The sequence below is a fragment of the Soonwooa purpurea genome (assembly GCF_053891095.1).
Map to the genome: position 1 here is coordinate 57,672 of NZ_JBSSMA010000012.1, position 42,009 is coordinate 99,680.

The 42,009-nt window shown below is 35.3% G+C and carries 40 protein-coding genes, 3 tRNA genes and 1 pseudogene (1 of these 44 cut by a window edge); 24 read left to right on the forward strand and 20 right to left on the reverse strand.

What is annotated here, in order from left to right:
- Together dacB and ACVFVN_RS11495 are read left to right on the forward strand one after the other, a co-directional pair.
- Nucleotides 1-478 carry the end of a D-alanyl-D-alanine carboxypeptidase/D-alanyl-D-alanine endopeptidase gene (gene dacB, locus ACVFVN_RS11490; protein ID WP_456235359.1) on the forward strand. 896 nt of this gene lie to the left of the window's left edge, so the window shows 478 of its 1,374 coding nt (coding positions 897-1,374); the start codon falls outside the window, past its left edge; the stop codon is at nt 476-478.
- Nucleotides 479-480: 2 nt separating this feature from the next.
- Nucleotides 481-990, forward strand: coding sequence for a DNA-deoxyinosine glycosylase (locus ACVFVN_RS11495; RefSeq protein ID WP_456235360.1), 510 nt, complete (start codon nt 481-483; stop codon nt 988-990).
- On the opposite strand, the gene ACVFVN_RS11500 is transcribed toward ACVFVN_RS11495, so the two are convergent.
- The 3 genes and pseudogenes from ACVFVN_RS11500 to ACVFVN_RS11510 form a co-directional block, all read right to left on the reverse strand.
- Nucleotides 953-1,975: a phosphotransferase enzyme family protein gene (locus ACVFVN_RS11500; RefSeq protein ID WP_456235361.1), complete on the reverse strand. Its 1,023-nt coding sequence runs from the start codon at nt 1,973-1,975 to the stop codon at nt 953-955. The two genes, ACVFVN_RS11495 and ACVFVN_RS11500, sit on opposite strands and share 38 nt — an antisense overlap.
- Nucleotides 1,966-2,874 carry a nucleotidyltransferase family protein gene (locus ACVFVN_RS11505; protein ID WP_456235362.1) on the reverse strand — a complete coding sequence of 303 codons (909 nt, stop codon included), beginning with the start codon at nt 2,872-2,874 and terminating at the stop codon, nt 1,966-1,968. The genes ACVFVN_RS11500 and ACVFVN_RS11505 overlap by 10 nt, the downstream gene beginning before the upstream one ends.
- A pseudogene (locus ACVFVN_RS11510) lies at nt 2,864-4,261 on the reverse strand (Gfo/Idh/MocA family protein). The gene ACVFVN_RS11505 and the pseudogene ACVFVN_RS11510 overlap by 11 nt, the downstream one beginning before the upstream one ends.
- Nucleotides 4,262-4,423: 162 nt before the next feature.
- Here ACVFVN_RS11510 and queA point away from each other — a divergent pair.
- The 8 genes from queA (at nt 4,424) to ACVFVN_RS11550 (ending at nt 14,001) form a co-directional block, all read left to right on the forward strand.
- Entirely contained in the window at nt 4,424-5,473 is a 1,050-nt protein-coding gene (queA, locus tag ACVFVN_RS11515) for a tRNA preQ1(34) S-adenosylmethionine ribosyltransferase-isomerase QueA (protein ID WP_165132147.1), read from the forward strand.
- A gap of 111 nt (nt 5,474-5,584) precedes the next feature.
- Complete coding sequence (locus ACVFVN_RS11520; protein WP_456235363.1) at nt 5,585-6,451, forward strand: hypothetical protein; 867 nt, start codon at nt 5,585-5,587, stop codon at nt 6,449-6,451.
- A gap of 93 nt (nt 6,452-6,544) precedes the next feature.
- Nucleotides 6,545-8,008 (forward strand): cardiolipin synthase, encoded by a 1,464-nt coding sequence (cls, locus tag ACVFVN_RS11525; RefSeq protein ID WP_456235364.1) that lies wholly within the window; start codon nt 6,545-6,547, stop codon nt 8,006-8,008.
- 108 nt (nt 8,009-8,116) lie between these two features.
- Nucleotides 8,117-9,976: a DNA topoisomerase IV subunit B gene (locus tag ACVFVN_RS11530; RefSeq protein ID WP_456235365.1), complete on the forward strand. Its 1,860-nt coding sequence runs from the start codon at nt 8,117-8,119 to the stop codon at nt 9,974-9,976.
- A gap of 15 nt (nt 9,977-9,991) precedes the next feature.
- Nucleotides 9,992-10,486 carry a hypothetical protein gene (locus ACVFVN_RS11535; protein WP_165132138.1) on the forward strand — a complete coding sequence of 165 codons (495 nt, stop codon included), beginning with the start codon at nt 9,992-9,994 and terminating at the stop codon, nt 10,484-10,486.
- On the forward strand, nt 10,486-13,086 hold the full coding sequence (locus ACVFVN_RS11540) for a DNA gyrase/topoisomerase IV subunit A (protein WP_456235366.1): 2,601 nt from the start codon (nt 10,486-10,488) through the stop codon (nt 13,084-13,086). Before ACVFVN_RS11535 ends, ACVFVN_RS11540 begins: the two co-directional genes overlap by 1 nt.
- Nucleotides 13,086-13,742 carry a rhomboid family intramembrane serine protease gene (locus tag ACVFVN_RS11545; RefSeq protein WP_165132132.1) on the forward strand — a complete coding sequence of 219 codons (657 nt, stop codon included), beginning with the start codon at nt 13,086-13,088 and terminating at the stop codon, nt 13,740-13,742. Before ACVFVN_RS11540 ends, ACVFVN_RS11545 begins: the two co-directional genes overlap by 1 nt.
- Before the next feature lie 37 nt (nt 13,743-13,779).
- Entirely contained in the window at nt 13,780-14,001 is a 222-nt protein-coding gene (locus ACVFVN_RS11550) for a (4Fe-4S)-binding protein (RefSeq protein WP_165132129.1), read from the forward strand.
- Between the two features lie 28 nt (nt 14,002-14,029).
- Here ACVFVN_RS11550 and prmC read toward each other — a convergent pair whose 3' ends face one another.
- The 3 genes from prmC to ACVFVN_RS11565 all read right to left on the reverse strand — a co-directional run bounded on the left by prmC (nt 14,030) and on the right by ACVFVN_RS11565 (nt 16,445).
- Complete coding sequence (gene prmC / locus ACVFVN_RS11555) at nt 14,030-14,884, reverse strand: peptide chain release factor N(5)-glutamine methyltransferase (RefSeq protein ID WP_456235367.1); 855 nt, start codon at nt 14,882-14,884, stop codon at nt 14,030-14,032.
- Nucleotides 14,885-14,931: 47 nt separating this feature from the next.
- Nucleotides 14,932-15,693 (reverse strand): peroxide stress protein YaaA, encoded by a 762-nt coding sequence (yaaA, locus tag ACVFVN_RS11560; RefSeq protein WP_456235368.1) that lies wholly within the window; start codon nt 15,691-15,693, stop codon nt 14,932-14,934.
- Nucleotides 15,694-15,833: 140 nt separating this feature from the next.
- The gene (locus ACVFVN_RS11565; protein ID WP_165132120.1) at nt 15,834-16,445 is read right to left on the reverse strand and encodes an L-threonylcarbamoyladenylate synthase; all 612 of its coding nucleotides are present in this window, start codon (nt 16,443-16,445) and stop codon (nt 15,834-15,836) included.
- 224 nt (nt 16,446-16,669) lie between these two features.
- Here ACVFVN_RS11565 and ACVFVN_RS11570 point away from each other — a divergent pair.
- Nucleotides 16,670-16,742: transfer RNA gene (locus ACVFVN_RS11570), tRNA-Met, on the forward strand.
- Nucleotides 16,743-16,779: 37 nt separating this feature from the next.
- A tRNA-Met gene (locus ACVFVN_RS11575) sits at nt 16,780-16,855 on the forward strand.
- Between the two features lie 681 nt (nt 16,856-17,536).
- Here ACVFVN_RS11575 and ACVFVN_RS11580 read toward each other — a convergent pair.
- Both ACVFVN_RS11580 and ACVFVN_RS11585 read right to left on the reverse strand, forming a co-directional pair.
- Nucleotides 17,537-17,616, reverse strand: a tRNA-Leu gene (locus ACVFVN_RS11580).
- 107 nt (nt 17,617-17,723) lie between these two features.
- Nucleotides 17,724-18,488, reverse strand: a complete 765-nt coding sequence (locus tag ACVFVN_RS11585) for an MBL fold metallo-hydrolase (RefSeq protein WP_456235369.1) — start codon at nt 18,486-18,488, stop codon at nt 17,724-17,726.
- Between the two features lie 45 nt (nt 18,489-18,533).
- On the opposite strand from ACVFVN_RS11585, the gene ACVFVN_RS11590 reads away from it, so the two are divergent.
- Together ACVFVN_RS11590 and ACVFVN_RS11595 are read left to right on the forward strand one after the other, a co-directional pair.
- Entirely contained in the window at nt 18,534-19,961 is a 1,428-nt protein-coding gene (locus ACVFVN_RS11590; protein ID WP_165132114.1) for a TonB-dependent receptor, read from the forward strand.
- 10 nt (nt 19,962-19,971) lie between these two features.
- Entirely contained in the window at nt 19,972-20,421 is a 450-nt protein-coding gene (locus ACVFVN_RS11595) for a GAF domain-containing protein (RefSeq protein WP_456235370.1), read from the forward strand.
- A 3-nt stretch (nt 20,422-20,424) separates the two neighbouring features.
- Here ACVFVN_RS11595 and ACVFVN_RS11600 read toward each other — a convergent pair whose 3' ends face one another.
- The 4 genes from ACVFVN_RS11600 to ruvX all read right to left on the reverse strand — a co-directional run bounded on the left by ACVFVN_RS11600 (nt 20,425) and on the right by ruvX (nt 22,798).
- Complete coding sequence (locus ACVFVN_RS11600; RefSeq protein ID WP_456235371.1) at nt 20,425-21,153, reverse strand: ABC transporter substrate-binding protein; 729 nt, start codon at nt 21,151-21,153, stop codon at nt 20,425-20,427.
- Nucleotides 21,154-21,231: 78 nt separating this feature from the next.
- Nucleotides 21,232-21,774 (reverse strand): DUF5606 family protein, encoded by a 543-nt coding sequence (locus ACVFVN_RS11605; RefSeq protein WP_456235372.1) that lies wholly within the window; start codon nt 21,772-21,774, stop codon nt 21,232-21,234.
- Nucleotides 21,775-21,818: 44 nt separating this feature from the next.
- Nucleotides 21,819-22,391 (reverse strand): peptide deformylase, encoded by a 573-nt coding sequence (def, locus tag ACVFVN_RS11610; protein ID WP_165132102.1) that lies wholly within the window; start codon nt 22,389-22,391, stop codon nt 21,819-21,821.
- Nucleotides 22,388-22,798 (reverse strand): Holliday junction resolvase RuvX, encoded by a 411-nt coding sequence (gene ruvX, locus ACVFVN_RS11615; RefSeq protein WP_456235373.1) that lies wholly within the window; start codon nt 22,796-22,798, stop codon nt 22,388-22,390. The genes def and ruvX overlap by 4 nt, the downstream gene beginning before the upstream one ends.
- A gap of 105 nt (nt 22,799-22,903) precedes the next feature.
- On the opposite strand from ruvX, the gene ACVFVN_RS11620 reads away from it, so the two are divergent.
- Nucleotides 22,904-23,602 (forward strand): ABC transporter ATP-binding protein, encoded by a 699-nt coding sequence (locus tag ACVFVN_RS11620; RefSeq protein WP_456235374.1) that lies wholly within the window; start codon nt 22,904-22,906, stop codon nt 23,600-23,602.
- Between the two features lie 72 nt (nt 23,603-23,674).
- On the opposite strand, the gene ACVFVN_RS11625 is transcribed toward ACVFVN_RS11620, so the two are convergent.
- Nucleotides 23,675-24,268, reverse strand: a complete 594-nt coding sequence (locus tag ACVFVN_RS11625) for a hypothetical protein (RefSeq protein ID WP_456235375.1) — start codon at nt 24,266-24,268, stop codon at nt 23,675-23,677.
- An 11-nt stretch (nt 24,269-24,279) separates the two neighbouring features.
- A complete protein-coding gene (locus tag ACVFVN_RS11630; protein ID WP_456235376.1) occupies nt 24,280-24,774 on the reverse strand; it encodes an RNA polymerase sigma factor in 495 nt (164 codons plus the stop codon).
- A gap of 98 nt (nt 24,775-24,872) precedes the next feature.
- Between ACVFVN_RS11630 and ACVFVN_RS11635 the strand changes: the two genes are divergently transcribed.
- From ACVFVN_RS11635 to tpx, 5 genes are all read left to right on the forward strand, one after another.
- Entirely contained in the window at nt 24,873-25,313 is a 441-nt protein-coding gene (locus ACVFVN_RS11635; RefSeq protein ID WP_456235377.1) for a hypothetical protein, read from the forward strand.
- A gap of 125 nt (nt 25,314-25,438) precedes the next feature.
- Entirely contained in the window at nt 25,439-28,234 is a 2,796-nt protein-coding gene (locus ACVFVN_RS11640) for a T9SS type A sorting domain-containing protein (protein ID WP_456235378.1), read from the forward strand.
- Nucleotides 28,235-28,303: 69 nt separating this feature from the next.
- The gene (locus tag ACVFVN_RS11645) at nt 28,304-30,508 is read left to right on the forward strand and encodes a TonB-dependent receptor (RefSeq protein ID WP_456235379.1); all 2,205 of its coding nucleotides are present in this window, start codon (nt 28,304-28,306) and stop codon (nt 30,506-30,508) included.
- Nucleotides 30,509-30,638: 130 nt separating this feature from the next.
- The gene (locus ACVFVN_RS11650) at nt 30,639-31,253 is read left to right on the forward strand and encodes a hypothetical protein (RefSeq protein ID WP_456235380.1); all 615 of its coding nucleotides are present in this window, start codon (nt 30,639-30,641) and stop codon (nt 31,251-31,253) included.
- A 135-nt stretch (nt 31,254-31,388) separates the two neighbouring features.
- Nucleotides 31,389-31,874: a thiol peroxidase gene (gene tpx, locus ACVFVN_RS11655; protein ID WP_456235388.1), complete on the forward strand. Its 486-nt coding sequence runs from the start codon at nt 31,389-31,391 to the stop codon at nt 31,872-31,874.
- Between the two features lie 58 nt (nt 31,875-31,932).
- Here the strand turns inward: tpx and ACVFVN_RS11660 are convergent, their stop codons facing one another.
- From ACVFVN_RS11660 to ACVFVN_RS11670, 3 genes are all read right to left on the reverse strand, one after another.
- The gene (locus tag ACVFVN_RS11660; RefSeq protein WP_456235381.1) at nt 31,933-32,475 is read right to left on the reverse strand and encodes an HdeD family acid-resistance protein; all 543 of its coding nucleotides are present in this window, start codon (nt 32,473-32,475) and stop codon (nt 31,933-31,935) included.
- A 144-nt stretch (nt 32,476-32,619) separates the two neighbouring features.
- Nucleotides 32,620-34,605: a urocanate hydratase gene (locus tag ACVFVN_RS11665; protein WP_456235389.1), complete on the reverse strand. Its 1,986-nt coding sequence runs from the start codon at nt 34,603-34,605 to the stop codon at nt 32,620-32,622.
- A 126-nt stretch (nt 34,606-34,731) separates the two neighbouring features.
- Entirely contained in the window at nt 34,732-35,400 is a 669-nt protein-coding gene (locus ACVFVN_RS11670) for a head GIN domain-containing protein (RefSeq protein ID WP_456235382.1), read from the reverse strand.
- 150 nt (nt 35,401-35,550) lie between these two features.
- On the opposite strand from ACVFVN_RS11670, the gene ACVFVN_RS11675 reads away from it, so the two are divergent.
- The 3 genes from ACVFVN_RS11675 (at nt 35,551) to dnaJ (ending at nt 38,826) form a co-directional block, all read left to right on the forward strand.
- Nucleotides 35,551-37,074, forward strand: coding sequence for a S41 family peptidase (locus tag ACVFVN_RS11675; protein WP_456235383.1), 1,524 nt, complete (start codon nt 35,551-35,553; stop codon nt 37,072-37,074).
- A gap of 61 nt (nt 37,075-37,135) precedes the next feature.
- Nucleotides 37,136-37,675 carry a nucleotide exchange factor GrpE gene (locus ACVFVN_RS11680; protein WP_456235384.1) on the forward strand — a complete coding sequence of 180 codons (540 nt, stop codon included), beginning with the start codon at nt 37,136-37,138 and terminating at the stop codon, nt 37,673-37,675.
- A 26-nt stretch (nt 37,676-37,701) separates the two neighbouring features.
- The gene (dnaJ, locus tag ACVFVN_RS11685) at nt 37,702-38,826 is read left to right on the forward strand and encodes a molecular chaperone DnaJ (RefSeq protein ID WP_456235385.1); all 1,125 of its coding nucleotides are present in this window, start codon (nt 37,702-37,704) and stop codon (nt 38,824-38,826) included.
- Between the two features lie 61 nt (nt 38,827-38,887).
- On the opposite strand, the gene ACVFVN_RS11690 is transcribed toward dnaJ, so the two are convergent.
- Complete coding sequence (locus ACVFVN_RS11690; protein ID WP_165132067.1) at nt 38,888-39,535, reverse strand: metal-dependent transcriptional regulator; 648 nt, start codon at nt 39,533-39,535, stop codon at nt 38,888-38,890.
- Nucleotides 39,536-39,687: 152 nt separating this feature from the next.
- On the opposite strand from ACVFVN_RS11690, the gene ACVFVN_RS11695 reads away from it, so the two are divergent.
- Nucleotides 39,688-40,986, forward strand: a complete 1,299-nt coding sequence (locus tag ACVFVN_RS11695) for an aminopeptidase P family protein (protein ID WP_456235386.1) — start codon at nt 39,688-39,690, stop codon at nt 40,984-40,986.
- Nucleotides 40,987-41,048: 62 nt separating this feature from the next.
- Here the strand turns inward: ACVFVN_RS11695 and ACVFVN_RS11700 are convergent, their stop codons facing one another.
- The gene (locus ACVFVN_RS11700; RefSeq protein WP_456235387.1) at nt 41,049-41,687 is read right to left on the reverse strand and encodes an alpha/beta hydrolase; all 639 of its coding nucleotides are present in this window, start codon (nt 41,685-41,687) and stop codon (nt 41,049-41,051) included.
- A gap of 125 nt (nt 41,688-41,812) precedes the next feature.
- Nucleotides 41,813-42,009: hypothetical protein (locus tag ACVFVN_RS11705; RefSeq protein ID WP_456233938.1), on the reverse strand; the 197-nt coding region annotated here is incomplete at its 5' end.

A 42,009-nucleotide genomic window follows, 5' to 3' on the forward strand; every position in this document is an offset into this window, starting at 1 on the left:
CTTCGAATACCAATCGCCAACATTGGACAAAATGGTCTATTGGTTTCTAAGAAAAAGCATCAATTTTTATGGGGAAACATTTGTAAAAACGATGGCCAAAGAGAAAAAGGGAAATTCGTCTTACAAAGTGGGCGTTCAGTTTTTGAAAGATTTTTGGAAGTCAAAAGGCATCAATCCGTCTATGATTAATTTTGCAGATGGAAGTGGACTTTCGCCACAGAATTATGTTTCTGCAAAAGCTGAAGTGCAGGCACTTTTGTATGCGCAAAAACAGCCTTGGTTTTCTGACTATTTCGACGGATTCCCACCACAAAATGCTATGAAGATGAAGAGCGGAACCATCCGAAATATAAAATCTTTTGCCGGTTATCATACGTCGAAATCTGGCAAAAAATACGTCTTTTCGATTATTCTTAACAACTATCAAAGCGCAGATATCAGTCAAGCTTTGTTCAAGGTTTTAGATAATTTGAAATAAATATGTCAAACCGAATTTTCTCTTTTCATCCGATAATAGACGAATATAGCGAAGTCCTTATTTTAGGTTCAATTCCAGGTGTCAAATCTTTAGAAAAACAAGAGTATTATGGACATCCACAAAATGTATTTTGGAAAATTATTTTTGAATTATTTGCAGAAAATGTCACAGACGATTACCAAGAAAAACTTGAAATTCTTAAGAAGCATAAAATCGCACTTTGGGATGTTATCGACAGTTGCGAGCGTAAAGGCAGCCTAGATTCTGAAATAAAAAATGAAAACGCCAACGATATTTTGCGACTTCTGGAAGATTATCCTAACATCAAAATGATAGCTTGCAATGGTCAAAAATCATATAAAAATCTAATTAAAATTTTAGGAAAAAACTTTGCAATACCAATTGTTGCGTTGCCTTCCACAAGTCCTTTGCATACAATTCCATTTCAAAATAAATTCGAAATTTGGAAGCAAATCAAACATCCATTTTTATTAAAGCCTTCAGAAGGTTAATTTGGTTTTTTGCTCGATTCAGATTTTGATCCTCGTAGCTCACATCATAATAGATATCACCTTTTAAGTAATCCAACAAAAATCGTAAGGCCTGAACATGGACAACAATTTTGGCAGCATAATCCAAATGTTCCAACTCCAGATTTGTTAAAATATCTTTGGAATGTTTCAGAAAACCTTCTTTGACCGCATGATAAATTTCGGGGTCAAAATTATCATTTGTACTAATGTCATCTTCTGCCAAACGATTGGTAAAAGAACGAATCATATCTCCAAAATCATACAATATTGGGCCAGAAAGTACCGTGTCTAGATCGATAATTGCAATGGCTTTTTGGTTGGAATCAAATAAAATATTACTGATTTTTGGATCAGCATGAATAATTTTGTTTGGCATTCCATTATGGATAAGGTCAATCCAAAGCTTTCCTAGATGCATATATTTTTGAAGAAAAATCAGTTCTTCCAAACAGTTTTTAAGGCGATTTGAAGGCTTGTTTTTTTTTGTTCCTTGCGAAAAATCATCAAAACGCTTTTCAAAATTTGTAAATCCAGGAATACTTTCCTCCAACTGAACTTTGTCCCCAGAATTAATACAATAATGAAAATAACTCAGTGCTTCAGATGCGTTGTAAGCCATCTCTGGTGAAAGCACTTTTTGATATGTCATACTTCCGTTGATGAATTCTGTAACACGCCAAAACTGCTTTTCGATTTCAAAAACAAGTTGTCCATCGATAGTTTTTATAGGTTCTGCTAATGCTAATTTATAATTGTTTAGTTTTAAACTTTTATTGACTTTCAGATGATTACTTACCAAAACGTTGGGTTTTTCAAATATCGAATCGTTGATATGTTGAAGAACGTAAGATTTTCCTCTCGTTTCAACAAGAAAAGTCTGGTGTATCAATCCATTGCCGAGCGGCGTGATGTTTTGGATGTTGACATCAGGTAAAAACTGAGCAATAATATAATTTAGTTCCATAGATTTTCTGGATAATCGCCATCTTTAATTTTCGTTTCAATAAAAGATTTCAAGCTTTGTTTGTCTTCAGGATATGTTACGCCCATCCATTGGGATGGCGACTCATGGACTTTTACAAAAATTTTGTTTTCTTGCAAAAGATCTTCGATAAGTTGCGGAATATAAAATTCTGCTTTCGGATTTTGATTGGTTTTTACAAATTGATGAAATCTATCTTCTAAATCGTTAAAAATTGATGGATTAAATATAGAAAAATTCATAGAAACCAAGGTCTTAGGTTCTAAAGAAATTTTTTTGTCATTTTCTATGAAATATATTTTTCCCAAGTCCGAAAAAATATGAGTTCGCTCGGTAATTTTTGTAAGACTTTGTTGCTTGTTAATGTCGCAGATTCCTCTCGAAACAGCGCCGTTTTCGCTTAACGTCAAATCCAAAGGATAAGCGATAATATGATGAAGATTTGTTTTTACTAAATTTTGGTCGATAATTTCGGAGGCCATTTTGAAGGCTTCTTTGCCATAAAAATCGTCAGCATTTAGAATGATAAAATTCTCTTCAATCTCATTTTTTATGCAGAGCAAAGCATGGGCAGTTCCCCAAGGTTTTTTTCGAAAACTAAGATCAATATCTTGTGGTACAAAATTTTCGATATGTTGATAAACGAATCTTAAATCCAAGTTTTTCTTTAACGCAATTTGTTGCAAACGATCGATGTACGAAGCGGGAATAAGTTTGTTAATAATCAAAATGATTTTGCTAAAACCGGCTTCCATCGCGTCATACAACGAATATTCTAACAATGGAGATTGGTTGTCGGTGATGCCGTCAATTTGTTTCAACGATTTGTAACGGCTTCCCAAGCCACCTGCCAAAATGACTAATGCTTTTTTAGAACTCATCTGATAGTCCGAATGCCGGTTTTCTATTTTTCCAGGCGCCACTTGTAAAGTCTGGTATTTCTATAACTTTGCCTTGATGTGCAATAGATTTTTCGCTCAGTGGCGTGATGGCGTACCATGTAGCTAAATCGTAAACATCCAACGGAAATTCAATATTTCGTTTGATACATTCTATAAAGGTATTTATCACGAAGAAATCCATGCCGCCGTGACCAGCGCCTTTGGTGTCGGTTTCAAATTTTTTCCAAAGCGGATGATCGTATTCTTTAAGCCATTTTTCAGAATTATCCCATTTGTGGTTGTGATTCATCATTTTTTCAAAATAAATATGACCTTGGTCAAGACCTCCAGAACCGAAATCTTGCTATAAACCTTCGGTACCTTGCACGCGGAAACCGAGATCATAAGGACGTTGTAGACTGGTGTCATGTGTTAACAAAATGCTTTCGCCATTAGCGCATGCAATTTGTGTGGTTACAATATCACCTTGTTTGAATTTTACTTTTGCGTTAGGATGATTTTCGCCACCTTTTGGATGGTCAACAATATATTTATGCAAGCCTAAAGCTTTTGTAGAAAACGAGGAAAGATGCGTCAAACGATTTCCGCGATTAATATCCATCATTGCCGCAATGGGCCCGAGACCATGTGTAGGGTACAATTCTCCATTTCTATCAATATAATGTTGCGTTCTCCATTTGGCTTCGCTAAATCCTAGGTCGCCAAACTCAACGCCTGAGTTGTAAGGTGTAACACCATCGTTGAAAAGTACGCCACGCAAATCGTGTTGATAACCGCCACGGCCATGCACCAATTCGCCAAACATACCTTTTCTTACCATGTTTAAAACGGCCATTATATCGCGACGGTAGTTAACGTTTTCCATCGCAAATAAAGGAACTTTGGTGCGTTCATAAGTTTTTACATAATCCCAACATTCGCCTAAAGTCATGGCGCCTCCGACTTCCATTCCAACGATTTTTTTGGATTGCATTGCTTCGATACCCTGTTTGTGGTGCCATTCCCAAGGTGTTGAGATAACGACGGCATCAATATTTTTGAGTTGAAGAAGATTCCTATAATCGTAATCACCGTTTGAGAATTCTTGTGCTTTTGGCTTGTTGTTTTTAACAAGGAATTGTTGTGCTTTTTTCAGCATAATAGGACTTGGATCAGCGAAGGCAACGACTTCTACATCATCACGTTTTGCGAGAAGTTCGAGATGATTTTGTCCGCGAAGTCCCACACCGATAAGTCCGACTCTTACTTTGTGAAGTGTCTGTTGTTGTGGATAAAGACTATTCCCAAATAAAGTATTGGGAAGTACAAGTGCCCCAAAACCAGCAAGACTAGCAGTTTTTATAAAATCTCTTCTGTTGCTTGACATGTTAATTATTATAAAATTTGACTAAAAATAAATAAATTATTCTTTATTAACTTAAATTTATTAAAAAATATTAATAAGTCTTAGTTCCCTTGACAAAGGCTTTTTTATGTTGTATCTTTGCAAATCGATAATTCACAAATTTTTAAACCGTAATTTAAAAAAATGAAAACTTCAGATTTTAATTTCGACTTGCCAGAAGAACTATTGGCAGAACACCCATCAGAACATCGTGACGAAGCCAGATTGATGGTTTTGGATCGTAAAACACAAACAATAGAGCATAAACTTTTCAAAGACGTTATTGATTATTTTGACGAACATGATTTGTTTATTTTTAATAATACTAAAGTTTTTCCTGCAAGACTATACGGAAACAAAGAAAAAACTGGTGCCAAAATTGAGGTTTTCTTATTGAGAGAACTGGACAAAGAAACCAGAGTTTGGGATGTTTTGGTTGATCCCGCCAGAAAAATTAGAATCGGGAACAAACTCTTCTTTACAGAAGACGAATCTTTGGTAGCTGAGGTTATCGATAATACCACTTCTAGAGGTAGAACTTTGAGATTCTTATATGATGGATCTTATGAAGAATTCCGTACTAAACTGAATGAACTTGGAGAAACGCCACTTCCGAAATACATCAAAAGAGATGTTGAGCCAGAAGATGCCGAGCGTTACCAAACCATTTATGCAAAAGTAGAAGGCGCTGTTGCTGCACCAACGGCAGGACTTCACTTCTCAAAACATTTGATGAAGCGTTTAGAAATTAAAGGTATTGACTTTGCAGAAATTACACTTCACGTCGGTTTAGGAACTTTCAACCCTATCGAGGTGGAAGATCTTTCTAAACATAAAATGGAATCCGAAGAAGTTATCATCGACCAAAAAAATGCGGATATCATTAACAAAGCGGTTGAGGAAAAAAGAAGAATTTGTGCAGTTGGGACAACAACCATGCGTGCTATAGAAACTTCAGTTTCGTCAAATCGTAAGATAGGACCTTTTAATGGATGGACGAACAAATTTATCTATCCACCACATGATTTTGGTGTTGCTAGTGCGATGATAACAAACTTCCATACGCCAAAATCAACATTGATGATGATGATTGCAGCTTTTGCAGACCGCGATTTTATCATGCGCGCTTATGAGGAAGCGATTAAAGAAAAATACAGATTCTATTCTTACGGCGACGCTATGTTGATTTTGTAAGATTTGGTCACATATTTGATACAAAATGCACAGTTTAGAAAAGCTGTGCATTTTTATTTACTACATTTGAAACACTTCGTTTTTTAAGTTTAATTTAATTGATAATATAATATGAGAGGATTAATATTGAGCGTTTTGACAGTCGGACTTTTCTCTTGTCAAAAATCGGCCACAGATAAAGTAGAAGTGGTGACAACGCTTCCAAAATTAATAAAAGAAGCTTCTGCTGCGGAAATTTCCAAAGCTTCAGATCTTATTTGGACAATCGAGGATCAGAAGAATGAAAATATTTTATTTGGTTTTACCACAAAAGGAGAAATTAAAAAAGAAATCCGAATTTCTAATGTTGAGAACAACGATTGGGAAGATTTGTCATCGGATGATGCTGGAAATATCTATGTCGGGGACTTTGGAAACAATGATAATTTAAGAGAAAATTTGGCCATTTATAAAATTAATGCTGCGGATCTTTCCCAAAATGAGGCAAAAGCTACGGCAATAGTAGAATTCTTTTATCCTGAGCAAACCGAATTTCCGCCAAAGAAAAAAGACCGTGTTTTTGATGTAGAATCTTTCTTTATTTTGAATAATCAATTTTATTTGTTTACAAAAAATAGAAGCTCAAAATTCGATGGAACAACGGTTCTCTATCGCGTAGAAAACAAGTCTGGGCAAAAGTTGCCTGCCCAAAAAATATCGAGTTTTGTGACTTGTGGTAATTTTAACCAATGCGCGGTGACAAGTGCAGCGATAAGTCCAGATAAGAAAAAAGTAGCACTTCTGAGCTCGGATAAAGTTTGGATTTTTACAGACTTTAAAGGCGATGATTTTTTCTCTGGAAAATCTCAGATGATCGAGTTGGGACATTTTTCGCAAAAAGAGGGTTTAACTTTTGAAAATAACGATAGTATTTTGATAACCGATGAAGCCCAAAAGAAAGGCGAATCTTTCTTGTACCGTTTGAAATTAAACAAGTAAACTCACGTTTCGTAAATTTTTTGAAACCGTCAATTGGCGGTTTTTTCTGTTTTTTAAAAGATTATTTATTAATTTTAAAATCAAAATCCTATTATGAAAGAATTTTTAGAACAACATCGTTATATTCTTCTAGGTTTGGAATTTTTATATTTTGTTGGGGTAATTCTTCTTTCAGCAAAAATAATTACGGATACCAAAACAACGAGTAAGACTTTGGCGTATTTGCTTCTTATTATTTTTTTGCCTTTCGTTGGGATTTTAATTTATTTTTTCTTTGGTGTTAATTACCGCAAAAACAAATTTTATGATTTTAAAATAGAACGTAATGAGACGATTTATAATGAAATACAGCAGTTTGTACAATCTTCGCATCATAAAGTTTTAGCATCGCATCAGGAGGAATTACAAAAGTATTTTTCGACGACTTCTTTTTTATTTAATGCAACAAATTCGCCGCTTACAGAACAAAATTCGGTAGAATTATTAATCAATGGCGAACAAAAATTCCCTAAAGTTTTTGAAATTTTAAAATCAGCAAAACATCATATCCATCTAGAATATTACATTTTTGAAGACGATTATATTGCGCGAGAATTGTGTCAAATTTTAATTGAAAAAGCAAAATCTGGCGTTATGGTGCGATTGCTTTATGATGATTTGGGAAGTGGAAAATTGACAAAAACTTTGAAAACCGAATTAAAAAATGCTGGTGTGGAATTGTCTCCAGTTAATAAAATTAATTTCCGACTTTTTGCTAATCGCGTTAACTATCGCGATCACAGAAAGATTATCATTGTAGATGCTAACAAGGTTTTCACAGGCGGGATCAATGTTTCGCAAAAATATGTTAACGATAATGCGAGCAAGATGTATTGGCGCGATACGCATCTTTATTTCAAAGGGACGGGTGCTTTTTATTATCAATTTTTATTTTTGAGCAATTGGGTGTTTTCGACGAAAAAAATTCCACAGATTGACCATTCTTATTTTGATTATGAAAATATCGACGGAAAGCAAGTTTTGCAATGTGCAGCAAGTGGACCAGATACCAAGCCCGCCATTATGATGTCAACTGTGTCGGCTATATATTCTGCCAAGAAAAGAATTTTTATAACAACACCTTATTTTATTCCTGTCGAAGCAGTTTTGCAAGCGATAAAACAAATGTCCCTTTCCGGAACAGATGTTCGGCTTTTAGTGCCTGAAAAAGGAGATTCTATGTTGGTGAACGCTGCGGCATATTCACATTATGAAGAGCTTTTGGAGGCGGGTGTCAAAATTTATTTTTATAAAAAAGGATTTGTACATGCCAAAACAATTTTGATTGATGATGAACTTTCCATTGTTGGAACTGCCAATATGGATGTCCGTAGTCAAGAGCTTAATTTTGAAGTCAATACTTTGGTTTATGATAAAACTATTGCCAATCAGTTAGCAGACGTTTTTTTTGAAGATTTAAAATCTAGCGAAGAAATCAATCTTAAACATTGGAAATCGCGTCCAAAATTGAAGTCTTTTTTTGAACATTTAGCCAGATTGTTTTCGCCTTTGTTATGATTTTTTTAACAATTATTTTTGATTCTAAAACTTAATCATTATTTTTGTAAGGAGTGTCTTTTTTTTTTTTTAGAAATCTAAACGGAAATAAGCACGATAGCTAACAATATGGTAGAAAACAACGCAGTTAATTATTCCGAAGACAATATTAGGACGCTCGATTGGCAAGAGCACATCAGATTGCGTCCTGGGATGTATATCGGGAAATTGGGAGATGGCTCATCGGCCGATGATGGTATTTACATTCTTTTAAAAGAAATTATCGACAACTCGATTGACGAATTTGTCATGAAAGCTGGTAAACGTATCGAAATTAAGATTGATGAAAAGAAAGTTGTCATTCGAGATTTCGGGCGAGGTATTCCTTTAGGAAAAGTCGTTGACGCTGTTTCTAAAATGAACACAGGAGGGAAGTATGACAGCAAAGCCTTCAAAAAATCGGTTGGTCTTAACGGGGTTGGTACAAAAGCTGTAAATGCCCTATCCGACTATTTTCGTGTAAAATCTGTACGCGATGGTCGTATGAAAATGGCTGAATTTTCGAGAGGTGTCATCATAGAAGATTTTCCAGAAACAGAGTCTTCTGATCGTAACGGTACCGAAATTAGTTTTACGCCAGATACAGAAATCTTTATCAATTATAAATTCAGAAAAGAGTATATCGCACGTATGCTCCGCAATTATGCGTATCTGAATCCTGGTTTGAAAATTATTTTTAATGGTGAAACTTTTTACTCTGAGAATGGTCTTCGCGACCTTTTGGAGGAGGAATTAGAAGGCGATATTTTGTACCCAATTGTTCACTTAAAGGATGAAGATATCGAAGTGGCAATTACACATTCTGATAAATCGCAAACAGAAACCTATTTCTCTTTTGTTAACGGACAGAATACAACGCAAGGTGGTACTCACCTCAATGCTTTTCGAGAAGCTTTTGTAAAAACAATACGTGATTTTTATAATAAAAATTTCGAAGCTGCAGATATTAGAAAAGCCATTATTGCAGCCGTAGCTGTGAAGGTTATCGAACCAGTTTTTGAATCACAAACGAAAACCAAATTAGGCTCTAACGAAATGGAGCCTGGCGGAACGACGGTGCGAACTTTTGTGATGGATTTTATGAAAAACCAATTGGATAATTTTCTTCACAAAAACCCTGAAGTTGCAGAAGCCATTTTACGTAAAATTTTAATTTCTGAAAGAGAACGTAAAGAACTTTCAGGAATCCAAAAACTAGCGCGGGAGCGTGCTAAAAAAGTTTCGCTTCATAACAAAAAACTTAGAGATTGTCGTCAGCATTATAACGATCAAAAAGCCCAAAGAAAAGCGGAAACCATGATTTTCATTACCGAGGGAGATTCTGCGTCAGGTTCTATCACCAAGTCACGTGATGTTGAGACGCAAGCCGTTTTTTCTCTTAAAGGTAAACCGCTTAATAGCTATGGTTTAACCAAGAAAATTGTATATGAAAATGAAGAATTCAATCTTCTGCAGGCTGCCTTAAATATTGAAGAAAGTCTCGAAGATTTGCGCTACAATCATGTGATTATCGCTACCGATGCCGATGTTGATGGGATGCATATTCGTTTATTAATGATTACTTTTTTCCTTCAGTTTTTTCCAGATGTTATCAAAAATGGACATTTGTATATTTTGCAGACGCCACTTTTCAGAGTTAGAAATAAAAAAGAAACAAGGTATTGTTATAACGAAGAAGAACGGATTAAGGCCCTTAGTGAGCTCGGAAAAAATCCTGAAATTACACGATTCAAAGGTTTGGGGGAGATTTCACCTGATGAGTTCAAACATTTTATTGGCAAAGATATTCGGCTAGAGCCTGTTGTACTTGGAAAAGATCAGACTATTGATCAATTGTTAGAGTTCTATATGGGGAAAAACACACCAGAAAGACAATTGTTTATTCTTGACAATTTGGTGGTGGAAAATGACGATATTGATAAGAAATAAAATTTAATTTTTAAGATGAGATTAAGTAATAAAAAGAAAATTCCAATTTATAACTTCTTTCAAATTCTTTTTTGGATGGGTCTTATTTTTGGAATTGTGCTTTTTTTTATTGAAAAGTATAAGATGGATTTTTTAAATTCTGGAAGCTATCTGTTGATTCTTATTCCCCTTCTATTGCTGTGTTTGTTCTGGCTGCGAGGTAAGCAAATTTTTGAATATGATAGCGATGGCGAAACGCTAACTTTTAATAATTATAGCATTGTTACTCCTTTTAAAAATCAAAAAAAAGATGAATTTCCGAAATATAAATTAAAGAATTTTGAAGTGGTTAATTTTATTTTTTTTAAAAAAGTTCTAATTAACATTCACAGCAAAAAAAGTCATCAATTGATTTTGAAATACGATATTTCTTATCTAAGTAATAAAGAAGTTAAAGATTTAAAATTATCCTTAAGAAAGGTTATAAAAGCTAATAAAGAAGAAAACCAGTCACGTACTGAAACAGTATAATGGAAGAGAATAACTATCAAGAAGAAAGCCTGAAAAAAGTTTCGGGATTATATAAAGATTGGTTTTTAGATTATGCATCGTATGTAATTTTGGACCGTGCAATTCCATCTGTTTTTGATGGGTTTAAGCCTGTACAGCGCCGAATTTTGCACTCCATGCGGGAGCTAGAGGACGGTCGTTACAATAAAGTGGCTAACATCGTCGGAAATACGATGAAATACCATCCGCATGGCGATGCTTCCATTACGGATGCTATGGTGCAAATTGGTCAAAAAGAATTGCTTATTGACACCCAAGGTAACTGGGGAAATGTCTATACTGGCGACTCCGCAGCGGCAGCACGTTACATTGAAGCCCGCTTGACGCCCTTTGCTTTGGAAGTGGTTTTTAACCCTAAAACAACAGATTGGGTAAAATCTTATGATGGTCGTAATAACGAACCTGTTGATCTTCCCGTAAAGTTTCCAATGCTGTTAGCACAAGGTGCCGAAGGGATTGGTGTAGGACTTTCAACGAAGATTATGCCCCATAATTTTAATGAATTAATCAATGCCTCTGTCGCATATCTCAAAGGGAAAAAGTTTGAAATTTTCCCCGATTTTTTAACGGGCGGAATGTTGGACGTTAGCAATTATAACGATGGCCATCGTGGTGGAAAGCTAAGAGCCAGAGCAAGAATTATTCAAAAAGATAAAAATACACTTTGTATTAATGAACTTCCTTTTTCCAAAAATACAGGCGACCTTATCGATAGTATTATTAAAGCCAATGAAAAAGGAAAAATCAAAATCAAAAAGATTGAAGATAATACCTCGGACAAAGTCGAGATTCTTATTCAGTTGACCAACGATGTGTCGCCAGATAAAATGATTGACGCTTTGTACGCCTTTACAGATTGCGAAGTGGCCATTTCGCCCAACGCTTGTGTCATTGTTGGCGACAGACCTATGTTTTTGTCGGCTTCCGAAATTCTGAAGCGCAATACCGATCACACCGTTTCACTTTTGAAACTTGAGCTGGAAATTGAGCTTGGCGAACTAGAGGAAAAATGGCATTTTGCTTCTCTTGAAAAAATCTTCATCGAAAACGAAATTTACCAAGAAATCAAAAACAGAACATCCAAAGAAGAAGTCTATGCAGCGATTGATAAAGCCTTAAAACCTTTTACAAAACATCTGATGCGTGCGGTGACCACCGATGACATTGTCCGATTAACCGAATTGCCGTTTATGAGAATTTCGCGTTACGATCAGGACAAAGCTTTAGATAATATTGCTGCTTTGGAAGGCAAAATAGAACAGGTTAAACATCATCTGGATAATCTAATTGCTTATGCCATTGACTATTTTGTAAATATTCAAAAAAAATATGGAAAAGATAAAGAACGCCGTACAGAACTTCGCGTTTTTGATACGATTGATGCGACAAAAGTAGCCGTTGCCAACGAAAAATTCTATGTTAATCGCGAAGAAGGTTTTATTGGAACATCACTCAAAAAAGATGAATATGTGTTTGACTGTTCCGATATTGACGATATTATCACTTTCCGAAAAGATGGTGGTATGCAGGTGACAAAAGTGGAGAGCAAAACCTTTGTTGGCAAAAATCTTTTGCATGTCGGTATTTGGAAAAAGAATGATAAAAGAACCGTTTACAACATGATATATCGCGAGGGCAAAGAAGGCCCTTATTATATGAAGCGTTTTGCGGTAACAGGCGTTATTAGAGCGAATGACTACAAATTAGCTTCGGATAAAAAAGGCTCAGAAGTTTTATATTTTTCTGCAAATCCAAATGGTGAAGCAGAAGTCGTTTCTGTATTATTAAAACCAAACGCGCGCATTCGTAAAAATAGAATTGAAGTTGATTTTTCTGAGTTGGGAATCAAAGGTCGCGACTCTCGTGGAAATCTCGTGACGAAATATGCCGTGAAAAAAGTGGATCTAAAAGAAGAAGGCGTTTCAACATTGGCGCCTCGTAAAATTTGGTTTGATGAAAGTGTAAGACGTCTCAATGCAGATGGTCGTGGCACTTTGCTAGGAAGTTTTAAAGGAGAAGATAAAATCTTGATCATTAATACACAGGGTGAAGCCAAATTGGTATCCTTTGATTTGAGTAACCGTTTCGATGATGAGTATTTAATTTTAGAAAAGTGGAAACCCGCGCAAGCTGTGACTTGTATCTATTTTGATGGTGAAAAATCCATTTATTTTATCAAACGTTTCCTGTTCGAAAATACACCGAGTGTACAAACCTTCATGCCTTCGGAACATCCGAAATCCTTTATAGAATTTGTAGGAACAAGTGATAATTGCGTGGCTGAGATTAATTTTGCTAAAGACAAATCAGGAAAAGAGAAAGAAGCAGAAACTATAAATCTTGACGAGTTTATATCTGTTAAAGGTATTAAGGCAATGGGCAATCAGTTTATAAAAGATAAAGTAAAAAATATTAATATCATTATTCCCGAACCTGAAGAAGAACCCGAAGCGGAGGAAGATAACGAGAACGAAACTGTCAATTCGGCAGATTACGATGAAGGCGGAACGATTGGGGATCTTTTTGATGAGTCAGGACCAGAAGAAAATACAGAAGAATAATGCCGAGTTTACTTTTACTAATTATCGTTATAACTTGTGGAATCAGTATTTATGGATTCCAGAATCAAGCTTTTTTTGAAAAATACAAATTCAATGTTGGCGCTGTACAGCATCGTAAAGAGTATATAAGATTGTTGTCTGCGGGATTCTTGCATGGGGATTTTATGCACTTGTTTTTTAACATGTTCACCCTGTATTTCTTTGGACCAATTGTGTTACAAGTTTTTGGAGCTGTAGGATTTCTGATTGTATATTTTGGCTCAATATTGCTTGGGAATTTATTCAGTTTGTATATTTATAAACATCAGGGCTATTATTCAGCAATTGGAGCTAGTGGCGGTGTTTCTGGGATATTGTTTGCCGCAATTGCAGCATTTCCGCATTTAGGTATCGGGATTATGTTCATTCCATTACCAATTCCTGGATATATTTTCGGAGCATTGTATTTTGCCTATTCCGTTTATATGATGCTGAATCCGAAACAATGGGACAATCTTGGTCATGCAGCGCATCTTGGTGGTGCCGCATTTGGGCTTCTGTATGCTATTATTTTCCATTTGGATTTGGTTATAGAAAATGCCCAATATTTGGGAATTATGTCGCTTCCTTTGGTGTATTTGGCGTATCATATTTTTTCAAAAAAGAAAATTGGTTAACTTTACTTTAATGATTAACCAATGAAAAATATAGAATATGGAAACCAAAAAATATACCAATAACAAAGACATTACAGTACTTTGGACACCTAGCAAGTGCAAACATGCAGGTGTTTGTGTAAAAATGCTACACAAAGTTTATGATCCTAAAGCCAAACCTTGGATAAAACCAGAATTGGCAACTAAAGAACAATTGATTGCACAAATTGACGCTTGTCCATCTGGTGCTTTGGGCTATATTATCGAAAATAATTCTTAAAGATAAAGGCGATTCAATTTGGGTAGCTTTATTTTTTTGCATAGATCATTCTGTCGTTGTCAGAAATATCTTTAATAAGTTTTGAAACACTAAAATTCTGATACAAAGCTAAAGTTTCTAGACCAAGTTTTTGATTAATTTCTAAAAAGATCAAACCACCTTTTTTAAGATTGGTAATCGAGATTTCGGCGATTCTACAATAGAAAAGAAGCGCATCTTCTGTGGGCGAGAATAAGGCGAGATTGGGCTCATAAGATTTCACGGAATCTTTGATGTCTATTAGCTCATCTTGTCCGATATACGGCGGATTGCTGATGATAACATCGAATTCCATATTCGGTATTTTTGTTAAAATATCCATTTGGTGAAACTGGATTTCTGTTTGATGAAAGTCGGCATTTTTTTGTGCAATCTCTAAAGCATCTGCTGATACATCAACCGCATGGACTTCGGCATGGGGAAGCATCTTTTTCAAAATAATAGGAATAACGCCACTTCCTGTGCCGATATCAAGAATCTTGACATTTTCTAGATTTTCTTCTTTTTGATATTCTTGAATGTAAGGCGAAGCCAATTCCAGAAGTTCTTCCGTCTCTGGTCGTGGTATTAAAACATGTTCATTTACAAAAAAGCGTTTTCCATAAAATTCGGCTTCTCCCATAATTTGTTGATAGGGTTTTCCAGATTTTAATTGGTTTAAAATAGAATTAAAAATCTCAATATCTGATTCTAAAATCGATTGGTTTTCAAATTTTCTAAGTTGATGTTTTGTGAAACTAAATGTCTTTTCAGTAAAAATATAATATAGCATCAAACTTTCCGAGCTTGAATATAACTCAGATAGTTCTACTTGGAAGCTTTTTTTTAAATCAGAAATTGTCACTTTTTTATTTATGAATTATCTATATCCTCAAAATCAATAATCAATAATTATCTTGTGAAAACCAAATTGGTATCAGTGGAAAGTTTCTCGTCTAGCAAATAATTTTCGTAGTTAAAAGCTTTGACATCGTTAAGTGTTTTAGCCTTTGTTTCAGCACAAAAACGAATCATCAACCCTCTTGCGTGTTTGGTATAGACCACGATGGTTTTTAGTGTTCCATCGGGTTGTATTTGGCGAAAATCGAAGTCGATAATTGGTGCATTTATTTTTTTACGATCGATGACTTTTACATATTCATTACTAGCTAAGTTGAGGATGATATCTTTGGCTTTCAGTTCAGTGTTCAGTTGTTCGGTAACTTTATCTCGCCAAAAATCGTACAGGTTTTTGTACTTGTCAAAAGCAAAAGCTCTTCCCATTTCTAAACGATAAAGCATAATACGGTCAGATGGTTTCAACAATCCATAAAGTCCAGATAGCATTCGGTAGTTTTTTTGGAGATAATCGATCGCTGTTTTGTCCAGAGTTTTGGCGTCCAGACCGCGGTACACTTCTCCAACAAAGGCAAACATGGCGGGTGCAGATTCTTTTGTTTTAGGATTGGCTTTCCAGTTTTGGTTGCGCTCCCAGTTTTCATCAGCCAGTTTTGAGGAAATTTCCATAAGGCTTGACAAGAATTTTGGATCTTTCTCTTTGAGATGCGATTGTATTTCGGCAGCTTCGTTAATGAATTTTGGTGTTGTCGTCCGCAAAAGATCGGTGTGGTTTTCGATGTTCATTAATTTGGCTGGTGAGCTAAGTATCTTCATGCTGTGACTTCTTTTTCTATAAATCTAAAATAATACAATAATGTGTTTTTGCGCCCCGGCGTAGTCGGAACTCCTTTTGCGAGAGGCTATGCCGAGCAAAAGAGTGGGAGATGGAGACGGAAATGGCGCCCAAAAAACAATTAAATTTCACCTTTTCCTTGACGAATAATTTCGGGTTCTCCAGAGGTTAAATCGACAATAGTCGACGCGACGTTATCGCCATAACCGCTGTCTATAACGATATCGACAAGGTGGTCGTATTTTTCTGCAATAAGTTCTGGATCGGTAGAATATTCTAAAATTTCGTCGTCATCACGGATGGAAGTCGAAGCGATGGGATGACCCAGTTTTTCAACAATAAGTTGTGGAATGCTATGGTCTGGCACGCGGATACCTACTGTCTTAGCGCCTTTGTAAGCCAAAGGAAGATTCTTGTTAGCATCCAAAATAAAAGTGAATGGTCCAGGCAAATGGTTTTTTAGAAATCTAAATGTCGAGGTTTCTATAGGACGAGTAAATTCTGACAGATGGCTCAGGTTGTTACAAATAATGGAAAAGTGTGCTTTTTCGAGTTTTACACCTTTTACGCTTGCAAGTTTTTCCATCGCTTTTAGGTTGTTGATGTCGCAACCTAGTGCATAAATGGTGTCGGAGGGGTAGATGATGAGCCCACCGTCTCGCAAGCTTTTTACAACTTGATCGATATAGTTTTCTTGCGGATTGTCTGGATATATTTTCAGAATTTTTGCCATACAACAAAGTTACGGAAATCTAGTTTAATTTTTTAGTTAAGAATTAAGAATTATAACTAATATGTATTGTAAACGCTTAGTTGAGTCTATAAAATTGTAAAAAAAAATGGCTTGTTAAGCTGTTGATTGATAGTTGTTAATGTTTTGTAATGTTGATGGATAGTAAGTTTTTCGAGGTTTTATTTGGATTGTAATAATATTGTTGTATATTTGCAATCCAATATCGCGGGATGGAGCAGTAGGTAGCTCGTCGGGCTCATAACCCGAAGGTCATCGGTTCGAGTCCGGTTCCCGCTACTAAGAAAGCTTTCGGTAAGCTTTTCAAACAATATACCGCGGGGTAGAGCAGTAGGTAGCTCGTCGGGCTCATAACCCGGAGGTCGCACGTTCGAGTCGTGTCCCCGCTACCAACAGGAGATTCAGAAATGAGTCTCCTTTTTTATTGTTGATTATCAGGTGTTTATGTTTGTACTAAAATTCTAATTTCTTTCAATTCTTATTAAAAGTCACTTTTGGAGGCAATATTACATAACCTACTGGTAATTAATAGAATATAGAGTAGGGTGATAGTCGTGTCCCCGCTACCAACAGGATATTCAGAAATGAGTCTCATTTTTTATTGTTAATTATCAGTTGTTTATGTTTTCACTAAAATTCTATTTTCTTTGGATCAAGCACACAAGTTTTAGTTATGGCAAATACTTATTTTGATATAAGGTCAGTTTTATCAAGATCGTTCAAAATTTCTGGAAACATGGCACTGATAACGAAGTAGCCTATTATCATAATAACGATTAATAAAAATAAAATGATAACGAATAGAGGTGGTTTATTTTTTGAATTTTCCATAATAATTGTTTTAATTTTATTATCAGTACAAAAATCGTTCTTTTAGCTTATTTTTTTGTAAAATAAATACGGAGATATTGTTTTTTTAATATTTATCCTAGATATTGAGCTTAATTTGAACTTCTATGAGTTTTAAATTATTATAATTTGAAAATGGATATAAAAAATAGGAGTTGAAAATGAAAAGAAAAACTTTAGAATTACATCAAATAAAAAAGCAACCATTTTATGATTGCTTTTTGTACTCGGAGTGGGAATCGAACCCACACTCCTAGGAACACGAGTTTGAGTCGTGCGCGTCTACCAATTCCGCCATCCGAGCGTTGTATTGAGGTGTGCAAATATACAAAGATTTTGCTTTATTAAAAATGTTTTCAAATATTTTTTAAAGTCTATTGTCTATTTGTTTGAAAATCAATTTAAAAAAAATTAAAATTCTATTTCCAATCCATCATATCCAGGCTGAATATGCAATGGGAGCTCTTCTAATAAATCATCATGAAAGCCTAACAAATGAGAAATATGTGTTAAATAAGTCATCTTCGGCTGTAGTTCTTCAACCAGATCTAAGACTTCAGGCAATATATAGTGTGAATGATGAGCTTGTTCTTTGCGAAGACAATTGATGATAAAAAAATCTAAATGTTTTAATTTTTCTTTTTCAGAATTTGAAATTTGACTAGCATCTGTGATGTAGGCCATGTTTTTAATTTTATAACCTAAAATAGGCAGTGCGCCATGCATGACATTAATAGAAGTAATCTTCTCATCGAAAAGTTCAAAATTTTCTCTTGCTGTTACAATTTCAAATGAGGGTGAACCTGGATATTTTTTCTCAGCAAATGCATACGGAAAACGGAATTTTATCTCTTTACCAACACGTTCTTGGCAGTAGATAGGCATTTCCATTTTATTTTTGAAGATCAGTGGGCGCAAATCGTCAAGCCCGATGACATGGTCATTATGTTCGTGGGTTATAAGAACCGCATCGATTTGGCTTTCGTGATTAGCGAGCATTTGTTGACGAAAGTCTGGCCCGCAGTCAATAAGTATTTTTTTGCCATTATCTAGGCTGATAAGTGCCGATGTACGCAACCTTTTATCCTTTGGATTGGTTGATAAACAAACGGGATGTTGACTGCCTATAACAGGGATTCCTTGCGAAGTTCCGGTGCCTAAAAATTTAAGCCGCATTCTTTGGTTTTGGATTTATTTTGGTAAATTTACAAAAAATTCTAAATGTCTGTTATTCATCAAAAATTAACGCCAAAACAAAAGGCCTTAGCCATTAATTTAGATAGTTCAATTTATGGGACTTTTGCCGAAATTGGAGCGGGACAAGAGACAGTGAGATATTTTTTCCGTGCAGGGGCAGCATCACAAACTATCGCAAAAGCAATGTCAGCTTATGATAAAGATTTTAGTGACGCTATTTATGGAAAAGAAACTAAAAACCGCTACGTTACCCAAAACCGCCTTCGCAAGATGCTTCGTTATGAAGTGGGCTTGGTAGAAGAGCGTATTTCTCGAGACAACAATCCTGGAAAGAAATTCTTTTCCTATGCTAATACTGTAACAACCATCAACTTTGATAAAACCATGAAAGGTCATGGTTGGGTGGGTATTCGTTACCAAATGGGTGAAAACGAGGATTATAATGAAATCGTTATTCATGTTAAATTTAATGAAAATGATGCCACTTTACAACAAGAAACTTTAGGAAGCCTTGGTGTTAACCTGATTTATGGCGCTTTCAATTATGCGGATAATCCAAGAAGATTAATAGATTCTTTATATGATGATCTATCTACAGACCGCGTGGAGATTGACATGATTGACTTTAGCGGGCCTTCATTCGCCTATGTTGATAACCGATTGATGAGTTTGCAATTGGTGAAAAGAGGAATGACAGATGCCGTTATTTTTAATTCGGAAGGGAACAATATGTTACCCGCAGATATTCTTTACAAAAAAAATATTTTTGCGGTAAGAGGAAGTTTCCGCCCTGTAACAAAGGTCAACATCGATATGTTCGAAAATGGTCTTAATATGTTCCTCAGAGATGTTGGCTGTACCAACGAGGATACACAAGTACTTTTCGAAATTACCATTGCCAATCTTCGTGCAGACGGCGATATTGACGAAAGAGATTTCCTAGATCGCGTCGATGTTTTAGCCAAATTGGGCTATACCATAATGATTTCGAACTTCTCAGAATATTACCGAATGGTTGATTACTTCTCAGCCTATACCAATCAAAATATTGGTGTGGCAATGGGGGTTAACAATCTTTTGGATGTTTTCGATGAAGAATATTATAAAAATTTGCCAGGCGGAATTTTGGAAGCTTTTGGTAAATTTTTCAAACAAGATATGCGCCTTTACCTTTATCCATACAAAGATGCAGAAACAGGCTTATTGTTGAATTCTGAGAATCTTAAAGTCCAGGCCAACCTAAAAGAGCTTTACAAATATTTTAAACTGAATAAGAGAATTGTGGATATTAAAGATTATAATCCTCAATTTTTAGAAATCTATTCCAGAGAGATTCTTAAAAAAATTACATGTCAAGAATGTGGTTGGGAAGAGCAATTGCCAGATGGTGTTGCCGACATTATCAAAGAACGTGGCATGTTTGGTTACAAAGAAGTTAGTCTTATCGATTAATACAAAACTTATGAGCGAATTAAAAAAACGCATCAGCGTTATACTAGAAGCACCCGAAGCAGATATTAATACAAAACTTCTGAAAATCTGTCAACTCCTCGATCAAGAGATAGAATATTACAATTGGACAGGTTTTTACTTTAGAAATGGAGATAAAGAAGAATTGGTGTTGGGACCTTATGTAGGTGCAAAGACAGACCATACTACTATTCCTTTTGGGAAGGGAATTTGTGGACAAGTTGCCGTTTCTGGACAGACTTTTGTCGTACCAGACGTTCATCAGCAAGATAATTATTTGTCTTGTTCTATGGATACCAAATCGGAGATTGTTGTTCCGATTTTTAAAGATGGAAAAAATATAGGACAAATCGATATTGACAGTCACAAAGTCGATCCATTTACAAAAGCTGATGAAGCGCTTCTGGAGTGGATTTGTCAAGAAGTAGGAAAGAAAATGTAATCACTAAAGTTGGAGACTTTTGATTAAATCTTGGTAGTAAGTTCCGAGTTTTGAAATTCGGGTGCCATACCAAGAAAAAGCTTCACCATCAACAATACGAATTATTTTATCAGGAAACACATCGCGCATTAGTTCGATGTGTTTTTCTTTAAAAGGATAAGGTTCGGAGGATAAGAAAATAACATCAGCTATGGCTAATTCGTTAAGTTCGAAAGTCGGATAACGTTTCTGATTTTTAAAGATATTTTCAAAACCAATTTCTTCTAAAATATGATGAATAAAAGTGTCGCGACCAATACTCATGTACGGATTTTTCCAAATGAGATATGCAGCTTTTAGTTTTTTTTCGGGTTTAACGAAATTAAATTGCTCCTGAATTTTTAAATTAAATTGTTGTGCGGTTTCCTTTTTGTTAAGAAGATTTCCAAGGTTTTTTAGTAAATAATAGTTGTCTTCCAAGGTTTCCACATGGGTGACTACAACTTTGTGCGTATTCATTAATTCCTCAACCTGTTCTTTAACGTTTTCCTCTTTGTTGGCTAGGATAATATCGGGATTTAATGATTTTATTTTTTCGATATCAATATTTTTGGTTCCACCAATTATTTCGACATCTTCAACGAAACTTTTGGGATGAATACAGAATTTGGTTCTCCCGATAACTTCTTCAGAACTTAATCCGAAATCAAACAGAATTTCGGTCAAAGACGGAACCAACGAAACAATTTTCATAATGTATTTATAAAAAGAAACTCCATCAAAATTAATATTTTTTGATGGAGTTTTTACTATTGTTGAGATTAAAATGGATTAATCTTCTTTTTTAGTAGTTTTTTTAGCTGCAGGTTTTTTAGCAGGTTTCTCTGCTGGCGTTTCAGGTTTTTCTGCTGCTTTTTTAGTGGTTTTCTTTGCTGGCTTTTCTTCGTCAACTGGCGCTTCTTCAACAACTTCTTCAACTTTTACAAAACTTTCTGGTGTGATGTAACCTGCTTTTTGTAATAAGTTATACCATTGTGCCAATTTTTTGATATCAGACTCATAAACCCTTTCTGTATCATAGTTTGGAAGAGATTCTTCCATGAAAGCTTTTAGCTCTTCGCTTTTTGACTTATGGTTGATGGTTGGTTTGTAATCGTATTTTTTAGCGATATTTTCGAATACTTCGAATAAGGGAACTTCTTTGTCGAAAGTGAACATCGCGATGTTGTCTAGCAAGCTTACTTGGCTAGAATTGGAGATGCTTGCCTTTTTCTTAGTTGAGATATCTTCAACGATGAATCCGTTTCTTAATTGCGAAACTAATTTGTAAAGTCCTGGTTTTCCAGAGATCGAAATTATTTTTTCTAACTGCATTGTTTCAATGTTTAGTCGTTGTTAATTTTTTCTTAGTTTATATTTTATTTTGGAAATCGCATCTTGTAGCTGACACCTACATCGCCATTTGCGATTTTTTGTAATTTTCCTTTAACCAATTTCTTTTTTAAGGCGCTAAGATGATCCGTGAAAAGGATACCATCTATATGGTCATATTCATGTTGAATAACGCGCGCACGAATATCTGAAAAAGTATCGATATGTTTAACAAAATTTTCATCAAAATATTCAATTTTGATAGTTTCTTTGCGTTTTACATCTTCGCGAACGTCTGGAATCGAGAGACAACCTTCGTTGAACTTCCATTCTTCGCCACTTTCTTCTAATATTTGTGCGTTGATAAATACTTTTTTGAAGTCTTTGAGTTCTTCTGCTATATCTTCATAATCTTCATCTTCTGCAAGAGGCGTAATGTCGATTACAAAAAGACGAATGTCCAAGCCAATTTGTGGCGCAGCAAGGCCAATGCCATTAGCACCATGCATGGTTTCGAACATGTTTTCTATTAAACTTGGTAGTTCTGGATAATCTTTGTCGATATCATGAGCTACTTTTCTTAATACTGGATCGCCGAAGGCGCGTATTGGTAAAATCATTGTTGATCTAAAAAATTTTGCAAAATTATGGTTGCACTTACACGGTCTATAAGACCCTTTTCCTGTCTTTGTTTTTTATTTTTCCCACTTTGACTAATAAAATATGATGCCATTTTGGAAGTAAAACGTTCATCTAAACGATGAATTTTTATTAATGGAAATTCAGTTGCAAAAACATTTAAAAAATTCTGAATATCGGTTTCTATTTCAGACATTTGACCTTTAAGGTCGGTTGGTAATCCAACAACAATGCTTTCCACATTATTTTTGCTGAAATAATCTTTGAGAAAATCCAATAATTTTGGCGTTTCTACAGTCGTTAACGCACTCGCGATAATCTTAAAATCATCGGTTGCAGCAAGTCCTGTTCTTGCTTTGCCATAGTCTATTGCTAGGATTTGTCCCATAGGATTGCAAATTTACAAAAAAAATTAGGCTTATAAAATTAGTTTTAAAAGAGAAATGATTTTAAGAATTAGATTTAGTATTTTTGCCCTAGATAATTGTGAACAATGGCTTTAGATATTATAAATCTGACAAAAAAATTCGGAGAACAAATTGCGCTCAATAGCGTTAATATTTCAATTAACAAAAACGAAATTATTGGTTTGCTAGGGCCCAACGGCGCTGGAAAATCAACTTTGATGAAGTCTATTGTTGGGGCGCTGAAGTTGGATGAAGGTCAAATTTTGTTGGATCAAAAAGACATTACAAAACACGATATCGAATGCAAACGCAAAATGGGTTTTCTTCCAGAAAATAATCCATTGTACCAAGACATGTTCGTGAAAGAGTATCTACAATTTGTTGCTAATATTCATAATGTTGGGAAAAATAGAGTAAACGAAGTTATCGAATTGGTAGGCATAACGCCAGAAAAATCAAAAAAAATAAGTCAACTTTCCAAAGGTTACAAGCAACGTGTAGGACTGGCACAAGCAATTCTCCATCAGCCAGATTTATTGATTTTGGATGAACCTACGAATGGGCTTGATCCTAACCAAATTGTGGAAATCCGAAATGTTATTAAAGAAATTGGTAAAGAAAAAACGGTAATTCTATCAACACATATTATGCAAGAAGTGGAAGCTTTGTGCTCGCGCGTGATTTTGATTCATAAAGGAAATATCATTCAGGATTCGCCAATATCCGAGTTCAAAGGAAAATACGAAAGTCTAGAACAAGCTTTCCAAAGTTATACCGAAGGTTAAAGGAAAAAAATAAAGCGATGTCAAACGGCATCGCTTTTTATTTTTAAATGAGTTTGATTTTAAAAAATAATTTTAGTTTCTTAATTCTTTGACAAGATCTTCAACTTTCTTGATGTATTTTCCGTAATAATAATTGAACCAGAATTTCCCCAAAATCCATAAGAAAACTAATCCCGCAAACACGGCGCCCAAAAAGACGCAAACCAAACGCAAATGAGAGTATTGATGTGTGTAGGGTATGGATTCTAGAATAATTATCATTTCTGCAACGATGAAAGGGACAAAGCTGATGTAGAAAGATAAATAATATTGTTTGTTAAGATGGAACTGGTGCAACAAATCTTGTAGCGACGCTAGAGTTTCCAATTCAGGATTGCTAATTTCTTTATAGAGTTTAAAAAATTTATGATAAAAAAATAAGGTTACCAAGGTCATCGAACCTACCAAAATATCGAGGTACAATCGGAATCGGAAAGGCATCTCAATACCCCAAATAGCGACCAAAACAAAGGCAAGAAGAATGATGGTTGACCAAAATTCCCAGCGCATGTTTTTTCGGATTTTTTCAAGCGGTAAGTTTAGGCTTTTTCTTTGTTCTAGGCTGACTTCAGGCGTATTTTCGGCAGTGTCGTTGTCCCAGATATTTTTTAATTCATCGATATTCATAATGCTGTTGCTTAAGAGTTGGATAAAATGTCTTTTAATTTGTTTTTGGCGCGGTTCATTTTCACGCGGACGTTGGCTTCAGAAATACCCATTTGTTGTGCAATTTCTCGTCCAGAAAAATCTTCTAGATAATAGAATATAAAAGCTTTGTCAATGGGATTAAGCTGTTGGATGGCTTCATACATTTTATGAAGTTTTTCTTCCTTTTCGTGGTCATAGTCTTCTTGAGCGATTTTAAAATCCGATAGTTCGGAATGCTCAATAAAACTTCTTTTTTTCTCCGATTTTAAAAATACAATGGCTGTGTTTAGCGAGACGCGATAGAGCCAAGTGGAGAATTTGCTGTCGCCTTTGAAGCTCGCAAAAGCCTTCCAAACCTGAAATGTAATTTCCTGGAAAAGATCTTCCTGATCTTCCCGATTGTCCATATACATTTTCGAAATTTTGAAAATAATGCCTTTATGTTTTTCGATTTTCTCTAAAAACTCGCGATGGCGTCCATCCATAACTTTTGTTTCTCGATTAGTAAGTACAAGATTTTGGTTTTTGTTACAAAACAATATTCTGAAATTTAAATTGTTTAAATTTAACACCAAATAAACGTATGATGAAATCCTTTTATAAAATAATACTATTAGCGGCATGTTGTGGTGTATATTGTGGCCAAGCACAATGTGTCAAAGTTATTAGCGCAACGCAAGAATATCAAATGGGTGGCAGAGAAGAGTCGCGACAAGAAATCTTGAAAGTAGAACTAAAAGACAACAAAAAGCTTGAACCTCTTTATTTTTTAATCGACCAAAAGAAAATTGATTTTTCGAAAACGATTGTTGATGATAAGCTTGTATTGACAGCTATTTTGCATTCCGCACATGATAATTTTCCAACGACAGATAATCCTTATCCAATGGATAAACTAGCAAGTTGGGATGAATTGATTTTAGTATTGAAAAAACTTAAATCGAATAAATTAATCAAGCGAAAAATAAAACTTACAAAACCCAAAGAGAATAATATAATTACAACGGAAGCGCTTCCACAATAGGTTTTTAATATTTATGATTTTCATTTTTTAATGGAATTGAAATAGTATTCTCTTATTTTTTATTTTATTTCAATACTTCTTTAAAAAAGTTACTTTTGTATTTATAAAATAAGAATATTATGAAAATGAAAATTATTCTTGGAGTTGGGCTTTCTATAGCTTCTCTTTACCTTAATGCGCAACAAAGGCAGGAAGAACCTAGCATCAATAAAAAGTATCTGGAACATATCCAAAATGCAATGAAAACGCATAAGAAGGATATACAATTTGCTAAAGAAAATAACCAAAAACCTCCCGAAGAATATAATCTAGCAGAATATATTGCGACAATGGATCCTAATACAGGAGAATTACATAACCAAAATTATGTAAAGCTAGAAGCCGAAGTTAAAGCGGGTAAGTACAAGGCAAATAAAAACCTAAAACTTTTTGGTGGTGATAAAAATATTAATGCTAAAGGAATTGCTAATCAGTGGATAGAGCGTGGTCCTTATGATGTTGGTGGTAGAGTTAGAGGTATTATGTTTGATCCTAATGATGCTACTGGCAAAAAAGTTTGGGCTGGCGGTGTTTCTGGTGGATTGTGGTATAATAATGATATTAGCAATGCCAACTCGGAGTGGACTTTGGTTGATGGTTTTTGGGCAAATACTTCTATTTCCTGTATCGTGTCAGACCCTAACAATTCACAGGTTTTCTATGTCGGAACTGGCGAGGTGGAGACTGGCGACATCAGCGGTTTAGGAATTTGGAAAACCATAGATGGTGGGCAAACATGGACACAGATTTTCACTTTTGAAGATGGACAATCAGGAAATGTAAGAAATGGGAATTACCATATTCCATCTATAAGAGTTGTCAATAACAATGGTGTCTCAGAAGTATATGCTGGCGTAGCTGGTACTTACCTGAGTGATGCGATGGCTTTTATGGGAATCGGCCAGTCAGGACTTTATAAATCTACAGATGGTGTTAATTTTACAAGGTTAAACAATCTTTTATGGAATTCCAATAATGGTTATAATATTCAGGATATTGAAGTCGGAAAAGACAATTCGATTTGGGTTGCGACAAGACGCAGCAGTTATGGCAATTCAACATCTGGAGGAAAGATTTTTAAATCTACTAATCATGGGGCTAATTTTACTGAAGTTTATAATGTAGGCAATTCTGGCGCAAGAGTTATGGTAGAAGTCTCTGAAACCAATCCGTTGAAAGCTTATGCACTCATGCAAGGTGCTAATACGTCTGAACCCATTAGAATTGCAAAAACTACAGATGGCGGGGTAAGTTGGATTTCTACCAATGTAGCCGGCTCAGGAATTACATTACCCAATCCAATTGATACAGGACAACCCGATAATGACTTTACGAGAGGGCAATCTTTCTATGATTTGGTTATCGAAACAGACCCTGCCAACGATGATCATGTCTATGTTGGCGGTGTAGATTCGTACAAATCAACAGACGGCGGTGCAACTTGGAAACAATATACAAAATGGTCAAATAATAATGCTTTAGGAAGTACAAACATATCGCTTGTCCATGCAGATCAACATGCGCTGGTATTTAATCCAAAGAATCCTAATCAATTTGTGATGGGGAATGATGGTGGCATTTTCTTCGCTGCTAATAAAAACAATTTGGCGGCTAGCAATACGGTCCAAATGAGAAATAAAAAACTAAATATCACGCAGTTTTATCACGGAACTCTGAACCCAACAGCTAATTTTAATGATGAGGAAATGATCTTGGGCGCACAAGATAACGGAACGCAACGTCTTTCTGGTGCTGTTTTGCCAAACGGATTTTATGACGATTCTGAAGTCTATGGCGGCGATGGTGCTTTTACAGCTTTTGATGATCAAGATAAATATTTGATTGCTTCTTATGTGTACAATTTCCATATTTTATTTCATCAAGGAGGTGCTACTTATTTATTATCAAATTCAGCGCAGCAAAATGCAGGACAATTTATCAATCCATTAGTTGTTGACAGAAATCTTGATATAGCCTATACAAACGCCAATTCTAACGGGACAACCAAAGTCGTTTTGAACAGAGTGTCTGGATTGGCAAGTTCGCCGTTACAATTAACGCGTTCGCAAATAACGATTGCAAACGTTGCATCGGGAGAAAATATTTCTAGATTATATGTCTCTCCTTATACAACAACAAGTACAACAATGTTTGTCGGACTTTCAACCGGTAAATTGTATAAAGTAACCAATGCGAATGCAACACCAAATACTTCTCTTTATAGCTTTGTATTTCCAGGAAACATTTCCGATATTAAACTTGGTGCTTCAGAAAACGAAATTATGGTAGTCGTATCAAACTATAATACGGAAAGCATATTTTATTCAACAAATGGCGGAACATCTTGGAGCATGAAAGAAGGTAATCTTCCAGATATTCCTGTTAGAGCAATTCTGATGAATCCTGAAAATAACAACGAAGTTATCATTGGGACACATTTTGGCGTTTGGGGAACATCTAATTTCCAAGCGGCATCACCAACATGGTCGATGTATTCTAACGGTTTAGGTAAGTTTAAAATCACGCATTTTGATTATAGACCTACTGATAAAACAATTTTGGCAGTTACCTACGGACGTGGTGCTTTTACGACTCAAAAAGAAGATATATTCTTACCAACTGATAATGTCGAACATAAATTATTAAACAATCGTATCTATCCAAATCCAACAAGAGGACCTCTCCAGGTGAAGTTTGATTCTAAAGTATCCGACAAAGTAGATGTGGAAGTTTATGATACTTCGGGGAAACTGGTATTCAGCAAAAAAGCAGTAAAGTCTGATGAAGAGTTTAACATCGGTGAGCTACCAAAAGCCAATTATGTTGTGAAGGTTATTCAGGATGGTATTATTCTTTATTCATCTGTAATTCTCAAACGATAAAAAATAAATTTTATTAAAACTAAAGGTAAAGCAGGAACAGCTTTACCTTTTTATATTCAATATTTGTAAATGAAAAAAAACTATTTGTTATCCATAATTGTTTTGAGCTCAGGATTCTTATCGGCTCAACAAGATGAAAATGAGTTAGAAGCCGTTACCGTCCATGCCCGTACAAAAGTGATTAAAGAACGAGAAGAATTCAAAAAAAATGCACAATCTACCGAAAATCTTTCCAATTATGAATTGAATAGAAATAATCCAGCAATGATTGAGCAATCGCTTAGTACCATTGCAGGAGTCCAAGTTGAGAAGAGAAGCATCATGGGGGGACAACGGGTTATCTTACGTGGCTATGGTAACGACCAAAAATTTAACAATTGGGGTATCAAAATGTATTGGAATAATATTCCGTTAACCAATGCCGATGGCGTAACAGTTTTGGATGATGTTAATTTCGGATTTATTAACCATGTTGAGGTTGTTAAAGGACCTGCTGCAACTGCTTATGGAGGAGGAACTGGTGGAGTTGTACGCTTTTATTCAAGGCCCGAAACGCAAAAAGGAAATCGTATTTCTCAAGATTTTATGGCTGGTTCTTTTGGTTTGTTTCAAACTTCCACAGGACTTACAAGCGTTGGCGACAAATATTCGATATCGGCTAATTATGGACACATTGGGGCAGATGGTTATCGTCCACACGGGAAAAGTATCAAGAATTTTTATAACATAAACTCTGAAATCAAACTCAATAAAAATCAAAAACTAAGCATTCTGGCTTCTCACGGAAATTCTTTAGAACAAGTTTCGGGACAGATTTCTTACGACGATTATTACAATGGCGTTGACAAGGGCAATTTTGCATATATCCGTCGTGGCGCAAAAACCAAATTTGTGACTTCCAGATTCGGGACTTCACATGCTTGGAAGATTACAGATGATTTTAGTAACAACACCACAATTTTCTATACTGGGACGACAAGCGACAGGATTGCGGCGGGCGCTTACGAAACCTATTCAGCGCCCAATTATGGTGTAAGATCCGTTTTCAACTACACCAAAGATTTTGGAAGTTTTAAAAGCCAAACAGATTTTGGAGTAGAATATCAACAATCCCGATCTTTGATTACAAATTACCGTTTCAAAAGTGTGAAACCTTCGGAACAACCAATATTACGTCCAATTTTTGAAGGTTCTTATTTCAAAATTTTAAACAACCAAACCAGTGTTTTTGCCATTGAAAAATTGACTTACAAACCTTGGGATTTGATGTTTTTAGCAGGTGTTAGCCTTAACAAAATTGCCTACAATCGCCAAGATATGTTGGCTTTGCCGGGATTGTTTGTTGTGAATGGTATCGACTTGTACAAAGGTCAAAATCTATCCTTTGATAAAAGTTTTGATGCTGTGGCAACACCACATTTTGCTCTTCAAAAAATATGGAAAAAACAGATTTTTAATTTAAGTTACAGCGAAGGTTACAATGCACCAACTTCGGCGACGTCGTTTATTTCTGGGCTTAATCAGACGAATGATAATTTGATTCCCGAAAAAGCGAAAATGTGGGATTTCAGTGTACATGGTTTGTTGCTGGATACTGCGATAGACTATCAGTTTTCGGTGTTTAGTATCGATGTTAAAAACAAATTGACGCAGCTTCGTGGCATTATGTCTAATGCGGAAAATACGCCTTACAGCTATTGGGCAAACACGGGCAATCAGTCTAATAAAGGTCTTGAAATGAGCTTGGGTTACGTTTATGAACCAAAATCTTCATTTCTTAAAAAAGTTCAGCCTTTTGTGAGTTATACCTACAATGATTTTAAATATAAGGATTTTAAAACCTATCTTAAAGAAAACAATAAACCTGCAGCAATTAATGATTATCAGGGCAAAAGCGTTGTGGGTGTTCCAAAATCAAAATTGACTTTAGGGCTCGATTTTGACACGAATATTGGATTGTATTGGCAAAATACATTTAATTATATGGGAACGGTTTTTACCGATTTTGCCAATTCGAATAAGGTGAAAAGTTTTGGACTTTTGAATTCTAAAATTGGTTACAAACACAGTTTCAAACATGTAGATTTGGACGTTTTTGTGATGGGAAATAATCTTACCAATCAAATTAATTACACATTCTTATTTTACGGAAACAGTATTAACGACACCGATGCTGATAACCAGTACAACAATCCCAATGTCTTTACAGATGTCAATCCTGGACCTAGCAAATCCTATTTTTTTACAGGACTTAATTTAAAATATCATTTTTAAAATATCTAGCCACTTTTTCGAAAGTGGTTTTTTATGGATTATCAAAAAAATGTTAAAATTTAATTATCATTAGGTTAAAAATCAAAAAGCTATCTTTGTTAAATCAAAACATCATTAAAACAAAGAAATCATGAAAAAATCTATTTTATTATTATCGGTCCTAAGTATGATGGCTTGTAAAAAAAGCGAAGACAAAACCTCAGAATCTTCATCTATAGGCAAAGCAGTCGATGCGGCGCAAAGTTATAGCAACATTGCAACTTCTATGGATGATATACAAAAAAATATTGAAAGGCTTAAAACCATCAAACCACTATCAAATGAGGAAATGAAATCGGCTTTGCCAGAAACAATTTTGGGACTCAAAAGAACCGAAATAAGAGTTGGCGATGCCTCGATGATGGGATTGGTTTCTGCAGAAGCGACCTATTCTGATGAGGCCAACAAACGTATCGAAATTAATATTATGGATGGGGCAGGGGAAACAGGCAGTGCCATGATTTCGATGTTATTGATTGCTCTGAAAGCAGAATCTGAGAAAAGCACAGCGAAAGGTTTTGAGAAAACAACCAATTTTAATAATGTTCGTGCCATCGTTTCTGAAGAAAAAGAGGCCGATGAGGTAGATGCCGATATTCAATATATTTTGAAAGATCGATATACTGTGAAAATTGATGGAAATGGCTATACATTGGATCAACTAAAACCTGTCATGGATGCGATCAATACATCAGCGTTAAAATAAATATAAAGCTTCCGAAAGGAAGTTTTTTTGTTTTAAATTTGATTAAAATTAAAGAATATGAAATCATTTAAAATATTAAGTTTGGCATTGTTGCTTGTATTTGGACTTTCCAATGCGCAACAAGCAAGCGTTTTGATGCGCGGGAAAGAAGTGAAAACCTTTGCAAAACTTCCTCATATAAATGTTGAAGCTCCAAATTTTGAGTTGACCGATGATAAAATGGAAACTAAAACACTCGACAATTATAAAGGAAAATATGTGATACTAAATATTTTCCCAAGTGTTGACACGGGAGTTTGTTCGATGTCGGTAAGAAAGTTTAATGAGTTGGCAGCTAATTTAGAAAACACTGTTGTGTTGTGTATTTCCAAAGATTTGCCATTTGCTCAAAAACGTTTTTGTGGCGCCGAAGGTATCAAAAATGTTGTGATGTTATCGGATTTTCGTACCGATTTTGGAAAGCGTTACGGTGTAGAAATGATAGATGGCAATTCACGTGGTTTGTTAAGTCGCGCGGTAGTTGTTATCGATCCAAAGGGGAAAATCATCTATGAAGAACAAGTCGCAGATATTAGTCACGAACCCAATTACGAAAAAGCTTTAGCAGCTGTTAATAAATAAAAAAAACTTCTCAATTCGAGAAGTTTTTTTTTTTATTTATTATTATTGAAAGAATTTTCTATTTCAGTTTCTTTAATCCAAAAGACAACATAATTTGTAAAATCCCCAGCATAATGAATGAGATAGCGGTGTAATAGACAATCGTTAAACCTCCAAAAGCTGGATTAAAAATCATTAATAATGAAAATAAAACTCCTAAAACACTAAAAAACATTGCCGTTCCCCAAGGAAAGCCCAATTTTTTAAGGGAAAGAGAAGCGCCAATACCAATCACAGAACGCAACAAAATGGTAACCCCTACGTAAATAGGTAAAAATGTTAGAGTTAAACCTGGCGATGCGACTAATAAAATACCTAAAATTAAATCGAGAATTGCGCCCGCTAAAGACCATCCCCAATTCGGATAATGTCGATTGCTAAATGCATCAATGATTTCTATAATCCCCGTTACCAAAAAGATGGTAGCGAAAATCATCCCTAATGCCATGTAAGAGGCCAAAGGCGTTCGGAAAATATAAACTCCACCAATAATAAAAAGAATTCCTGTGATTAATGGTAAATACCAATACTTGTAAGGATTTTTGTAATTTTCTTGATTCATATTTATAATTTTAAATGGTTAATAACTTACAAATAACATACCTCTGCACGGAAATTATCTAATTTAAAACTAATATAAAGAGGCTACTTCCAGTATTTTTCTAAGCTTATAGATTTCGCCGCCGAAACTTCCTCATTTTATTTTCTATAGCAAATTTTCATCCACCAAATTCGGAAGCGTAACTTTTAATTTCGGTTCGGCCTCCATGGCACGCTTTATCGCAAACATCGCTCCTTCATTTCTTGCCCAAGATCTACGAGAAATTCCGTTGTTCACGTCCCAGAAAAGCATAGATTTTAATCTTCTGTCGGCATCTTCAGTTCCATCCAATAACATTCCGAAACCACCGTTGATTACTTCGCCCCAACCAACGCCACCGCCGTTGTGAATAGAAACCCAAGTTGCTCCACGGAAACTATCGCCAATCACATTGTGAATCGCCATATCCGCTGTAAACCTTGAACCGTCATAAATATTAGAAGTTTCACGGTATGGAGAATCCGTTCCCGAAACATCGTGATGATCTCTACCCAAGACCACTGGACCAATTTTCCCTTCTTTAATAGCATTGTTGAAGGCTTCAGCAATTTTCATTCGTCCTTCTGCATCTGCATATAAAATTCGAGCTTGAGAGCCTACCACCAATTTATTTTCCTGCGCACCTTTTATCCATTGGATATTGTCTTTCATTTGTTGCTGAATTTCAGAAGGTGAATGTTGAATCATTTCTTCTAAAACTTTACAAGCGATATCATCCGTTTTTTGTAAATCTTCAGGATTATTCGAAGCGCAAACCCAACGGAACGGTCCAAAACCATAATCGAAACACATGGGTCCCATAATATCCTGAACATAAGAAGGGAATTTAAACTCTCTTCCCAAGGTCGGATTTGGATTCATCACATCTGCTCCTGCACGAGAAGCTTCCAACAAAAATGCGTTTCCGTAATCGAAGAAATACGTTCCTTTATCCGTATGTTTATTGATAGCTGCTGCGTGTCTTCTCAAGGTTTCCTGAACTTTTTCTTTGAACAATTCAGGATTTTCTGCCATCATTTTGTTGGATTCTTCGAACGAAATTCCAACTGGATAATAACCTCCCGCCCAAGGATTATGCAATGAAGTTTGATCGGAACCAATATCAATTTTCAAATTTTCTTCATCAAATTTCTCCCAAACATCTACGATATTTCCTAGATAAGCCAAAGAAACCGTTTCCTTGTTTTCTTGAGCTTTTCTTACTCTTGCCACCAACTCATTGAGGTTTTCATGGATTTCGTTTACCCATTTTTGATCGTGACGAATTTTGGTGATTTTAGGATTTACTTCCGCAATTACTGTAACACAACCTGCAATATTTCCCGCTTTTGGCTGCGCTCCCGACATTCCACCTAAGCCAGACGTTACAAAAAGTCCTCCTTTTGGTTCTTTATTTATTTTTCTAAAGGCATTGAGAACGGTAATCGTTGTTCCGTGAACAATTCCTTGCGGACCGATGTACATATAGCTTCCCGCCGTCATTTGTCCGTATTGTGAAACGCCCAACGCATTGAATTTCTCCCAATCATCGGGTTTAGAATAATTTGGAATCATCATTCCATTAGTCACCACTACTCTTGGAGCGTCTTTGTGTGAAGGGAACAATCCCATTGGATGTCCAGAATACATCACCAAAGTTTGCTCATCAGTCATTTCCGACAAATATTGCATCGTCAAAAGATACTGTGCCCAATTGCTGAACACCGCACCATTTCCACCGTACGTAATGAGTTCATGAGGATGTTGAGCTACCGCATAATCCAAATTGTTTTGAATCATCAACATAATGGCTTTTGCCTGTTCAGATTTCCCTGGATATTCAGCAATATCACGAGCTTTCATCTCGTAATCTGGACGAAAACGATACATATAAATTCTTCCAAAATCCTCAAGTTCTTTTTTGAATTCAGGAATTAATTCTGCATGAAATTTTGGTTCGAAATAACGCAAAGCATTTTTTAAAGCCAGTTTTTTCTCTTCTTCAGTAAGTATTTCTTTACGCTTTGGTGCGTGATTGATATTTTGTTCGTAAGCTTTTAGTTGTGGAAGTTCAGTGGGAATTCCCTGTTGTATTTGTTCTTGGAATGTCATTTCTATTTTATAATTAAAGTCCATTTTGAAGTCTTAAAGATATTACAAATAAAAAAAAGAGCAGTAACGAAAAATAAAAAAAGCTGCTTAGTTCAAGCAGCTTCTCTTGTATAATTAAAATTTAGATTATTTATAAATTACCTTTCCACCAATCATTTTTTTCTCATTTCGGTTTTCTGGATTTCCAAATACAGTGATTGATCCGCCAGCTCTTGTAGTGGTTGTGACTTCCTGACTTGCAAATACGCTGGCTTCTCCACCAGCATTTACGGTTACGCCTGTGTTTTCGGATTGTAAATTTTCTCCATCGTAACGTCCGCCTGTGTTAACAACAACACTTTGGGTCGAGGTTTCCCCAGAAACTTTGATAAAGCCACCTGTGTTAACTTTGGACGTAACATCGGAAGTTTTTGCGACAATATCGATAACAGATCCTTCATTAGACGTCAGATTAAGACTCGATGTTTCTATTGGAGAAGTTGATGTAATAAGAGAACCTTGACTGGCTTGCAAACTGTTCACATTTTTATAGTATAGCGCAATTTTTGTGGTCTCGCCTTGTAAAGTTTTGCTAGTTACCATACGGATTTTTAATTCGTTTCCGCTGTTGACAAATTCTACATTGTTTGCGTTTTTACCAGAAATGTCGGCTTTATATTCGGTACTTGGGATAAGCTCTACATTGATTTGATCATAAACTTTAAGCTTTGTAAAACTTCCAACATTTTTAACTTGTGCAAAAGCAAGGCTCGTACTTGCTGCAATCACCAGCGTGGTCAAAATTTGTTTTATCATAATTTCGGGTCTTTATTAGCTTTTTTATAGCGTCAAATACAGTACCATAGTACATTTGAGTGGCAATGATAATTAATTAATTTTACAAATAAATAGATTTTTCAAATTTTTCAATAAAAATCTTACATTTGATTTTAGAAAGAATAAGTTATGCAGAGACTATACCTCTTAGTTTTTTCGATGTTAATCATTGGGTGTCAATCTGTAAAAAAAGCCAATCTTGAATTTTATAAAAAAATTCCTGTAGAAGCTTTGAGACAAGATATTGATCAAAGTTATTTGGCTCTTAAAAAATTCCATCCAGAACTCAATTGCTATATTTCTGAAAATGATTTAACAAAGAAATTTGATAGTCTTAAACATAATATCAACGAGTCATTGACGAAGCAAGAGTTTTATTTCAAATTGGCGCCAGTTATTGCCAAAGTCCGAGAAGGGCATTTGCGATTAAAAATTCCGCAACGTTTGTACACAAAAACCGAAACAAAAAAATGGGATAAAAAAACACCTCTTTTTGGACAATATACATATCGCGTTTCGGACAAACGAATCATTGTAAAACAAGCAACACTAGATTCTGAGCAAAAACTGCTTCCTGGGACAGAGATTTTAGAAATTAATGGCAAAAAAGTGACAGATCTTATCGCCAAATATCAAAGTGTAATGACGGCAGACGGTTTTAATAAAACCTATTATAAATATGCATTAACAGAATCTTTTTTCAATTACTATACTGCGGAATATGGACTTTTTGAGGAAGCTAATTTGAAAATAAAATTTGAAAATAAAATTAGCGATGTTGTTATAAAACGTATGGATAAAGATGACGTAAAAAAACAAAAATACAGCCCGAGTAAAGGAACTAAAAAACTTTACGATTTTGATGCCCGAACCAATACTTATAACAGAAGTATGCGTTTTGCGACTTCGGATAGTTCGGTGGCTTATATCAAAGTAAAATCTTTTTCTCATACGGCATCCTCCAAGTTTTATAAACAAAGTTTTAATATCATAAAAAAAGCAAAGTCTAAATATTTGATTTTAGATATTAGAAATAATTTGGGTGGTTCTTTGGACGAAATCAACAATCTATATTCTTATCTCAGCAATCAGCCATTCACATTGGTGAAAATGCCAGAAATGACATTCGAGAACGCTGCGCTTCATCGCGATTTTTTCCATAATTTATCTGCTACTAACAAAATTTTATCCGCGGGAGCTTATCCATTTTTTATTCTTGGAAACAAATTGTTGTCTGGGAAAAATGCTAGTGGTAAAGCTATTTTTAAAGAAACGGCAGCTAAAAGATCAAAAGTAAAAAAAGATGCTTTTGCTGGAAAAATATATGTTTTGATAAATGGCGCTAGCTTTTCCGCGTCCTCCATTTTATCCTCAAAATTAAAATTTGATAAACGAGCAACCATCGTAGGAGAAGAAACTGGCGGTGCGAATGATGGAGCCGTTGCTGGTTTTAATAATACCATAAAGCTTAAAAATTCCAAACTTGATTTGCCAATTGGTTTACTATTCATACAACCTAACATTACTCCCGAAAATCTAAAACGCGGTGTCATTCCGGATGTAGAAGTTGATGCTGATTTTTTTAATGTTTTTCAAGAAAAAGATCTTCAATACGAATGGATTCTTAATGACATTAAGAAAAATTCTGACTAATTGTCCAAACTTTCATTTTGGCAGTTTCTTTGCCTATAATCGAGTAATATAACTTATTATAATGGAAGAAAACAAAGATATACACGAAGAAACAGAACAATTAACGAACGAAGAAACTCAGAATTCTGACCAACATGTTGCTGACAATGTGACAGTGGAAAAGTCTTCAGAAGAATTATTGGCAGAAGAAAAAGACCGTTATCTTCGTCTTTATGCAGAATTCGAAAACTATAAAAGAAGAACTGCTAAAGAAAAAAATGAGTTTTTCCTTTATGCCAATCAGGATTTGATGATTTCTATGTTGGCAATTCTTGACGATTTCGAAAGAGCATTAAAAGAAATTACAAAAACTGGGAACGAAGAAGATATCCGCGGCGTTGAATTGATCTATCAGAAATTCAAATCAAAATTAATGGATAAAGGTTTAAAACCTATTGAAGTCCAAGTTGGTGATGATTTCAATGTTGACTTTCATGAAGCTGTGACACAGATTCCGGCACCCGCTCCAGAGTTAAAAGGTAAAATTGTTGATGTTATCGAGAGAGGTTACCAACTGCATGATAAAGTTATTCGTTTCACAAAAGTAGTGACAGGCGCTTAATAAAAGGCTTTTCAGAATATAAAACAATGGCAAAAAGAGACTATTACGAGATACTAGAAGTTACGAAAACTGCAACTTCCGAAGAGATAAAAAAAGCGTATCGTAAACAAGCGATTAAGTTCCATCCAGACAAAAATCCTGGTAATGCAGAAGCAGAAGAGAAATTCAAAGAAGCGGCAGAAGCCTACGAAATTCTTAGCGATGATAACAAGCGTGCGCGCTACGACCAATACGGTCATGCTGGTGTTGGCGGCGCTGCAGGTGGTGGATTTGGCGGCGGTTTCGGCGGTGGAATGAATATGGAAGATATCTTCAGTCAATTTGGAGATATTTTTGGTGGACATTTCGGTGGCGGATTTGGTGGTGGCAATCGTCAGCAACAAGTTCGCGGAACTAATCTTAGAATCCGTATAAAACTTAACCTTGAAGAAATGGTCAATGGTACACAAAAAACCATTAAGGTTAAAAAAATGAAGTTAGCAGAAGGCGTGACTTCAAAAACATGTCCTACTTGTGGCGGTTCTGGAGCACAGGTTAAAGTTATGAATACGATGTTCGGCCAAATGCAAACCCAAACAACTTGTGGTGCTTGTGGCGGAATCGGAAAAGTTGCCGACAAAATTCCTGCGGGCGCCAACGCGCAAGGCCTTATCAAAACTGAAGAAGAAATTACCATCAACATTCCTGCAGGCGCTAGAGATGGCATTCAGCTCAATGTAAGAGGAAAAGGAAATGATGCACCATTCGGAGGAACGCCAGGCGATTTATTAGTTGTTGTTGAAGAAGAAGTTGACAAGCTTATCAAGCGTGAAGGCGATAATCTTCATCAAGAATTATTTATTTCTTTTGCTGAAGCGGCTTTAGGAACTTCTAAAGAAATCCCAGTTGTTGGTGGAAAAGTCAAAATAAAAGTAGAAGAAGGCACACAATCTGGAAAAATCTTGAGACTTTCTGGAAAAGGTCTTCCTAACATCGAAGGTTATGGTGGCAAAGGCGATATGTTCGTACACATCAACGTGTGGACGCCACAAAAATTGACCAAAGAACAAAAAGAATTTTTCCAAAGCCAAATCGATAACAACGAAATGACGGCAGAACCAACTGGAAAAGAAAAATCTTTCTTTGAAAAAGTAAAAGATTTATTTGATTAAATTAAATTTTTTCAATTATAAAATAAAAGCCTTCTAAATTTTATTAGAAGGTTTTTTGTTATTATTTAACCAGAAGTTTTTCGCAAACCAACTTGCTGAAACTTTCTTGTCGTCCATCAAATTCCATCAACATAGATTGGTCAAAATCTTCGATATTTAATATTTGAAAACTTGTGCCAAGTTTGATATCTCGCTTGTTAAGATAATTCAGAAAATCATCGGCAGAAGTTGTTACAGAAGCCAAAACTACTTTTTGATTCACTTTGCATTGGCTCAATTTTTTTAGTTCGGGTTGCATGACAATTCCGTCTTTATCAGGAATTGGCTCTCCGTGCGGATCAACTTTCGGATAATCTAAGATTTCGTCCATTTTATCAAAAAAAGCATCCGAATGGATGTGCTCCAACTGTTCGGCAATTTCATGGACATTTTCCCAACCAAAGCCCATTTTCTGTACCAAAAACATCTCTGTCAGTCGGTGTTTTCTAACAATTAATGCCGCTTCTTTTCTTCCCAATTCTGTCACGCGTATCGGTTTGTAAGATTCATAAATTACCCAATGTTTATCGGCAAATTTTTTAATCATACTGTTTACAGATGGCATTTTGATTTGCAAACGTTTACTCAAATCATTTACAGAAACTTCGTAGTCATCATTCATTAGATGATATAGAGCTTTCAAATAGTTTTCTTCTGTTAAGGAATTCATAGCCCAAAGATACAAAATGTTAGATGATTTATTTTTTTTAACTAACTTATCAATGATTCTTGTAATTTTTTGGATTAAACGATTTGCGAATGTCTTTCTATTCGTATTTTTGAAAAAGAAATTCTATTTTAATATTAAATAAATAATCAAATATGACAACAAAATACGACCGAATTTCAAATTCACTTTTCATTAAAAACAGAAAAAAATTCACGGCTTTGATGAAGTCAAAATCTTTGGCAGTTTTTAATTCCAACGACATTTATCCAATAAGTGCAGATTCTACTTTGCCATTTCAGCAACATCGCGATCTCTTTTATTTGTCAGGTGTTGACCAAGAGGAAAGCATTTTGCTGCTATTTCCTGATGCCCACAAAGAGGAATACCGCGAAATTTTATTTGTAAGAGAAACCAATGATCATATTGCTGTTTGGGAAGGTGAAAAACTCACGAAAGAAGATGCAATAGAAGTTTCAGGAATCAAAACGGTACTTTGGCTATCAGATTTCGAAAAGGTATTTTATGATTTGATGGCAGAAGCGGAGCAAATTTATTTAAATAAAAATGAACATTACCGCGCAGCTGTAGAAACCCAAACCCGCGAAGACCGTTTCATCGAATTTGTTAAAAAACAGTATCCTTTGCACACAATTCTTCGTAGCAATCCTATTTTGCAACGTCTTAGAAGTATTAAAGAGCCCGAAGAAATTGCTTTGATACAAACGGCTTGTGATATTACAGAAAAAGGTTTTCGCCGACTTCTTAATTTTGTAAAACCTGGCGTTTGGGAGTATGAAGTAGAAGCAGAATTAGCCCACGAATTTATCAGAAACCGAAGCAAAGGCTTTGCTTATGGACCCATTATTGCAGGTGGAAACAACGCGAATGTCCTGCATTACGTTTCTAATAATATGCAGCTGAAAGATGGTGATCTTCTCTTGATGGACGTTGCCGCAGAATATGCCAATTATTCGTCCGATCTTACAAGAACAATTCCTGTTAACGGAATATATACAACACGTCAAAAACAAATCTATAACGCAGTTCTTAATTGCAAAAAAGAAGCTGAAAACCGCTTGGTTGCTGGAAATAACTGGCATCAATTCCATAAAGATATGGGCGAAGTTTATACCTCGACATTACTAGATTTAGGACTAATTGATAAAGCTGATGTGCAAAATCAAGATCCGAAATGGCCAGCTTACAAAAAGTATATGATGCACGGAACATCCCACCACATGGGACTTGACACTCATGACTATGGACTTTTGTCCGATGATTTTGCTGCCGGAATGGTCTTTACTAACGAGCCTGGTTTTTATATTCCAGAAGAAAAATTCGGAATCCGACTTGAAGACGACTACGAAATCCAAGCTTCTGGAGCGCCCAAAAATCTAATGAAAAATATACCTATCGAAGCTGATGAAATAGAGACCTTAATGAATTCTTAGTATAAAAAAAGCTGCAGTTCAGACGTGAAATGCAGCTTTTTTGTTTTTAGTTGACTATAAATTTATGATTCAAAAAAAGTCATAAGATCCATGTAATTTTTTTGATTAACACCATGCCCACTCATATATTCTCTAAAACTAAAATAACATCCCAAATCATAAAGCAGGTCCGCAGCTTTTCGACCCCAATCCATCGGGATTACTGCATCATCTGTCCCATGAGAAATAAAGAAACGAAGTTGCTCTAGTTTCTTTTTATCTTTGTTAATATTGCCTAGTAGTTTTTCTTCTGGATAACTGCTCAAACAAGCTATTTTATTGAACAATTGTGGGAATCTTAAGGATAACGCATAACTCAAAATTCCACCTTGGCTAAAGCCACAAAGATGAGTTGGGTTATTAACTAATCCGTAATGATTCGTTATTTTCATAATAGATTCCATAATTCCAGAAATTGCTGCCTCGGCTTGGGGAACATCCATAAATTTTTCTTGATTGTTAAAGTCGATGTCATACCAGGCGTAACCGCCATAAGGCGTTTCTTTTGGTGCACGGAAGCTTACTACAAGCCAATCTTTGGGAAGTGTTGGTACGAAACTGAACAAATCTTCTTCGTTACTTCCATAGCCATGTAGCAAAACTAAAAGTGGCGTAGAAGCTGTAAAATTTTCGGGTTCTCGAATAATGTATGTTAAATCCATTGAGCAAAGATACTTTTTGATTTTGAAAATTAAAATATGATCATTTAATTATTTTTTCTGCCAAAGTAGTTTGGATTGTAACGTCCTGAAAAACTGATACAGGATTAGACCAATAAAATTTTATTTTAAACAGTACATATATTCGTATTTGTACTGTTTTTCTTTTTGTAAGATTTTGGTATTAATTCTTGTTGTTGGTGCATTTGCATCGGTGTTAAATAATAGTTTGACAAATGCGGTCTTAACTCATTATAGACCTTTACGGTTTGTTTGACCAAAATCTTTCTTGTATTCAAATCTACATTAAATTTATCAATATCAT

Excerpts from the sequence above, each read along its gene's own strand:
- ACVFVN_RS11495 (WP_456235360.1), top strand. The coding sequence starts at position 481 with ATGTCAAACCGAATTTTCTCTTTTCATCCGATAATAGACGAATATAGC.
- ACVFVN_RS11500 (WP_456235361.1), bottom strand. The coding sequence starts at position 1,975 with ATGGAACTAAATTATATTATTGCTCAGTTTTTACCTGATGTCAACATC.
- ACVFVN_RS11505 (WP_456235362.1), bottom strand. The coding sequence starts at position 2,874 with ATGAGTTCTAAAAAAGCATTAGTCATTTTGGCAGGTGGCTTGGGAAGC.
- queA (WP_165132147.1), top strand. The coding sequence starts at position 4,424 with ATGAAAACTTCAGATTTTAATTTCGACTTGCCAGAAGAACTATTGGCA.
- ACVFVN_RS11520 (WP_456235363.1), top strand. The coding sequence starts at position 5,585 with ATGAGAGGATTAATATTGAGCGTTTTGACAGTCGGACTTTTCTCTTGT.
- cls (WP_456235364.1), top strand. The coding sequence starts at position 6,545 with ATGAAAGAATTTTTAGAACAACATCGTTATATTCTTCTAGGTTTGGAA.
- ACVFVN_RS11530 (WP_456235365.1), top strand. The coding sequence starts at position 8,117 with ATGGTAGAAAACAACGCAGTTAATTATTCCGAAGACAATATTAGGACG.
- ACVFVN_RS11535 (WP_165132138.1), top strand. The coding sequence starts at position 9,992 with ATGAGATTAAGTAATAAAAAGAAAATTCCAATTTATAACTTCTTTCAA.
- ACVFVN_RS11540 (WP_456235366.1), top strand. The coding sequence starts at position 10,486 with ATGGAAGAGAATAACTATCAAGAAGAAAGCCTGAAAAAAGTTTCGGGA.
- ACVFVN_RS11545 (WP_165132132.1), top strand. The coding sequence starts at position 13,086 with ATGCCGAGTTTACTTTTACTAATTATCGTTATAACTTGTGGAATCAGT.
- ACVFVN_RS11550 (WP_165132129.1), top strand. The coding sequence starts at position 13,780 with ATGGAAACCAAAAAATATACCAATAACAAAGACATTACAGTACTTTGG.
- yaaA (WP_456235368.1), bottom strand. The coding sequence starts at position 15,693 with ATGAAGATACTTAGCTCACCAGCCAAATTAATGAACATCGAAAACCAC.
- ACVFVN_RS11565 (WP_165132120.1), bottom strand. The coding sequence starts at position 16,445 with ATGGCAAAAATTCTGAAAATATATCCAGACAATCCGCAAGAAAACTAT.
- ACVFVN_RS11585 (WP_456235369.1), bottom strand. The coding sequence starts at position 18,488 with ATGCGGCTTAAATTTTTAGGCACCGGAACTTCGCAAGGAATCCCTGTT.
- ACVFVN_RS11590 (WP_165132114.1), top strand. The coding sequence starts at position 18,534 with ATGTCTGTTATTCATCAAAAATTAACGCCAAAACAAAAGGCCTTAGCC.
- ACVFVN_RS11595 (WP_456235370.1), top strand. The coding sequence starts at position 19,972 with ATGAGCGAATTAAAAAAACGCATCAGCGTTATACTAGAAGCACCCGAA.
- ACVFVN_RS11600 (WP_456235371.1), bottom strand. The coding sequence starts at position 21,153 with ATGAAAATTGTTTCGTTGGTTCCGTCTTTGACCGAAATTCTGTTTGAT.
- ACVFVN_RS11605 (WP_456235372.1), bottom strand. The coding sequence starts at position 21,774 with ATGCAGTTAGAAAAAATAATTTCGATCTCTGGAAAACCAGGACTTTAC.
- def (WP_165132102.1), bottom strand. The coding sequence starts at position 22,391 with ATGATTTTACCAATACGCGCCTTCGGCGATCCAGTATTAAGAAAAGTA.
- ruvX (WP_456235373.1), bottom strand. The coding sequence starts at position 22,798 with ATGGGACAAATCCTAGCAATAGACTATGGCAAAGCAAGAACAGGACTT.
- ACVFVN_RS11620 (WP_456235374.1), top strand. The coding sequence starts at position 22,904 with ATGGCTTTAGATATTATAAATCTGACAAAAAAATTCGGAGAACAAATT.
- ACVFVN_RS11625 (WP_456235375.1), bottom strand. The coding sequence starts at position 24,268 with ATGAATATCGATGAATTAAAAAATATCTGGGACAACGACACTGCCGAA.
- ACVFVN_RS11630 (WP_456235376.1), bottom strand. The coding sequence starts at position 24,774 with ATGGATGGACGCCATCGCGAGTTTTTAGAGAAAATCGAAAAACATAAA.
- ACVFVN_RS11635 (WP_456235377.1), top strand. The coding sequence starts at position 24,873 with ATGATGAAATCCTTTTATAAAATAATACTATTAGCGGCATGTTGTGGT.
- ACVFVN_RS11640 (WP_456235378.1), top strand. The coding sequence starts at position 25,439 with ATGAAAATTATTCTTGGAGTTGGGCTTTCTATAGCTTCTCTTTACCTT.
- ACVFVN_RS11645 (WP_456235379.1), top strand. The coding sequence starts at position 28,304 with ATGAAAAAAAACTATTTGTTATCCATAATTGTTTTGAGCTCAGGATTC.
- ACVFVN_RS11650 (WP_456235380.1), top strand. The coding sequence starts at position 30,639 with ATGAAAAAATCTATTTTATTATTATCGGTCCTAAGTATGATGGCTTGT.
- tpx (WP_456235388.1), top strand. The coding sequence starts at position 31,389 with ATGCGCGGGAAAGAAGTGAAAACCTTTGCAAAACTTCCTCATATAAAT.
- ACVFVN_RS11660 (WP_456235381.1), bottom strand. The coding sequence starts at position 32,475 with ATGAATCAAGAAAATTACAAAAATCCTTACAAGTATTGGTATTTACCA.
- ACVFVN_RS11665 (WP_456235389.1), bottom strand. The coding sequence starts at position 34,605 with ATGACATTCCAAGAACAAATACAACAGGGAATTCCCACTGAACTTCCA.
- ACVFVN_RS11670 (WP_456235382.1), bottom strand. The coding sequence starts at position 35,400 with ATGATAAAACAAATTTTGACCACGCTGGTGATTGCAGCAAGTACGAGC.
- ACVFVN_RS11675 (WP_456235383.1), top strand. The coding sequence starts at position 35,551 with ATGCAGAGACTATACCTCTTAGTTTTTTCGATGTTAATCATTGGGTGT.
- ACVFVN_RS11680 (WP_456235384.1), top strand. The coding sequence starts at position 37,136 with ATGGAAGAAAACAAAGATATACACGAAGAAACAGAACAATTAACGAAC.
- dnaJ (WP_456235385.1), top strand. The coding sequence starts at position 37,702 with ATGGCAAAAAGAGACTATTACGAGATACTAGAAGTTACGAAAACTGCA.
- ACVFVN_RS11690 (WP_165132067.1), bottom strand. The coding sequence starts at position 39,535 with ATGAATTCCTTAACAGAAGAAAACTATTTGAAAGCTCTATATCATCTA.
- ACVFVN_RS11695 (WP_456235386.1), top strand. The coding sequence starts at position 39,688 with ATGACAACAAAATACGACCGAATTTCAAATTCACTTTTCATTAAAAAC.
- ACVFVN_RS11700 (WP_456235387.1), bottom strand. The coding sequence starts at position 41,687 with ATGGATTTAACATACATTATTCGAGAACCCGAAAATTTTACAGCTTCT.